Here is a 44,918-nt window from a genome sequence, read left to right as displayed (position 1 = left end):
GTGCGGGTTTGAAAGGCGACTGGGTGGAAGGGGCCTCATATCTAAGTTGCGGGTTCAAAACACATAGCCCAGGACGTGCTCACCTTCCACCACCCGAGCGTCCTCGGGAGGACCATCACAAAGAGTTTAAGACACGAGCCCGGGGTGCTTGCACCCCGGGGTTTATCCGAAAACAGTCAAAATCCAGGGAGTCCCAAATATCGGGACGACCCGGGCGAAGCCCAGCCGAAGGCTTGACCCAAGGACGACGACTGTGGCCGCCTTCCCGATGGACGATCGGTCCTCCCCACCTAAAATCCAAATTGCAATCTCCGCGCAACGAGGCAACCCCTTGGCGAAAGAGGGTCCGCAACGATGACTGCCACAAAGGCAGGAATGTTGTGGAGGGTGAGAGAATTGAACCGAGGGATAGACAACATCGAACTCCCAACTCTCGTAGCGAGGCGAAGACCCCGATTCATCGGGGCCAACTCCCAACTCCCAACTCCCAACTCAAAAAAGTTGTAAATTAAAACCGTGATCTCCACGATCGCTCTGTTTTTCGCTTGGCAAACCTCCCCTCGACCCAAAGTCGTGCCAATGCCCCCGCTCGCCTCCCAAGGCGCGGCCCAAATGTTTCTCCCCACCGAGACCACCATCTCCTGCGGAAAGGGGCTCGAACGAATCGGCCCCGTCCTCGCCGCCGAGGCCAAAGAGGCCTTCGGCGTCACCTGGAAAGTCGAAACCGAGCAATCCGGCACCATCCGCCTCAAAATCGACAAAACGATGGCTCCCGAGGAATACCACCTCACCATCGGCGCCCACGCCATCATCGAAGGCGGCTCCTACCAGGCCGTCGCGATGGCCACCGCCACCCTCCTCCAGGTCGTCCGCCCCTTCAAAACCGGCCTCGTCCTACCCCTCAATGTCATTGAAGACAAGCCCGCCAGCGCCTATCGTGGGCTCATGATCGACGTCGCCCGCAAGTACCACAGCATCGAAACCCTCAAGCAGTGCGTCGAACTCTGCCGCTTCTACAAAACCCGCTACCTCCAACTCCACCTATCCGACGATCAAGCCTTCACCTTCCCGAGCCAAGCGTTCCCCAAGATCAACCAGGACACCCAAAACGGCGGACCCGCCTACACCCGGCAACAGCTAGAAGACCTCGTGCAGTACGCCGACGACCGCGCCGTCACCATCGTGCCGGAAATCGATCTACCTGGCCATAGCGCCGCCCTCGTCCGCGCCATGCCCGAGCTTTTCAAAATCGCCGGCACCAAGCCGTACGAACACGGCTCGACCATCAACTTTGCCAACCCCAAGGCCGTCGAAGCCGTGGACACTCTCATCGGCGAAGTCTGCGACGTCTTCAAAAGCTCGCCCTACTTCCACATGGGCGGCGACGAAGCCGACATGACCTACGCCGACCAAAACGCCGACTTCCAGGCCGCCTTCAAACAACTCGACCTTCCCCCAAAATCCCAAGGTGAACTGTTCCGCCACTTCATCGGCCAGGTCGACGACATGGTCAAAAAGCGCGGCAAACAACTCATCGCCTGGGAGGGCTTCACCCGAAATCCTGACTCCAAATTCCCGATCCCCAAGGACGTTCTCGTCATGGAATTCGAGTCCGCCTACTACCAGCCGACCGACCTCCTCGCTGACGGCTACACCGTCATCAACGCAGCATGGACTCCGCTTTACGTCGTCAACAAGCACGTCTGGTCGCCCCAAAAAGTCTATGAGTGGAACCCGGCAATGTTCGGCCGATTCTCCAACGTCTACGCCGCCACCGGCTGGGTCGCCGCCACCGATCGCAAAAACATCCTCGGCGCCCAAATCTGCGCCTGGGAACAGCCCGAATATCTCGAAATCACCAACCTTCGGCGCGTCGTTCCGGCCATGTCCGAACGCATCTGGAATCCCGCCTTCAACGAAGGCTATGACGACTTCGCCACCCGCCTCAAGCACACCGACGAACTTCTCGGCCTGCTCATCTCGCCCGTGGACTTCACTGCCACTGGGCTAGATCAGCCCGGGCCCGACGATTTCGACATCCCCACCTTTTCCAAACCGATCACCGTCGAACTCGCCACCAAAAAGAAAGGCGACATCCGCTACACCATCGATGGCACCCCGCCGACTGCCGATTCGCCCAAATACGCTTCCGCCATCGCCGTCTCGCAAACCACCACCATCCGCGCCGCCGTGTTCGACGGCCAATCCAAGAGCTTCGAATCCTCGACCACCTATTACTTTGTGCCACCCAAACAGCCCAACCTGGCCACCAACAAGCGGGTTTACAGTTCGTCCGGCACCCAACATCCTCAGGAACCCCAACTCGCCGTCGATGACAACCTCGACCTCACCTCGAGTTGGTGGGCCGGTCCCGCGCCTCAATGGCTCGCCGTCGATCTCGGCAAAACCTATTCCGTCGATCGCATCGAGCTCTTCCCCTACTGGGACGGCAAACGCTATTACCAATACACCATCGACGTCAGCCCGGATGGCCAGAACTGGACCACCCTCGTCGACCGGAGCAAAAACACCACACCCGCGACCGCCCAAGGCGACGAACATAAATTCGAGGCCCGGCCCATCCGCTTCGTCAAGGCGAATATGCTGAAAGGTAGCGCCAACGATTCAGTCCATATCGTTGAACTTCGCGTCTGGGAAGCCAAGTAGGCACACATTTTGCCCACCCCGTCGGGTAGGGTGTTCTGAAAATGATGACGACGATTTGGCTCGCCCTGCTCCTCCATCGTCAGTCAGAATCCGCTCTCTACCAAAACTTCCAGACTCCGCCCGACTCTGCCCGCCCCTGGGTCTACTGGTACTTCATGGAAGGCAACATGACCCGCGAGGGCATGACCGCCGACCTCGAAGCCATGAAGAAAGTCGGCATCGGCGGCGGCATCTTCCTCGAAGTCAACATCGGCATCCCCCGCGGTCCCGTCCAATACATGTCGCCCGAATGGAAGTCGATGGTCGGCTACGCCATCGACGAAGCCGACCGCCTCGGCATGCAGATTTCGCTTGGCACCGGCCCTGGTTGGTGCGGCACCGGCGGACCTTGGGTCACGCCCGACCATGCCATGCAGCACCTAGTGTCGAGCGAAACTCAAGTCCAAGGCCCAACCACCTTTGAAGGCGTACTCCCAAAACCTAAGCCTCGAAACCCATTCTTTGGAGTCAATACGCTCGAAGGCGACCTCCGCGAGGAGTGGCAAAACTACTACCGAGACGAGGTCGTACTCGCCATCCCCGCCGTCAACGAAGACAACCCGATCTCCGGCCTCGACGAGAAATCGTTGGTCTACCGCGCTCCCTTCTCGTCCTCACCTGGAGTCAAGCCCTACATCTTCCCCAGCGACCAGCAGGTCCCGCTCGATGCCATCGTTGACTCCCAAAAGGTGCTCGACATCTCCGACAAAATGGAGTCCGATGGAACTCTGCGCTGGCAGGTTCCGGCGGGCAAATGGACCATTCTCCGCTTTGGCCGAACCCTCACCGGGCAAACCACCCGCCCCGCCCCCGAAGCCGGTCTCGGCTTCGAAACCGATAAGTTCGAAACGGCTGGCATCGACGATCATCTCAAAACCTACGTCGATTCCATTGTCGCCGCTGCTGGACCAAATCACGAACCGGGCCTCGGCCTCGTCGGCCTGCATTTCGATAGTTGGGAGATGGGATCCCAAAACTGGTCGCCCCACTTCCGGGAGCTCTTCAAACAGCATCGCGGCTACGATCCCGTTCCATTCCTACCGGTCATGGCCGGCAAGGTCGTCGACAACATCGATGCGAGCGAGCGTTTCCTGTGGGACCTCCGGCAAACCGCCCAAGAGTTAGTCGAGCAAAACCACATGGGCACGATCAAGAAGAAGGCTCGGCAATACGGCCTAAACCTCACCGTCGAGCCCTACGACATGAACCCGACCGCCGATCTCGAACTCGGCACAACCGCCGATATCCCCTCCGGCGAGTTTTGGTCCAAAGGCTACGGCTACCCCTGCGAATACAGTTGCATCGAGGCGTCCTCCGTCGCCCACACCAACGGTAGGCCCGTCGTCGCTGCTGAAAGTTTCACCTCCGATGACCGCGACGCCTGGCTCCAACATCCCGCCTCCATGAAGGAGCAGGGCGACTGGGCCCTCGCCGCCGGCATCAACAAATTCGTCTTCCATCGGTACGAACATCAGCCCAAACTCGACGAGTTTCCCGGCATGACCATGGGTCCCTACGGTGTCCATTGGGAGCGCACCCAAACCTGGTGGGACCTCAGCGCCCCCTACCACCGATACATCGCCCGATGCCAGGAACTGCTTCGCCAGGGTCTCCCCGTCGCCGACGTCCTTTACCTCCTTCCCGAGGGCGCCCCGAACGTTTTCCAAGCTCCGCCGTCCGCGTTATTAGGTGAAATGGGCGACCGCCGAGGTTACAATTTCGACGCCTGCGCCCCCAGCGTCCTGCTCAACCGAGCCCACGCCAAGGACGGTCGCATCGTCCTCCCCAACGGCATGTCTTACCGTCTGCTCGTCCTCCCGCGAGTCAAAACTATGACGCCCGCACTCATGCAGAAAGTCAAAGAGCTGAAGGACCAGGGCGTCACCATCATCGGCAACGCTCCCGACCGCTCACCTAGCCTCACGGACTTCCCGCAATGCGACAACCAGGTTCGCTGGTTCGCCGCTTCGGCCTGGAACGGCAAAAACGCCATCATCAAGGACCCTGTCCCCCAGCAATCCAGTTCGACCCTCGAAGGCGCGAACTGGATATGGGCCGATGAAGGCGACCCTGCCAAGGAAGCCCCCGTCGCCAGCAAAGTTTTCCGACGCTCATTCGCCATCCCTCGCGGCAAGCACATCCAGTCCGCCACCCTTTCCGTTACCGGCGACAACGAAATCCTTGTCCGCGTCAATGGGATGCACGTCGCCAGCGGGACCGACTTCAACCGTGTCCAGGTTAGCGATGTCGCCGACAAAATCCTGCACGGCCAAAACCAAATTCAAATCGACGCCAAAAATGTCGGCACCGGTAGCAACCCCGCGGGCGTCATTGCCAACCTCGTGATCACCTTCACCGATGGCACAACGCAAACCGTCCGCACCGACGACACCTGGACCGTCCTCCCTTCGCCCCACAAACCCAAAGTCCTCGGCGACTGGAAAATGAGCCCCTGGAATCTCTCATCCAACTCGTTCCCGTTCAACCCGATGTACCCGAGCTACGACTTCACCTCGCGCATCCTTCGCCAAAAGCTCGGCGTCGTTCCCGACATCGAGTCCGGCGACGCCCTCCGCTACTGCCACCGCAAAATCGGGTCTGTCGATGCCTACTTCATCGCCAACCGAAGCGCAAAACCCTATCACGGCAACGTTTCCTTCCGCATCGCCAAGGGTTCGCCTCAGTGGTGGGACCCGATGACCGGCGAACGCCGCACTCTGCCCACGTTCCGTCGCTCCGGCCAAACGACCACCATCCCCGTCTCCCTCGACGGCCTGCAAAGCGGCTTCGTCGTCTTCACTCCCGGACCCGCCCCACAAGCCGCGAAGGCCAATTTCCCGACTTACACACCCATCTCAACCCTCACTGGCAACTGGGAAGTCCAATTCGACCCCACCTTCGGTGGCCCCAAAAAATCCATCGAGACGAGCCTAATGGACTGGTCGCATTCGACCGACGAAAGCGTCAAGTATTACTCGGGCAAGGCCATCTACCGTAAGCAGTTCGACGCCCCAACCTCCTGGCAAAAGGCGACCGCCATCTCGCTGGGCGAGGTCAAAAACATCGCCGGCGTTCGCCTCAATGGTCGCGACCTCGGCGTCGCCTGGTGCGCCCCGTGGCGGCTCTCTGTCCCGTCTGGCGTCCTCAAATCCAAAGGCAATGTGCTCGAAATCACCGTCGCCAACCTATGGGTAAACCGCCTCATCGGCGACTCCAAACTTCCTGCCGATCAGCGCATCACCCACACGACCTGGAACCCCTACCAACCGTCATCCACTCTCCAACCATCCGGCCTCCTCGGCCCCGTCAAATTTCTTCGATAACACTGGAACTAAACGGACGAGAACCGCATTCTGAAACCATGATCCCCAGTCTTGCCCTCGTCCTTCTCGGACAGCAAACCATGAAGCCCGCGCCCGAATTCATCGGCGGTCAATGGCTCAACACCGCCGCCCCGATCACCATCGCCTCGCGGAGCGGCAAAATCACGCTCGTCCATTTCTGGACCTTCGCCTGCATCAACTGCAAGCACAACCTTCCCGCCGTCCAGCGCCTCTCCGATACCTTCCAAAAGCGCGGCGTCCAAGTCGTCAGCATCCACACCCCCGAACTGCCATCCGAGCGCGACTTCAACAACGTCCAAAAGGCCGTCAAGCAGTACGGCATCAAGTACCCCGTCCTCTTCGATCCCGAAAACAAGAACTGGCGTGCTTGGAACAACGAGTATTGGCCCACCCTCTACGTGGTCGACAAGCATGGCCGTGTCCGCGGCTCGTGGGTCGGAGAAATGAATTTCAATGGCCACAACGGCGAGGGCGAAGTCTCGCAACTCGTCACCAAGCTCCTCGCTGAAAAATAGAAACCTAAGTACACTGAAGGGCGGAGTGATTCGCCCCAACCAACCCGCTTTGGTTCTCGCGCCGATGGACGGCGTCACCGACGCGCCAATGCGCGCCTACCAAGGCGCGTCGGGAGCCTTCTCCTTCGCCGTCTCCGAATTCCTCCGCGTCAGCATAGAAGTCCTCCCCACCAAGGTCTTCCGCCGCGACGTCCCCGAACTTCTCACTGGCGGCCTCACGCCAACCGGCATGCCGGTCCAGGTCCAAATCCTCGGTGGCGATCCCGACCGCATGGCCCGGTCCGCCGTCATTGCCGTCAAAGCTGGCGCGCAAAGCATCGACATCAACTTCGGATGCCCCGCCCCCACCGTCAATCGCCACGATGGCGGCGCGTCCATCCTCCGTTGTCCGCCCCGCATCCGCGAGATCGTCTCCGCCGTTCGCCAGGCCGTCCCCAAGCCGATCCCCGTTTCGGCCAAGGTCCGCCTCGGCTGGGACAACATCGAGTCCATCTTCGAAACCGCCCGCATGGCCGAGGAAGGCGGCGCCGAGTGGCTCACCATCCACGCCCGCACCCGCGTCCAGGGCTACCAACCGCCCGTCTATTGGCCCAAGGTCGGCGAGGTCCGCCGTCAACTGAGCATCCCCGTCGTCGCCAACGGCGACATTTGGACCATCGACGACTTCCGCCGATGCCAGGACGAAACCGGTTGCATCCACTTCATGATCGGCCGCGGAGCCCTCGCCAACCCGCTCCTCCCGCTCCAAGCCGCTCGCGAACTCGGCCTTACCAGCAAGTCCGTCCCCGACAGAATCGATTGGCTAACCTCCCTCAGAGGCTTCGTCCGGCAGTGCGACTTCTACGCCGACTGCCCGCCCCACGTCACCGTGATGCGCCTCAAGCAATGGGTCAAAATCGCCAAACTCTACGGCGATTTCCCCTACTTCGACGCCGTCAAGCAAACTCAGTCCCTCGACGAGTTCTTCGACGCCCTCGACCGGGCGATGCTCAGCCCTTCAGCGCCTTAATCAACGCAGACGCCATCGCTTTGTCGTCGCCGGAAGCCGATGCCGGCAGGTTGCACAGCGGCATCTTCACCCGCGAATACGGATACAGCGCCGCCACTTCCAACGCCTTTGCGCGAAGCGCGTCGTCCTGCAAAAGCATTCCCAGATCGTCCAATCCGCCCGCATTGCAGAAGTCGGCTCGGTTCGCCTCCGGCACCGCCGTTCGCAGATAGTCCAGCGCCACTGCCCGAAGCGATGCATCGTCGCTCGCGCCTAGGGCCAACTCCACGTCCACCGCATGCTTAAAGTCCACGCTATCCGTCTTCTCGGCAAACAGCGGCGCAAACGCCTTCGCGTTCTTGGTCACCCAATCGCCAAACCCCTTGGCATCGATCTTCGCCATCGTTCGCACAAACCACGCCGTGCCGTCTCTCGAAATCGTCGACCCCACGATCAACCGCGGCTCCATGCACTTGCGGTAAGCCTTATCCGTCAAATCCACGTCCGTGTGGCTGGCGATATCGTACAGCCCCCGCACGTAAATCCCCTCCGTCGGGCGCGGCAGCAGCACCTTCCGAACCTCGTCCAGCGATGCATGGTCCGACACGATCCAGAACCGCGTCTGCGTCCACGGACCCTGAATTAGTTCGTGCGAGGCAAAGTCCGCCAACTGCACGATCGCCGGATTATCCGATAGCGAAAGCGTGTACTTCGCCGTCCCGTCCGGCATCTTCTTGTGCATGTTGATGCACGCGCCGTACCCCTCAGCCGACTCGTAAGAAGGGTCGAAAACCATCGGGCCAAACGGCACCATCACCGTCCCGCTTCCTTTCGGCATCAGGCTCAACTCGACCCGCTTCGTGGTGCACATCGTCTGCTGGTCCGACATATCCGGTGTGCAGATCGTGCCCGGCTCCAACACCAGCGTCACCGGCATGTTGGTCGGGTTGGACGCCGTCATCGTAAAGCTGTTCATGCTCGCAAATGAAACCGTCACCCCAAACTTGCCGACGTCCTTCATCGCGTAGGCCGACTGGTTGCCCTCTTCTTCGAACAATCCTCCCGTACGATACGCGTGCTCCTTGGGAATTCCTTCCTTTACCACGTCGCACAGACACCGAGTTACCGAATCCAGGAAGGGCGCAGTCTTGTCGGCTACTCGGTAGCTAACCAAATCCACCGTCTTCTCGGGTCCCGATACCTTGACCTCCCGGCCCGTTGCATCACTCTCCAAGCGATAGAACTGGTAGGTTAGCTTTGCCGAGATCAAGCGACAAAAGTAGCCTTTAAAGCTTGTCGAACAGGGTGCGTGGTTCCAGCAGGGAAATTGTTCATGAACGTAATACGTACTCTTGATAGTGTTGCGAATTTGTTGATCGACGGCATCGACTCCACCTCCTGTGTCGACCGAAAATCCAAACTGTTTTGCGCCCTGGTTCACCTCCCTGATCGCACTTTGCTCGTCATCCTGGAAGACAATCGGTGTGCTCTCAAACTGGTGCACTCCCATCGTACACGGACTGTCGCACGATAAGTCGCAGAACTTGTGGTCGAAATGCTTCTCGCCATTGCACCGATTGATGCAAGCCACGTCGAAATCGTAGTTGAGCATTGGCCCTTTGTCCACATAGGTCCACTTAAACTCCAAATAGGAGTGATTCATGTTGACACTTTGGTCGTCGAGACTGTAGGTAATCTCGCCCGGCTTGGGCAGACTCGGATTTTGTGGGGAAATCACCGCTCTGCCAATCACCCCACCAAGGATCAAAGCAGCGAGCATGGTGAAGGCATTATACGCCCACCGTTGCAACAGGTCAAAACGTCAAGCGCAGCCAAATCGTATGCCAGAAACACCTGATCGATAAAGGATAAGAAACATCACAATGCCCAACTTCCCCAATCCAAATCCAATCCAGACCCGCTCATAGCCATGCGCTTCCGGGTGCTTCCGAAGGTCCGCCAGTCCCATACACGAAAAGAAGATAGCGAACGGAGCCAGCACCGAACAACATATAGAAGCGAGCCCAAACCAACCAGCCGCGACCGCCCAACGGGACACGCGCGAAGGCTGATTCTGGTACATCGGCCGCGGATAGCCTGAAATCGTCAACGGAGTCGGCGGAATCGCCACCCCCAAAATGCCGTATAACTCGTGCTCGTCCAGATACCGATCCTCGCCCGCTTGCCGAACCTGCTTGCCTGCCAGGTCCATCGTCTTCAACTTCTCGACGCTAACGAGCCCAACCGTCGGCCCAAACCCCTCGACGTAATAGAAAGCGTCGTTGGAATCGCCGATATTAACCCTCCAAGAGCAGACGAACGCGAGTACAAACCGGCTCGATGTCTGCCGTTCCAAAGTCGGTCGTGTCGAACTCGATCAGTTCTCCGCCAATGTCCAGCGGCTTCAATTTTCCATCTGCCAAGTACCGCAGATACGGCCCACTGTCTTCCACTGGCTCCGCCACATGCACCGCATGTCGCTCACCTCGATCCACTCGACCTGCGATCCGCTGGAGCAGGACCACCGGGTCGGCCCAACACAAAATCTGGAGCGTCTGAAACCCGTACTTCGCCCGAAGCGCGTTCACCTTGTCAGTATAGAAATCCGCCGGGAAGTTGCTCTCCACGACCAAACTCAAGCGTGCCGCCAAAGCCCGATCCATTAGCCGGTCCATCACGTAATAAGACGCCCGCCCGATCCGCCGCGACTCCTCGCGGTTCGAGGCATGAAACTCGTCCCCGATCGTCTCCTTGATGTCGTCCTTATTCACGCACATCAAGCCGAAGCGCCGCGCAATCTGATGGCTCAAATGCGTTTTCCCCGCTCCGGAGTGGCCAGTCACGATGATCAAGGTCTGCATCGCAACCTACTTCTGAACGATGGACAAAACCCCGATAACGATCAAAGTTACGGTCCCGATGATGCCCATCACCAGCCCGAAAATCGCCCGCCCTTTACCCGTCTTCTGGGGGTGATTCTTCAGGTCGCGAAGCGCCAACAAACCGACCACCAGCGCGATCGGCGCAAAAACGCAGGTAACCGCAAACAAGCCCAGGTACCCTGCCGCCACCGCCAAACCCGATGGATTGACGGGAATCACGAACCGCATGGGATCATGATTCGGATCGGCCGGGGCCGCCTGGGGCCGAGGGTAGGCCGCCGTCTGTTGAACCGGAGGCATCACCGGCGGGACCACGACCCCGCCGTCTTCGATTGGTGTTTGATCGTCGTTCATTTCTTATCCGAACTCAAATTCTGCCAGTTCTGCGCCGCATTGAAGATCAGCGGCCAAGAACCCAGAGTCGATTCGCGCCACATCGGGTTGATCGCAAACAGAAGCACATTCCCCTTCCCGACTGGGCACCGAATCAGCGCCGCCTTGCCCGCCATCTCGTCGCCATGGTCGAGAGCGCCGCTGATCAGCAGCTTATCCGCGTCGGCAAACTGGAGCAAAACCTCCGGCCGCGCCGTCGCCTGCGGTCGAGGCGAGGTCGGCGCGCTATCGCCCGGCATCGACTTCGGCTTGTAAGGCGGCCGCCCTTGCACCACGTCCGGGTCGGTCAAATCGCCCCGTCCGCTGGGCCGCGTGCCACCATCGTCTCCGCCCCGTCGCCGGAATCCACCGCCGCTCACCGATAGCAGAGGCGATTGCGAGAAGTAAACGCCGACCGTCGCATCATACGAAGCCGTGATCGGGCTGTCCTTGCCCTTATTCTCGGCCAAGAACACGCCGCCCGGCGCAAACAAGTCCTTTGAATCCGTTATCGAAACCCCGCTCACCAGACCGTAATCGATCGGCACCGAACAGTTGTCTCCCACGCAGATGAATAGCCCACCCGCTTCGCAGAACTTCTGCAGGTTCATCATTCCCTGCAGTTCGATCCCACCGCGGATATTGTCGGAGTTATCGACCCCGCCCAGGTTCGGAAAGCCCTCCAGCGGCTTCCACGGAATCGGTTCGCCGTCCTTGCTAATGCCGTTCACAATGCTCTGCGCACTCCCGCCCGTCGGCGACAGGACGATCACGTCGTACTTGCTCTTCAGGTCCGCCGTATCGCGCAATGCCTGCACCGGAAGGTAGGTGTAGGGCACGCCCGCCGCGTCGAACGCCATGCGGAACCAACCATCGTTCTGCGTGCTCTGCCAGGTATGCACGATCGCAATGCGGCCGAGCTTGCTCTTGTCGACCGGGAACGGCTTCGCTGCTTCCCACTCTGCCGCATCCGGCGTTCGCGTCTTGCCCAAAATCGAGGCTTCCTTCACACGCACCGAATCCACGTCGAACAGCGGTCCCAACGTCCAACCCGTGTCGTCATACGGTGCCGGGTCGCTCGGGTTGTAGTACTGCTTGTCCAACAGCATGTCCGCCATTCGGCAATACGGCTGGTCCATCCGCACCACGTAAGAACCCTTCGCCAGCGTCTTGTCGCCCACCTTCATGTCTTCCGTCAGCGAGGTCACCTCGACCCCCTGCCGGTTCATCAGGGTCTTCAGCTCCAGTAGGTTCCATCGCCGCCCCGGCTTGGCCGAGAGCACATACGCCGCCGGACCCTCGTTCCAGGGCTTCAGCACGCTCCGCTTCGACTTCAGATAGTAGTTATGAAGAAACTTCTCCTTGTTCGACGACAGGTTGTGCATGCCCATCAAAATCGCCGATTCGCTGAGGTTGGTATTGTTTCGAATCGACCATCGCACGCTCGAAAACGGCGGGTTCGGGCGAAACCAGTCTCGCGTTGACTCCGACCCGATGTTTCGGATGCCCGTGTCCGCCCCGCTTCCGCCTTGCGTTTCATAAAACCGTCCGATGGCGTTGTGCCCATTCGCGATGTAGAACGCGTAGTTCGGCGCCCACCCATCGTAGAATCCGTGCGTCCATACACCCGGCACGCCCCGTTTGGTCATCTCGTCGACCTCGTTGTACGCCATCATGTGCCACTCATCGATCGTGATTGGGTCGAGCCATGCGTTGTACGGCCCCGTTCCCGTCGAGATGTACAAAAAAGGCACCGACTCATGCAGGTCGTGAAGCACCGTCGGGTGGAACTGGAGCCACGTCTGCACCAGGTTCTTGCTTAGCGCCAACCCCATTCCGATGTTGTCCCGGTTGTTGTCGTGCGCCACGTACTGCCCCCAATACACCAGCGGAATCGCCGGCTTATCCGGGTTCTTCTTTCGATACAGATACGTATCCACGTACCGGTCCCGCCCGTCCACGTCCAGCACCGGCGTCAGCATCACAATCGAGTTCTTTCGAATCTCGCGAATGTAAGGCGAGTCCTCAACCGCTAACCGGTACGCCAACTCCATCAGCATCTCCGGCGGCCCCGATTCCGGTGAGTGCATCCCACCCGTCGCGTAATAAATCGGCAGGTCCTCCTGGATCAGCTTGTCGGCCTTCTCGTCCGCCCCGTCCAGCTTCCCGTCGCCCTTGTAGTCCACCAACTTGCGCGGGTCGCCCAGCGTCGCGTTAATCTCCTGAATCCGCTTCAGTCGCTTCAGGTTGTCCGCATCCGAAATGATCACCGCGATCATCTCGCGCCCGCCTTCGCTCTTGCCCATGCTCTGCACCATCACTCGGTCCGATGACTTCGCCAATGCCCGCATATATCCGTTGATCTCATCAACGTGGTGCAGAATGTTCGGCGCGCCGATGATGTCGCCGAAGTACTTCAGCGGGCTGGGCACCCGCGAACTGGCGGGCAGATGGTCCACGTACTCCGTCAAGAAGAACGGTTCCGTCGTATATTCCTTGATCTTCTTGCCGTACGCCTCGTCGTTCTGGGCGAATGCCGAAGCCGACAAAAGGGCCACCAATAACAGGGCCAAACGATTCATGGTTGGATTCTAACATATGGTCCTCATCCCGACGGTAAAGTACTGCTATCCATGCTTGGTTCGAGGTTGATCCAACTGCTCGGTCTGACGCTCGGCGTCGGAGGGTTCGGAGCCGGACTCCTCACGAGCCCTGCGCCCCAAGCCAAGCCCCAAGAGAAGGTCGATTTCTCCCGCGACATCCTTCCCATCCTCTCCGACCGGTGCTTTAAATGCCACGGACCGGACACCGCCACCCGAATGGCCAACATGCGCCTCGATACCGCCGAGGGCGCGTTCGAAAACCGCAACGGCAAGTTTCCCGTCGTGCCCGGCAAGCCCGAACACAGCATGCTCGTCGAGCGCATCAACGACAAGGACGACCCGATGCCCCCACAGGACAGCGGTAAAACGCTATCCAAAGCCGAAATCGACCTTCTCACCCGTTGGATTCGCGAAGGGGCCGTCTACCGCAAGCGCTGGTCGTTCGAGCCGCTTCCCGCCCAAGTTCCCGTACCCAAAGTCAGCGGAAACTGGCCCAAGAACGACATTGATCGCTTCATCCTGGCCCGGCTAAACCAAGAAAAGATCTCGCCCAGCCCCGAAGCCCCTCGGTCCCGCTGGCTCCGCCGTGTTACGCTCGACCTCAACGGCCTGCCGCCGACCGAAGCCGACATCGACGCCTTCATCCAAGACAAATCCCCGGACGCCTACGAAAAGGTCGTCGACCGCCTCCTCGCCAGCCCTCATTTCGGCGAGCGCATCGCCGTCGATTGGCTCGACGCCGCCCGCTACTCCGACAGCTACGGCTACCAATCCGACCTCATCATGCCGTCTTGGCCCTACCGCGACTGGGTCATCAAATCCTTCAATAACAACCTGCCGTACGACCAATTCCTCACCGACCAAATCGCGGGCGATCTCCTACCCAACGCCACTCGCGACGACCGGCTCGCCACCGCCTTCAACCGCCTTCACCGTCAATCGAACGAGGGCGGCTCGATCCCCCTCGAATTCAAAACTGAATACGCCTCCGACCGCGTCAACACCTTCGGAACCGCCGTGCTGGGCCTCACCCTCGGGTGCGCCAAATGCCACGACCACAAGTTCGACCCCATCTCCCAAAAGGAGTACTACCAACTCTTCGCCTATTTCAACAACATCGACGAGTACGGTCTGCTCCTCAGCTCCGAAATCGTCCCCACCCCGTCGCTCTTGCTTCCCACCAAGGAACAGGAAGCCCGTCGCGCCGAACTCGAAACCGCTCGCGATCAGGCTCAACACAACCTCGAACAGGTCGCCGAGCAAGCGAAACCGAGGTTCGATAAGTGGCTAAACGCCAAGCCCACCGACGTCGCCATGGGCGACTATGCCTGCGCGTTTTGGCTCGACGAAAAAGTCGGCGGCAAGTTCAAAAACGAAATCAGCAACGACGTCACCTGCGACCTGATCGGATCGCCCGAAACCGTCCCCGGCAAGAACGGCACCGCCCTCAAGTTCGACGGCGACAACGGAATCATCATCCGAAAGCTCAAATCGCTCGAACGCTGGGACCCCTTCACCTGGTCTTTCTGGGTCAAGGACCCGCGCGATGTCAAAGGCCCCGCCGTCCTTCTGCACCGCACCGGCGGAACCGATGTCGGCTTTTGCGGATTCGATCTGCTTCTCGAAGACGGCTATCTCACCGCCCGCGTCATGCGCCAATGGCCCGGCAATGCCGTCGCGATCAAGACGACTCAACCCATCGCCGCCAACCAGTGGACGAACATTGCGTGGAGCTACGACGGCCTTAGCCACGCCGCCGGGCTCAAGCTGTACATCGACGGAAAAGAGGCGCCTACGACCGTCCTCAACGACAAAATTTGGAAAACCATCCACGCCTACGGCGACCTCGGGCCGAGCGGCGGCGACTGGTCATTTGGCCAACGCTTCCGCGAGGCCGGCTTCAAAGGCGGTGAAATCGACCAAATCGCCTACGCTGAACGGTGCCTCACGCCCATCGAGGTCGAGCAGATTTACAGCAAGTTCGGCGTCATCCGGTGCCTGATGGACCCGGACAACCACCGTCCTGAACTCCTCCAATACTATCTCGGTGCCATCGATCCCGAGTATCGCGCCGCCCTCGCCCTTCGTCTCCAGGCTGACAAAGCGATCGCGGAGTTCGAAAACGGCATCCAGGAAATCTCCGTCATGGAGGAGTCCAACCACAATGTCCCCGCCTACCTCCTCGCCCGCGGTCAATACGACGCTCCCCGCAACGCGCAAACGCTGGTCCATCGCGGCACGCCGAAAATGCTTCCGGCCCTCGATCCGACCGGCAAGAATGACCGCCTCGCCCTCGCAAAATGGGTAACTCGGCCCAACAATCCGCTCACCGCTCGCGTCGCCGTCAACCGTCTCTGGCAGATGATGTTCGGTACCGGAATTGTCGAGACTAGCGAGAACTTCGGCGTCCAAGGCTCCCCGCCGACCCATCCCGAACTCCTCGATTACCTCGCCAAGAAGTTCATCGACTCGAAGTGGAACGTCAAAGCGATCCTCAAGACCATCGCCCTTTCCGCCACCTATCGCGAAGACTCCATCCACGACGCCAAACTGCAAAAAATCGATCCCGACAACAAGCTCTACGCTCGGGGGCCGAGCCAGCGGCTCTCCGCCGAGATGGTTCGCGACACCGCCCTTTCCGCCTCCGGCCTCCTCAACGATAAGCTCGGTGGCCCACCTGTCAATCCCTACCAGCCCGCCGGTCTCTGGACCGAGAACAACACGATGACCCCCGCCTTCGTCCAAAGCAAAGGCGCGGACCTCTACCGGCGAAGCATCTACTCGACCTGGAAGCGAACCACGCCGGTGCCCAGCATGCTCGTCTTCGATGCCACCGCTCGCGAAGCCTGTATCGTCCGTCGCCCCGTCACCAGTACGCCGCTCCAAGCTCTGGTTCTTCTCAACGACGTCCAATTCGTCGAGCCCGCCCGGGTCCTCGCCGAACGTGCAATCGAGTCAAATCCCTCGCGACCCAATCAAATCCAGGACATGTTTATGCGCCTCGCCGGACGCCACGCCACCGACCAAGAAGCGAAGATTCTCTCGACCATCTACGACGAACAGCACAAGCTCTTCGCCGACAAGCAACAGGATGCGACCAAGCTTATCCACATGGGCGATTCTAAGCCCAACGACAAACTTGACCCCTTGGACCTTGCATCAATGACCGTCGTCGCCCAGGCGATCCTCAACTCCGATTCAGTGATCTGGAAACGCTAATGGATTTTGGGAATTCCCGGCCATCGAACTATAATCAACATATGACCGCTCAGCGAACCTACAGGAACCTCATTTGGCAGGATAAAGACCGGATGAGCGGCGCTGTGTGCTTCTACGGAACCCGAGTCCCAATCGCCTTCATGTTCGATTACGTGGAGCGCGGAGAAAAGCTTGAACAGTTTGCCGAGGACTATCGAATCGACCTTGACGTTGCTCGGCAAGTTGTTCACCTGGCGAGCATTGGCATCGAAGGCCTCTTACCGCCAGCGGCATAACCTACGATCAATGCGCATCCTGCTCGACGAGAACATGCCGCTCGACTTCGGCGATCTCTTACCCGGACACATTGTCGACCACTTAGAACTGATCGGGCATAAGGGAACCAACAATGGCAAACTGCTTGCACTCGCCAGAGAGCAATACGACGCCTTACTGACCCTGGATAAGGGCATTCTTCACCAACATCGCCACGAGGGTCCCCTCATCATTCTCGCAATCCGGGTTCCAAATTCGAGTCAAGATATGATCCGTCAGCGATCGGGCGCGGTTCTCAGAGCCCTCGCCCAGGCATCCGCTGGAACGCGGGGCGAAGTCCCCTACCATGACTAACGCAAAAAGGACACCGAATAGGACAAACTGAGCATGGGAGCCACAAGGCGAGCTGAATCATGAATTCATTCGATCCCGAACACCCCGACAGTCGGCTTCTCGGCCTCACTCGCCGCGAATTCTTCGGCAACACCGCCAAGGGCCTCGGCGCGCTCGCCCTCTCGTCCCTCCTACCCGCCTGGGCATTCGCCGACCCCAAGCAAGGCACCCTCAAATACCACCACCCGCCCAAAGCCAAGCGCATCATCTACCTTTTCCAGGCCGGCGGACCCGCCCAGCAAGACCTTTTCGACTACAAGCCGCTCCTCAACAAACTCCACGGCCAGCCTCTCCCGGACAGCGTTCGCCACGGCCAGCGCCTCACCGGCATGAGCTCCAACCAAAGCGTCATCCCCCTCGCCGGATCGCCCTTCAAATTCGCTCAACACGGCCAAGGCGGAGCCTGGCTCAGCGAACTGATGCCCAACATCGCCGAAGTCGCCGACGACTGTTGTTTCGTCAAATCCGTCTTCACCGAAGCCATCAACCACGACCCCGCCATCACCTTCTTCCAGACCGGAAGTGAGCAAGCCGGTCGCCCTTCGATGGGCGCATGGATTTCCTACGGCCTCGGCTCCATGAATCAAGACCTGCCGACCTTCATCGTCATGGCCAGCGTCGGCCAAGGCGGCCAACCGCTCTACGCCCGCCTCTGGGGAAGCGGATTCCTCGACTCCCGCTACCAAGGCGTCCGCCTCCGCGCGGGCAAAGAACCCGTCCTCTACCTCTCCAACCCGGACGGCATCTGCAACTCCGGCCGCCGCGCCATGCTCGACCGCCTCAGCGAACTCAACAAAGCCCAATTCGACCGCGAACTCGACCCCGAGATCGAAAGCCGAATCGCCCAATACGAGATGGCCTTTCGCATGCAGACGAGCGTGCCCGACGTCACTGACCTGAGCAAAGAACCCGACGAAGTCTTCGATCTCTATGGACCCGATGCCCGCAAGCCCGGCACCTTCGCCGCCAACTGCCTCCTCGCCCGTCGCCTCGCCCAAAAGGGCGTCCGCTTCATCCAGCTTTACCACCAAGGCTGGGACCACCACGGCGGCCTCTACGCCGGCATGAAGGACCAGTGCCACGAAACCGACCAGCCCACGGCTGCCCTCATCAAGGACCTCAAGCGCCTCGGCATGCTGGAAGACACTCTCATCGTCTGGGGCGGCGAATTCGGTCGCACCAGCTACTCCCAAGGCTCTCTCGAACTCAAGTCCTTCGGCCGCGACCACCACCCCCGATGCTTCACCGTCTTCATGGCGGGCGGCGGCGTCAACGCCGGAACCACCTATGGCCGCACCGACGACTACGGCTACAATATCGCCGACGCCGACGGCAACCCGATGAACCCGACCAAGATGACCTTTACCGAGGGTGCTGTCCACGTCCACGACCTCCAAGCCACCCTCCTCTGGCTCCTCGGCGTCGATCACAAACAACTCACCTTCGCCTACCAGGGCCGCGATTTCCGCCTCACTGACGTCCACGGCCACGTCGTCCAAGCACTCATGAAGGCTTAGCAGGTCCCAAAAAACTCAGACCTCCCGCCCGTCCGAAAGAGACCATCGCCCGATGGTCCAAACCCCGGTTCCGCGCGATCATGACCACAAGGAACGTGAAGTCATGAATATCGCCTTCAACCTCGCTACCGCCGCCGTCAGCCTCAAGTCCTTTCTTGTCGCCACCCTGCCCTGGGGCACCCTCGCCATTGCCCTGCTCTTTGCCGACAGCGTCTACTCCCGCCGAAATGATTCCTGAGGACCTTGTGCTATCCTTCAATCGTGGACGCCCGTGCCAAACGAATCCGGCACATCATTTTCGTCGCCCACCTGTGGGTCTGCATCCCATTTCTCGCGATGTGGTTCATGGTGCCGTCCACCCACGACAAGATTCCCGTCGCTGCGTTTCGCAACATCCAAACCTTCCTCGTCGCCGTCATCGCCTACCTCGCCTACCGTTCGTGGCTGGCCTTCCGCAATCCGCCCAAGCTCGAGTGGGAGTACGTCTTCCCGCCTATCGACGTCGCCATCGTCAGCGCCCTCATCTGGCTCGGCAACCGCGACCCACTCAGCAACATCGGGCTCCTCTACCTCTTTCCGCTCGCCCAAGCCGCCGGAACCCTCAACGTCCGCTGGTCGATTGGCGTCGCCGCGATGGTGTTGGTTGGCGCGGCCCTCGCCACCCACGGACTCGCGACCGAGGAGCCCTTCAACACCGCCTTTCGCTACTACTTTATTTTCGTCGTGGCGTCGCTCTTCACCCAGCTCGCCCTCGCCTCCGCCAAATTCCGTGAACAAATGAGCCTCGACCGCGACCGCAAGCACATGGCGATGGAGATTCACGATGGCGTCCAAGCCCACCTCATGACCCTCTCCAAGCAGCTCGAACTAGCCGAGATGATCGCAGTCCAAAACCCCGAGCGGGCCAAGTCCATTGCTTCCGAAGGGCGCGAAACCGCCCGCCTCGCCGCCGACGAACTTCGCTTCCTCGTCAAACGCATGCGCGGCCAAACCCTCCAAGGCGGCTTCATCCCCGCCCTCCAAAATTTCGTCCATAACGTCACCAGCCGCCACGAACTCACCGGCACCATCGACGTCGTCGGCCAAGAAAAGATTCTCCCCGTCGAGGTCGAGCACACCGCCTTCCGCATCGCCCAAGAAGCCCTCACCAACGCCGTTCGCCACGCCCGCGCCACCGAAGTCACCGTCACCCTCGCCTACCAACCCACCGAACTCGAACTCACCATCCGCGACAACGGCGTCGGGTTCGATCCCACCATCCAGTCCGAAGGTCTCGACGGCATGAAGTCCCGCGCCCAACGACTCGGCGGCGATCTCTCCATCCAATCCGAACCCGGACAAGGCGCTTGCATCCTCTGCCGCCTCCCCTACGACGTCCCTGCCGGAGCCCAAGCCCGTGAATAAGCCCATCCGACTCCTCATCGCCGAAGACGACAGTCTTCTCCGCCGCACCCTCGTCGAGCTTCTTAGCTTCGACCAGGAGTTCACCGTCGTCGCCCATGTACCCAACGGCGCGATGGCTCTCGCCGAAATCGACTCCGCCCGCCCTGACGTCGTCCTCACCGACATCGAAATGCCCAAGATGGACGGCATCGAGGCCACCCGTACCATCAAGGAAAACCATCCCGACCTCGCGGTCGTGATCCTCACCAAGTTTGGCGACGATGACAGCCTCTTTCGCGCCATCCGTGCCGGGGCCAGCGGCTACGTCCTCAAGGACAGCCCCATCGAAGAAATCAAGCAGGCGATCCGCGAAGCCAACGACGGCGAAAGCCACCTCAACCCGTTCCTCGTCGCCCGGGTCCTCAAGGAATTCTCCCGCCTCGGCGAGCGTGCAAAGGAGCGAAAAGAACTCTTCGCCGAACTCAGCCGCCGCGAAATGGAAGTCCTCGAAATGCTCGGCAAGGGCCTCAAGAACCGCGAAATCGCCGACCAACTCTTCGTCTCCGAAAAAACCGTCAAGACCCACGTTGGCGCTGTGCTCAAAAAGCTCCACGTCAACGACCGAACCGAAGCCGCCCTCCTCGCCCAAAAACACGGCATCGGCGACGAATAACCTTCAACAAGCTTGGCGTTGATCCCTTCTTAAGGCTAATTCTGCACCCAAATTCCCTCTCCCAATTCTATGATTTGGGAGAGGGTGTCTCCCGACCTGTGTCGGGAGACGGGTGAGGGCCAATCCGCTAAAACAACTAACCGCGCTACGCCCCTACCATGCCCTCGGCCTTCGCTGTAACGAAATTAATTCAGATTTCCAGGAACGTAGGGCTGTAAGCCCGTTTCAACTAAGCCCAGTCCGAAGAGCCGAGAATCGGCTCGAAGGGCTGGGTTAGAAGCGAAAATAGAAAAAGTCCGAGGAGTCCCGAGGATCGGGACGACCCCGGGCGAAGCCCTGCCGAAGGCTCGCCCGAAGGAAGGCAACTGTCGCCACAACTTAATCACAACAATGGCCGATCAAGCGCCCTACCCTCCAAACTTATACCGAATCACCGCCGCCTTCTCCGGCTTCCTCGCCCACGGACGATAGGAAGACGGCCGTCCAATCCGCATCACCGGCACATCATGAAACTCCGCATAACCCGACTTCGCTGGCACCCGCAAATCCACCCGATCCCCGATCTTCGTCTGCACGCTCCGAGACATCCCAAATAACTGCTGACCGTCGACCATCTCCCGGCTCGAAGCGTCCGCCTTGGTCGTAAACTTGCTCAGCCCGTACGGCCATCCAACCTTCGCTCCCGCGATGGAAAAGCCCCGCTCAATCCGCCCCGACACGGGCGATCCGGTCCACAGCACCCACAAATTCCCTCCGGGATCGAGCACAGCCAGTCGCAAGGTCACGCCCTTCGATTTGCCGAGCCCTCGCGCCATGGTCTCTTGGATCTGCTTCGACTGAAGCTGAATATCGTAAACCTCCAGGTCGGTCTTCGTCTGGGGTCGAGGCTCAAAAATCGATTCGTCCACCGTATCCGGATAGTCGTAACTCGCAACCGTCTTTCCGACACCGCCCGACATTTCCACCACCAGACCAGACTTCTTGTCCACCGTCACAAAGTACGTCGAGGTAATCGACCCCGGGTAGGTCTCCTTCACCTCATATAAGGTCCCCTCGCCCAGCTTAGTAGTCGCGGGCTTCTGGCTCATCACCTTGCCATTCCGCAGGGCCAACAGGTCCTCCAGTCGGCTACCGAGGCTCGTCTTCGGCATCCTGTTGGGGTCGTCGTAATGCGAAATGTGGCCATAAACGCGGCTGTTCGGATTGCCGTTGTGGTCCGACCGGAAGTCGAAAAAGTTGTAGAGGGCGTGCCCATCCGTCCGCCATTCGCTAAAAAGCTTCCCGTCAGTGCCGTACAGAGTCCGCGCGACTTTGTTCCCCTGTTGCCACTCGTCCATAAAGACCCGTCCTTTAGGGTCTCGATCCACGACATGAATGATTCTTGCGCCGGTGGAAGACTCCACGGCCTGCGCCCACGCCGAACCCGCCGTCAAGCGAGGATATGCCACCACCAGCACGATGCCCGCTACCAACCCAACCGCGCCGTAGCGAGGCAATGCATTCCGCGTCGGATGGTTCAGCCGCTCTCGCGCCGCCAGCCGCATCGCATCGTCCGAGCCGTCGCGCCGAAGCGTCTCGACGGCAGAATCCAAGTCAACAAGTTTCGGGGACATAAGTTCGTTCTCCTTCGCCAAGATAGGTCCGCAGTTGCTCCCGCGCCGCGTGCAGTCGGCTCTTCACCGTGCCTTCCGCCACCCGCAAAGTCATCGATATTTCCCGCACCGAAAGCTCCTCCACGTGGTGCATCAGAAAGATCGCCCGCGACTCCGGCTTCAACTTCGCTAAAGCCGTTCGCAGCGCCTCGGCCTCATCGACCGCCTCGATCGCTCGAGACCGCGACGCAAACTCTGCCAGCATCGGCAGCCACACTCGGCGACGTCGAAACCGCGTGAATTCATGAAAGGCGATGCCCAAAAGCCACGCCCGAAAGCTGGCCCGTCCATCAAAGCGATGCGCGCCGACAATCGCCCGCATCAAGCTCTGCTGAGTCAGGTCCTCTGCGTCGTCGTGATCCCGAGTCAACTGACCCAAAAACCGAAACAACGCCGAGTGATGCCGCTCAACCAAGAGGTCCAATGCCTCCGCGTCGCGCTCATGAATCCGTTGGGCAAGAGTAAGATCGTCCAAAACCGCTTCCTATCGTTGGTCATCTCTCTGTAACCTTCAATCAGGAACCAGGTTCAGACTTTTTCACTTTTTTCGATCATAACTCACTGGCGGCAAGCCCTGACTAGGATTCATTTTCATCATAAAATGATCATCTCCAACGAAATCAAGAGTGAATTGATCCGTTTGAGGTTTTCGAGCAATCGTACGCTTGGTGCTTCCGTCCGGATTGAGAACCGTATGGTTGCCAGAGACTAGATTCATGGCCAGTCGATTACCGACGAAAGTATAGGTTCCATCCTCCAAATCGGTCATGTGGAAGTTCTTGGAATCAACCCAACTTTCCGATGTCCGATGATACTTGCCGTCAGCTAGAAACTGAAGTTCATCTTGGCCATGCGTATCGCCTTGAAAAGACTGCACCCAGGTTCCAACAACCGAACGTCCCTTGCTGGATCCACAACCAGCCAAAACTATGAGGCAACAGGCCGAAACTGCAAGATTCCGAAAAACCAGGACGAGCCAAACAAAGTGCGGTCGAAGACTTGTCCGAACAAACGCCAATGTCGCCATAGAGCGAATCATAACTGTACGGACGAACTACGGCGCCGCTAAAGACACCGCGAAGCAAGAAATTGCAGGCTCCAACCTAATCCCCAATGATGAATATTGCCGCCCAAGGCGCTACCCATCAACCCTAGAATCTGGGGAAGAATCCGCGCCCTTACCTCGTGACAAGCTCCTCGACTTTCTCCCCGACGAGACTATTCAAATTGGGTGAAACGTAGGGCTGTAAGCCCGTTATTACTTAGCCCAGTCCAAAGAGCCGAGAATCGGCTCGAAGGGCTGGGTCAGAAGCGAAAAATGAAAAAGTCCGAGGAGCCCCGAGCATCGGGACGACCCGGGCGAAGCCTGCTTTGCTGAAGCGAGTTGTGGAAGCAATTTGATCAAGCCAAATAGCCACGCTACTCCCTGGGGGGAGTCGTTAAGCGAAGCGAAACGGTGGGGAGGATGCGCAATATCGATGCCCGACAGTACACGGAGTACGCCCCAAAACCCTTACTTCAACAGATCGTCGACCGCCAAAATCCCTTCCTTCCTGGGGAGGAAGGGTGCAGGGATGGAGGGGTAACAAAACACCATCGCCAACACTCAATTGCATTCAAATCCAAAATGCCACATTCGAAAAGGACCCCATCGGGGTCCAAGACCCCGGGGTACAGAACCGCAACAGAAAAAGTCCAAGGAGTCTCGAGGATCGGGACGACCCAAAGTCCTTCTCCAAATTCTCCGAAGGAAATTTGGGGAGGGTGGCTCCTGACTTGTCTCAGGAGTCGGGAGGGGAAAATCCACTAAGATCCGACATCGTATCGGCCCGCCAACCCTCGAAAGCCTTACTTCAACAGATCGTCGACAACCGTACCAAAGACGTCCGTCAACCGGAAATCTCGCCCCTGATACCGATACGTCAACTGCTCATGGTCGATGCCCAGCAAATGAAGCATCGTCGCATGAAGGTCGTGCACGCTCACGGGATTCTCCACGATGTTGTACGAATAATCGTCCGTCTTGCCGTACGTCAGACCCGGCTTCACGCCGCCGCCTGCCATCCAAACCGAGAAGCATCGCGGGTGGTGGTCTCGGCCATAGTCGTCCGGCTTCAGCGTGCCCTGCGAGTAAACCGTTCGTCCGAACTCGCCGCCCCACACGACCAGCGTGTCGTCCAGCATGCCGCGTTGCTTCAAATCTTGCAACAGCGCCGCCGACGGCTGATCGATATCCTCCGCCTGCAGCTTGATCGCCTTCGGAAGGTTGAAGTGCTGGTCCCAACCCATGTGGAACAACTGCACAAACCGAACCCCACGCTCGGCCAGACGCCGCGCCAGAAGGCAGTTGTAGGCGTACGATCCCTTTCGCCGCACTTCCGGCCCGTACATCTCCAAGATGTTCGACGGCTCTTTCGAAATATCCAGTAGGTCCGGCACCGACGTCTGCATTCGGAACGCCAGCTCATACTGCGAGATGCGCGTATCGATTTCAGGGTCGCCCACCACCGTCTTCTTCATCTCGTTGATGCCGCGCAGTTCGTCCAGCATTTCGCGCCGCATCTCGGGATCGATTCCGTGCGGGTCCGAAAGGAACAGCACCGGATCGCCCGTGTTGCGGAACTTCACGCCCTGGTGCTGAGTCGGCAAAAAGCCCGAGCCCCAAAGTCGGTCGTACAGAGGCTGGTCGTCCTTTCGTCCACTTCCCACGCTCGTCAAAACCACGTACGTCGGGAGGTTGTTGTTCATCGTGCCCAAGCCGTAGCTCAGCCACGCGCCGATGCTCGGTCGCCCCGCAATCTGACTGCCCGACTGCATAAACGTCACCGCCGGATCGTGGTTGATCGCGTCTGTAAACATCGACCGCACCAAGCAAATTTCGTCCGAAACCCCGCCGAGGTGCGGCAGAATCTCGCTCAGCATCATCCCGCTCTCGCCGTGCTCCTGGTAGCCATACACGCTCGGTGCAACTGGGAACGATTTCTGCCCGCTCGTCATGCCCGTCAACCGCTGGCCGTTGCGAATGCTATCCGGCAACTCCTCGCCCATGCGCTTAGCCAGGCCCGGTTTAGGGTCGAAAAGCTCCATCTGGCTTGGCGCGCCCGACTGGAACAGATAGATGACGCGGTTCGCCTTCGGTTTGAACTGCGGGAACTGCGGCAGACCGCCGAATCGCTTACCCGCCCAAGGGTTCTTGTCCGTGCTCTGAGCCGCCTGAATCATGGACGCGCCAAAGCTATCGCCCGAGAGCATCCCGAGGAGGGCGGCCATTCCGACCCCTCCGGTTCGCTTCAAAAATGTGCGCCGGTTGAATCGGTCCTGCAGATGGTAGTCGTTGTGCATCTCTAATCCTTATTCAGTGTCTCGTCGAGGTTCAGCAAGGTGCTGGCCGTCAAAGTGTAAGCCGCGAGTTCGCTCGGGTCGATGGTCTTGTCCACCGGCGATGCGCCGGTTTCGATCAGTTTCGTGGCCGCCGCCGAGTCGCCCTTGAAGTGCGCCACGCGCTTCTTCACGTTCGCCGCCATCAGCTTCAGCTCGGCATCCGTTGGCATTCGCGATAGCACCCGCTCAAAGCCGACCTTAATGCGCCCTTCCGGCGTCGCGCCGCCTTCCTTGATCATCCGCTCCGCCAGCACTCGCGCCGCCTCCACGTACGTCTCGTCGTTCATCAGCGTCAGCGCCTGCAACGGCGTGTCCGTTCTTGCCCGGTGAACCCGGCAGGTTTCTCGCGACGGAACGTCGAACAGGAGCATGTTCGGCGGGGCCGCCGTTCGCTTCCAAATCGTGTACAAACTTCGTCGGTACAGACCATCGCCCATGTCGTGTTTGTAGTTGCGCAGGTTGCCGTAAACGTTCGTCTCGTCCCAAATTCCTTCCGGCATGTAGGGTCGAACGGGAGGTCCGCCGATCTTCTCCACCAACAGGCCGCTGGCAAACAGCGCCTGGTCGCGAATCACTTCACCCGGAAGTCGGAACCGAGGTCCGCGCGACAACAGCTTGTTCTGGGGGTCCGCCGCCAGCTTTGCTACCGAGATATTCGACGACTGTCGATACGTCGAACTCATCACCATTTCTTTGATGAACGCCTTTTGGTCCCACTTCAGGCGGATAAACTCGGTCGCCAAGTAATCCAAAAGTTCAGGATGGGTGGGCCAGTCTGCCCGGGTACCAAAGTCCTCGATCGTATCCACCAGGCCGCGACCAAAGAATCGCTCCCAGAATCGATTGACCGTCACCCGCGACATCAGCGGGTTGTCCGGCGAAACGATCCACTCGGCCAAACCAAGTCGGTTGTTCGGGTACCCCTTCGGCATCGGAGGAAGGAAGGAGGGCAGAGCTGGCTCAACCTTCGGTCCGTGCTTGTCGTACTCGCCGCGGATCAGCACGTAGCAATCGCGCGGTTTCGGCATCTCCGCCATCACCATCACGTCGGGAATCGAGTCGTCGAGCGTCTTCTCCTTCGTCGAGGCCATTGACGCCTGCTCGCTCAGCTTCGCGTACGTCGTGTCGTGATGGAGCGACCAATACTCTTCGATCGCTCGCTTCTGCTCGGCCGTTCGCTTGTCCGCCGGAATCGAGACGAATCGTGCCACCGGGCTTGCGCTCGCCAGTTTCGCTACTTCCGAAGCGTCCAAAACGCGGTTGTAAATATTGAAGTCGTCGACCTGACCTTTGAAGAATTCGCCTGTCGTTCGTCGCCCGATTTTCGTCGAGACCGTTGTGCGGATCGTGTCCTTCAGCGAATCCTGCTCAACCGTGGTCTCCACCGGCTTGCCGTCCATGTACAGCTTAAAGCCGCTCGGCTTGCGCGATCCATCGTAAGTAAAGAAGAGGTGAACCCATTCGTTCTTGGGCATCATCGGCTTGCTGACGATCTTCAGCGCGTTCTCCGGCCACTTATTGATGATGTGCGCCATCACCTTTCCACCCGCCAAGAAGCAGTCCCAGCCGCGATAATCGTTGCCGTCGTCCATTCGCGAGAACGGCGCGCCCTCCCCAGTCTCAGTTCGCACCCAAGCGCCATACGAGAACGGCTGATCCTTGTCGAAGTCGCCGACGTTACCGAGGTCCGCAAACCCCTTATCGTCGATCGCGATTGAGCCGCTGGCTCGTCCCAAATCGAACTTCGTCTGGCCCTCCAGCTTGTAGTTCGCCTGCGTCTCCGGCGTGAACACAAACCGTCCCGCCAAGCCCTGCTCAACCGTTGGCACCGGAGCTTCGGGTGTCCACTTCGCCGCTTCCGGCGCATTGGCCGTCAGCCGGGCGTCCATCTGTTTGTCCAGCCCCTGAATCTGCTTGCGAAGCGTCGAGAGCGTCGCCTCTTCCGTCGGCGTTGCCGCCTTCAAGAGCGGCGGATGGTTCACCGGTTGCTCGACGCCGGTTCCCGACTCGGGCACGTTGTTGAAGTACGCGCACAGGCTGTAAAAGTCCTTCTGGGTCAACGGGTCGTACTTATGGTCATGGCATCGCGCGCAACCCGCGGTCAAGCCAAGCCACACCGCCGAAGTCGTCTCCACGCGGTCGATCACATTCTCGATGCGCCACTCCTCGGCGATGACGCCGCCCTCCGTGTTGATTCGGTGGTTGCGGTTGAACGCCGTCGCCAACTTCTGTTGGGTCGTCGCGTTCGGTAACAAGTCGCCCGCAATCTGATCGACCGTAAACTCGTCGTACGGCATATTCGAGTTGTAGGCGTTGATCACCCAATCTCGCCATCGCGACTGGAACCGCTGAAAGTCAGCCTGATAGCCGTTGCTGTCCGCATAGCGCGAATAGTCCATCCAGTCCATCGCCATGCGCTCGCCGTATCGGGGCGACTTGAGCAACCGGTCAACAACCTTCTCATAGGCACCTTTCGATTTGTCGGCCAAGAAAGCGTCCACTTCCTTCGGCGTCGCGGGCAAGCCCGTCAAATCCAGCGTCACACGGCGGATCAAGGTTCGCTTATCCGCCTGTGGCTCCGGCGTCAAATTGTTCTTTTCAAGCTTGGCGAGAATAAATCGGTCGATGTCGTTGGTGACCCACTTAGCATCTTTCACCGTCGGCGGAGTAGGCCGAACCGGCTTCACAAAAGCCCAATGCTCCTTATATTCCGCGCCCTGCGCGATCCAGTCGTAAAGGACCTTCTTCTCATCCTTTGACAGAGTCTTGTGGCTATCCGCCGGAGGCATCAGCGAATCATCGGTGGCGTTGATGCGCGTGATCAGCTCGCTCTTCTCTGGGTGGCCCGGCACGATCGCAAACATGCCACTGTCCAGCTTCTTCGTGGCGCCCTTAAAGTTATCGAGGTGAAGGCCAGCGGCGCTCTCTTCCGCACTCGGACCGTGGCAGGTAAAGCACTTCGTGATGATCGGACGGACGTCGCGATTATAATCAAGCTTTTCCGGTACTTTCTTACTGGCCTGAGCACTCAAGAAACCGGCAGCGAGCAGACCAACCGAAGTGGCCAAAGCAAAACGGTCGCGCCACTTTGCGTTCATGTGCCTAGTGTAACCGAGTGATTTCTCGATGCTCTCGCGAACCCGTACTTTCTTCCCAATTAATCCAATTTTGTTCTCGATTCGTCCAAAAACGAAGAACCCGGTCCAGACAAATGAGTCCGGCCGGGTCAGTTTTGGTCTGCTTAGAAGAGAGGTTTCAAGTGGTTATAAACGTGGCTCACGCTCACCTGGTTCGAGCCGTGGCAGAAGAAACAGTTGTTCGTCGAGTCGAACGCAGACGTGGTGATCTGGAAGGTCTCCATCGTCGAGTTCGCCAACTGGCTCGTGCCCACTTCGTTGCCGGTCGGGAATCCTCCTGTCGGTGATGCGCCGCCCGCCGTCCACGTCGCGCCCATAAAGAAGTAGTTCTTACGAACGTCGCCCGAGATGAGCTGACCTCGCACACTGTTATTCATCGACAGAATCTGCGTGTTCGACGCCGCTACGCTCGAAATCAGGGGGTTTGGCTTCTGGTTATTAGAGCTTCCCCATGGCTTGAAGCGAATCGTGTTCGTCGGACCAATGTTGGCCGCACCAAAGGCCACGATGTCCGCCCCGCTCGCGCCCTGAATCGCCATGTTGAAGTTCGCCGAGGGATTGGTCGCGCCGGACTTGCAGAACAGCCACGATCCAACCGTGTTTTGGGTGATCGTGTGCGGGTTCGCGCCCGAGGTCGCGTTGTAGGTATACGTCGCATCCGGCGTATTCCCAAAGTGCTCGAAGGTCGACCAGATCATCTCTGGATGCCCCTTCGCGCTTCCCACCACATGCATTCCGATCAAGGCTAAAGTCTTCGTCGTCTTGCCCGTCGCCACCCAATGCTTTGGATTCGACTTGTCATAGGTCGGAATCGTCGCTTTAATCGTGATGTACTGACTCGCATTCGGCAGACTGTCCGCCTCGATCCAAGAGCTCTTCAACTCGATCGCCAATGCCTCGGGATCAGGGAACGTCTTACCCTTGGTCGCCGCATACGCCGTGATCTTGTCCAGCGCCGCCTGTGTCGTCGGGAACTGAGTCGGGGCCGGAGTGATACCACCGTCCACCGCGCCGGTTCGCATATAAGCGAACACGTCGTTGCACATTGTGATGTAGTAGATCAGGCGTCCGCCTTGGCTCAACAGCGCGCCGCCATCGGCCTGTCCTTCCTCGGTGTCGATCACATTCCCAAAGAAGTCGAAAAAGACGATCTTCTTATTGATCGTGATCTTCTGGGCAATGTGGCTCTGCGGCGCGTTGGACTGAATCATCATCCGCGCGTTTGAAATCGTCTTGCCCTTCGCATCGGTGAACCGAACCTTGCCTCGGACAATCGACGCTTTCGCGACCTCGACCGACGCACCCGCGCTGTTACGCACCAGGAATCGGCCGCTGGGCATCACCTTCGGCTTCTCGACCTCAAAGATCGTGCCCTTCTTGCTCGTGATGACCGGAAGACCGTGGAATCCGACCTGCGCCGCACGGAGAGCGGCGAACGAGATAAAGCCAGGAGTATGCGGAATGAAGGTTCGATTGTTCATCGCATCGGGCGGCGAAATGTCGTAGAAAACCGGTGAGTTGAACACTCGACCGCCTCCCCCGCCGTAAGTGGCCGGAGCCGGAGATGTCGCCCACAAGAACATTTGATACGACCACTGATAGAAGTCCACATTCGCCAGCCCCGGATTATTCGGGAACGTAATGCTGTTCGCCGGGTTCACGATGCCGTTCAAACTCGGTGAGCCCGATTGGAACCAAGTCGCGAAGGTCGCCGGTGGAACCGTGGCCGTCGCCTGCGGATTCGTAGGGATGCCTTGCTTTTTCGCCAATAGCGCCGGCGTTTTGGCCAATAGCCCCGCCGCTAGTAATAGAACCCCTGCAGAGAGTGACAAACCCGTAATGGGTAATCGCCCGGAAGTCGAGCGGATTGTCTTCTTAGTAATTGACATGGATTGAATTTCCTCACAAATTCCCTCCCCTTTTGGCAAATACGAAAATTGATAAATAGTTTTATGAAATGTTCATAAAACTGACACACTATAAGTCCCCAGAAAGCGCAAAGTCAAGGGCTAATTCGTGCCATTTTGTGCCATTAATCCAAAATGCCCACCTTGCCCTGGCAAGGCATGGATAGCCACCAAACCAGATTGAGTCTGGATCCTACGGATTCCATTCGCACGGCCAACTTTCCACGACCTCTTCAAATCCCAGCCGCCGCAGAATCGGCAGACTCGTCGGCCTCGCATCGACCGACAGGTACCTCAGTCCCAACTCTCTCGCGTATTCCGCTCGCCTACCAACCACCGCTCGGTAAAACCCTCGCCCACGATACTCATTGCGAGTGCCACCCGTATAGAGCCCGCCGATCAGAGAATCGCCCTGCGTGTCCAATCGACCGATGCTTACGGCATAGTCACCATCGTAACCCACGAAGCCAATTTGCTTCCGGCTTCCACTAGCCAAGCACTCGCGCAGGACCCCGGTTGTGTACGCGAAATCCTTCTCAAAAACCTCCTCCGCCACAGCCCGAAAATCCGCCAAGCCCTGCTCATCCTGCACCCGTTCGACTCGGATTTCTGAGCGTTCCGACAAATCGAACGCCTCAAGGTCGATCTGGCAAATAACCTCCTTCGTCCCGATGACAAAGCCGTGAGATTCTAATCGATCGAGGATTTTGTTCTCGTCGCCGAAGCCCGTCTGAGTCCATTCGAAGGAACGCCCGAGATGCCGGTGGTACACGATCTCTCGTTCGATGATGTCGTCGGTCATCGCCCCCAAAAACTTGCGCGGCATCACTCGGCAATATCCGTCCGTTTGGCTCCGCACGACGTACTCATCCGAGTAAACGACATCGGGCGACGACCACCAAAGATCAAGCAGAGATTCCAGCATCAGAGTTCGAGATCGACTCGGTCGCCCATCATCGTCGGAATACACGGAAGGAGCCACTTGTCGGCTTCAATTTCAAACCATCCGGCCTTGACTCCGGGGTCGGCCAGCGCAAAGGCGCGCGCCTCGTCGACGCCAACCGAGTAGATGCTCATTCCCAAAAACCGAGAATCGTCGACTCGACGAACCGGACCATTCAGCAGAAGGATGCCTTGTTCTTTTAAGCCCGTCAGGTAAGCGATGTGCTCCGCCTGAATTCGTTCATCCTCGTCCGTATCGGGCACGGGCGTCTCTGGCGCACGAAGACGGACGATTGTAAGAACTTGAAAGGCACGTTTGCCCATGGCGTATTATCGCTCAAACGTCTTGGCCGCCAAACGCTTGAGGGTGTTGACGAACGGCTCTCGGGTGAATGCCTCGGCAACCGCGATCAGGTCGGAATAGCGGAACCCTCGGCGTGTGACCGCCGCGTATACCGGCTCCCACTCTTCAGGATTGAACTTCGATTTGAACTCATTCAGACCGGTAAACGAGTACAACGGCTTACCGAAAATCCGCGTCAGGCTCATGACTTGCCGCAACCAAGCCGGATTCTCGTTGATTGCGCCGTAGATCGAAAACGGAACCAATCCCATCGTCAGATATTCCGCGCCGTCGGCGGCGACAATTTGGGCCGCTTCATGCATGAGCAACTCGATCGTGCCGTTGGGCGAATTGCGCTTACGCGGAAACTGCTCGGTCAGCCAGCCGTTGCGCATCGGCACCGGACACAGGTTTAGAAACGCCACCGGTTCGCCGTCGACTTCGGCGACGAACGTCCGACGATCCGTCAGAAACCCTAGCGTCTCGGGCTCGACCAGAAAGTGTAGGGGCGGATGCCCTCGGGTGTTCAACCACTCCTTCAGCACACCTTCTAATGCCGTCGAATTCTCGGCTTCCGATGTCGTCCACTCGCGTACCCGCACGCCCTTGTTGCGGGCTCGGTTGAATTGGTAGCGAAGCGATTTTCGGCGCAGAACTGCCGTGTTCCAGTGCTGAGGGCTCCACACCGGCTGAGCGCCCAACGACACCACGCTCTTTCGGTTGCGGGCCATCAAGGCGTCTTTGACCCGAGCCCCTGCGCCAAAGTACAAAACGTCCGATTTTTCCTCTTGGTCGAAGCGGTCGAGCACCTGCTCCAGGTTTTCGTGAGGGCACACTGGCGCTCCCGCCGCAACCCGCACCCCCCGGGCGCGGACGAACGCGACGAATGCGTCGAGGTCCTCATAAAAAGCGTATTCGAAGATCGGATTGACGGTTTGGTAGCATGTCGCGTTCCAGCCGTGCCGGAGGACGAGGTCGCGAACTCGCGTTCTGAGCTCGACGGTTTCCTTCACGGTCGAAAAACGATGATGACGTCCTTGCCGGGAAGCACCAGGGACGCCTTTCCATTCCTGAAAGTCTTGGGAACAGGCGTCATTTTGAGGGTATCGAGATCGAACATCTGCGCGTTGCCGAACCGTTCGTTGCCGAGATTGCTGAGGTCGATAGGAACATCGGGCTTTGTAGCGGTGGCATGGACTACCGTAATCAGACCACTGCGAACTGCTTCGACCGTGGCCAGCGGGGCGATACCGGTGAAGGTGAACGAGCCCACATTGACCCAGTCCGACCCCACATTGTTGACGATGAGGACGTTGTGCCCGGCGGAATATCCAACCGAAATCTGCCCCGACTTTTGCCCAGGTTCGAAATCCTTCTCTGTGACCTTGTTGCCGTTAAGCATGACCTCGACCCGACCGACGCTCCCCGAGACCTCGACGACCTTCATCGTCATCGTGCCCGCTTTGGGACTATCAAAGGTAAACTGGATCGGCTGGGGTTGCATGTCGCGATGCGACGTACCCTGAACGAAGCTCGAAAGCTGGCCAGACTTGGCCGGGCTGGCATCGCCCGGTAGGTTGAATGTCATCAGGTCCGACTTATCCCAACCTCGCCCGGGTCTGAACGTCAAATCGCCACCCATCGCGACCTTGCATTGGACGGCCTGCGGCTGAAACGTCATCGTCGGAGGAAGGTGCTTGAGGAGTTCGATGGAGAAGCCATACGCTTTGAACGCGTCGTCGTCCATCTGGTCCCACGACCAATATTCGCCTGCACCCGCATGTCCGGCAAAGAAGGCGGCCCACACTCCCTCGCGGCGGGCGGCAATGTTCGCCATCTTGTCGCTTCCGGCTCCCGACGGACCAATTTCGCCGAAGAAGACCGGCTTTGGCCCGTCGTTCTTGGTTCCGGCCAACATTCCGGCAACGCTAGACGGATAGCCGTGTCCCTGCATGTAATCCATCTCCCGCCAGATTGGCTTATCCAACTCAGAACTGGTCGTGATCAGGTGGTGCGCGCTATCGATAGAACGGATGTAGGTCGCCATTTCGTCGTGCCACTTTCCGATCGTTTCCCAATCGTTCTTGTCGCGGGCCCGGTCCGTGAACTGCACCTCGTTGAACAACTCCCAAGCCATGATCGAGGGCGAGTAGCCATACCGCGCCACTAGGTAGCGGAGCAGCATCTTCGTTCGCCGCTTAGCCTCAGGGTCGGTAAAGAAGTCGGAAGCCGAGGTGAGAAAGCCCCCATTCGCCTTGTTCCAAGGGTTGTCCTGCCAGTTGGGATTGACGGTCGAGGACCACTGCCCATGGTGGAAGCAAACAAACTGAAAATGAATGTCGTTTTTCTCCGCCGCTTTGACGATGTCGTCCCATCGGTCGAGGACGTCCTCGCTCATCCAGTCGTCTTTGGGTTTGGGAACATTGATGGTCCAATAGGGGTTATGGTCGTCCCAGTGGCACGCCCACACGCGGGCCCAATTCATGCCTGCCTCCTTCATTTTCGGGAAGTAAGAGGTGACCGGCTTCCCCTGGGAGCCCCACGCCGTATTGATGCCAACTGGCCAAAACGGCCGACCCGAACCGTCGAAAAACCATTGGTGTTCCGCATGGATAATGCCCTTTTGAGTCTGGCCGGGAACGTTGATTTCCGGGACGGTCGCCTTCTTTTCTCCGTTCAGTTCAATATCCACGGTGTACGAGCCAGGCTCGGAAACATAGCCCTTGACGTGCCACTGATCGTGAGAATAGTAAGCAAGTCGTTCTTCGGAAAGGCTGCCTTTGTGGAAGATCACTCGGACGTCGTTGACAGCCGGATCGAACGGGTTTCCGGTCGTAGCCAGATTGAAGTGGAGCGCCACCGGACCATAGAGAGCGGGCAGAACCGGAGTTTGGTGGCTGGCTAGCAACATTGGAAGCAAGAACATACTGTTGCTTGGTTTACCCGCATTTGAACCCTACCGCGAGGAAGTTGGTTAGGTAAGGACTATCGGATTCTAGTGAAGTCTCGACGGATGGTAGGCGGCTGAAACAATGCAAACGGAGCGTAAAGCAAGCAGAAAAGAATGGCATTTCGAGTGAACTCGTTGAAAAACTGCCCTCCTCTATTAAGAAGCCCATTGGTAATCGTCACAACGAGTCCGAAGAGCAAGCTTCCATATAGGAGCTTCCGATAAGAGGAAGTATTGGGAAGGATAAGGGGCCTTTTGATGAGCTTTCGAAAGACTAAGACGCAAACGCCCCCAATGAGTATCAAGACAGAAGCGCACGTCAAGCGCTCAGCCAATGGTCCGTCAATGACTAGGCAAACAATGGCGAGTCCGAACAGGGTGACCAATGTCGGGCCATACATCCAACCGTAAATCAGCCTTTCCTGAATCTTCGTTGGACGCCGTTCCATCCCTCTCATTCTAACACCGAAGTCTACGCTTGGTTCAAATACTTGATGGATCGATCTAGACAGTCAAACGGGTCCTCTCCGTAGCAATCATCCTGCTCGACCACGCCCCAGACGGTGCCCGCATCGTCCAAGGCTGGAAGAATAGAGTGCCAAGGTAGGTTGCCCTCGCCAACAGGCGCATAGCGGGTATCCCAGCCCGAAACCGCCTTGTCCTTCAGGTGAACTACGTCGAGTCGTCCGCGAAGCTGGTTGATCCAGTCCACACAACACCCACCAGCGTGATGAACCCAATAGGTATCCAAAATGAACTGCAGATCAGGGTTGGCTTCGGCAACCAGAATGTCGATCGCCCGGATGCCGTCCTTCTTCTCGAATTCGATAGCGTGGTTATGGTAGGCAAATACGAGGCCGTTTTCAGACATTTCTGTCACGACTCGGTCAACATCTTTGAGCCAATTGCGCCACTCCGATGGTCCGCCATCAAAGCATTTCTTGGGACCCATGCCGATGCCAACAACATGGCACCCGATCGTCTTGTGGATGTCGATCTCTTCGTCCAAATGCTCCATCAGGCGATCCCACGGACGGTGTGTTGCGCAACAGGTCAGCCCGAGTTCGTCGAGCCACCCTTTAAGCTCCGTCGGAGAGACTTCCGTCAAGAAGGCCTCGACAGCCGAAACTTGCACACCTTCGTAGCCCATGGCCGCCACTCTCTTCAGGGAATCGTGGAAGCCATCGCGGGTTTTGCAAAAGTCGCGAAGCGTGTACAGTTGAGCTCCGAACTTCAAGGTAGCAACTCCTCGAGGCCTACCGGTGAGCCGCCTCGGTGCGAACTCTCATAAATGGCCAAGATGACCTTCAGCGGTTCCAACGCCTGGCGTCCGGTGATAAACGGATCGCGGTTCTCTCGGATAGCGTTCGTAAAGTCCTGAATCTGAAGCCGATGAGCTTCATTCCAGGTTGCCGTCGTCGGATCATCGTCCAAGTCGTGAGCTTTTCCGAGCGTGACTGAAGGGCCAAATGGCTCCTGCTCTTCGACCTCTTTAGTGACCCAAATCTTGGCCCGATCTCCCTCGATGACCACCGTTCCCTTGGTGCCGTGAACCTCGATTCGTTCAGACATACCCGGGTAGGCCGACGTCGAGCCCTGGATCACGCCGAGCGCGCCGTTGTTGTATTCGACCATGGCAATCGCCTGGTCCTCCACTTCGATGGTATGAGACGCAGTGCGAACCCGAGCCTGTACCGACCGGACACCGCCCATGATCCACTGAATCATATCGACGTAGTGGACGCCTTGGTTCATCAAGCATCCGCCGCCATCCATCGTCCAGGTGCCGCGCCATCCGGCGCTATCGTAGTAACCCTGACTTCGGAACCATTTGGTGTACGAATCGCCCTGGATCAGCGTCCCAAGCTCGCCGCCCTGAGCGGCATCGTGGAGGCGCTTCATGTCGCGGGCAAAGCGGTGTTGGGAGATGCAAGCGAGCTTGACACCAGCCGCTTCACAAGCCTCGACCATCCGCAATCCGTTAGCTAGCGTGATATCCAGCGGCTTTTCGGTGAGGACGTGCTTTCCGTGGTCGGCGGCGCGCACCGCGTAGTCGGCATGCATGCCGCTCGGCAGAGCCACGACCACGGCGTCAACCTCTTTCACGAACTCATCGAAGTTCGAAAACGCGGCGACCGAAACCTCTTCGCCCAACTTTTTCGCCTTCTCGCCGACTTCGTCGCACACCGCGACCAGCGTCGCGCCGTCCGAATGCGTGATGCCGTGGACGTGGGTCTTCGAAATATTTCCACACCCCAAAATGCCAAATCTAATCTCGCTCATAAGCCTGCCATGATCCCCTTGATTGCGTTCGTTGCGATTTGAAAAGACTCAATGCCGGAAAAGCCGCCCCGGTCACCGGCGAACTGAAGGTGCGGCTCGATTGAGAGCACGCCTTCCCATCCCTGCGCCTTCAGCCAAGCCAGCGTTTCCTTGACCTGACCTACGCCCTCACCCGCGGGCACGACCTTACCGTCCTCGCGGGCATCCTTGATGTGGATGGTCTCCAGATAGGGGAGGAGCCACGGGAACCAGTCGTCCATGGCGCGGAAGCCGATCTGAACCGTGTTCGCAAAGTCAAAGGCGAACCGGAAGCTCGGCGAGGCGAATCGCTCAACCAGCTTCTTGGCGTTGTCAGGGTACGCGCCGTAGTATTTGGCGTCGTTCTCGTGCATCAGCACGACTCCCGCCTCATCGGCGGCTTTGATTTGAGGCTCGATCCAGGCACAGACGGCATCGAAGTCGTCGCCTTGCGGTGTAAAAAATCGGATGCGGTTCGTGCCCGCGAACTTCGCCGCCTCGATGGCTCGCTTGGTCTTATCGAGTTCGGCTTCGGCGGGCGAATCGGCCATCACGACTTTGTTGACGGGCGAGCCGATGCAGTTGACGGTGACGCCAAAGTCGGCGGCACGAGCCACGTACGACGCGATCTCTTCGTCGCTGAGGGCCATGACGTTTTTGCCGTAGGCGGAGCGGAGATCGACCAAGCCGATTCCGTTCTCCTTCAGGTGGGCAAATTGAACCTCGATATCCCCGTCGATCTCATCCGCAAAAGCGCTTAGCTTCCAACTCATGCTTCTTTTCTCAATCCCTCGTCCGCAACCGGCCGCAAGAACTTGGTATATCCCATTTCGGTCAATCTTTGCTGGAGGTCGTCTGGGTCTTCGGTAAGGGCAATAACGGTTCCGCCGAGACCTGCACCGGCGAGCTTGGCCGAAACCGCACCACAGCCCAGGCAGTCCTGCACCAAACGGTCGATGGATTCGCCCGATCCGCCCAGCATTTGGATGATTTTAAAGTTACGCGTCATCAGGTGGCCGAGGTCGTTAATCGAGAGTCCGTTTTTGGCCGAATCGGCCATATCCGCCAGTTCTTCCATGGCGTCCACGACTTCCTTTTCGCCCGCGAGCCATCGGTCGCGGATCGGACCGTGAACCGAGCCACTGAGCCGCTCCACGCCGGTCGTGATCAACAGAAACTGACCATTTAGACGAACGTCTTTGACCCGGCCAAGCGGGCCGCTGTCAATGGGGTGCTTCCCCTCAAAGTTGAGGTACTTCATGCCGCCGTGGACCACCATATAAGCGTCCTGGTACCCGCAAACGACTCCGGCTTCGCGCAGTTCGATATCGCGGACAAGCTCGGCGAACTCCCGAAAGTCCTCGTGAACCTCAGTCAGACACGCTACCGTCGCCGCCAGCAAGGCGGTCGATCCCGCAAGTCCACTGGAGCGCGGCACTTCTGAGTGCCAAGTGACGCGATATTTCTTGTTGGTCGGCAGTCGCTTAACCGCAGCATCCCAAAGAGTGGTGTCTGCGGGCAGGTCCCATTCGTCCGCTTCTTCGATGGTGCATGTGTTTCGGGCGGGCGTGGCGCACGAGATAACGCTACCACCGTAAATGTCGCTCGGGTTGCCGAGAATTCCCGCCCGTCCGGGCGCGGAATAGGAAATCTTCATGATGCAAAAGCCTCGACGGCATCGGCGTAGCCAGTCGGGTCGCCGCAGTCGAACCGCCGAATGGAGCTGTCCAAGAAGCATCCTGCGATCCGCATTCCTCGCTCCTGGGCTTCGCGAAAGAAGGAAGAGAGGTCGGTTTCCGACCCACCCAGGGGCGCCTGCGCAACCAACTCAAGCAGCAGCGCCGCCGCCTTCCCGGACATTCTATACCTTCCGCAGATCGCCCATCGGCTTTCCGTCTCCGAAGGAGAAGGCTTTTCCAGCATTTTGGTGACCCAGCCGTCCTCGTCCACTTCACAAATTCCGAATTTGTTAACCTCGTCATCCCCCACTTTGGTGAGGGCAAGAACGATGTCGCCCTCGCCCATCGCGACCATTTTTCCGGCGGGATCATAGGGCAAAAAGACGGCGTCGGGAAGGAGGATTAAGTTGGAGTCTTCGGTTGTAACTCCGCTGGCAATGGCCGGAGCGAGGCCACGTTGAGGTACTTGCGGAACCCAGGCCACGCCGTCGGGAAGTTCGCCTTTGGTGATATCCCAAACCACAATCGCATGGTCACAGTGCTTGAAACCCTCTGCCAACACGTGTTCGATGACGGTCCGGCCCGCGAGCGGCAAAAGTTCCTTCGCGCCGCCATGAGTCACGCTTTGCATGCGGGTTCCATGCCCCGCAGCGGGAATGACGGCCCTCACGAGGCGGGCCTTGCACGCAGGTGCGCCCAATCTCGCAACGCTTCCATATCCTCTTTCATCATCACGCTGAGCGGCACGCAGGCGGCGACCTCCTTCACAAGATCGTCCTGGATAAGATCGCGGTCCTCGTGGTAGGCGCGCTGAAGGGCGGCCACCACGACCGTCTCGATTTCGGCGCCGCTGAAGCCTTCGGTCTTCTCGGCGAGCGGCTTGAGTTTGAGCTTAAATGTCTTGGGGTCACGCTTGCGTTTGCGCAAGTGGATGTCGAAAATCTGCTCTCGCTCCTTGAGTTTGGGGAGATCGATGAAGAAGATTTCGTCGAATCGACCTTTCCGCAAAAGCTCGGGCGGCAGCGCCGAGACGTCATTGGCGGTGGCAATCAAAAAGACCGGTGCGGTCTTATCCTGCATCCAGGTGAGGAAGGTGGCAAAGACCCGGGCCGTGGTGCCGCTATCCCCGACGGAACTGGTGCCGGCAAAGCCTTTCTCAAGTTCATCCGCCCAAAGAATGCAGGGTGCAACCGACTCGGCCGTACTGATCGCCTTCCGAATGTTCTCTTCACTTTGGCCGACGAGCGAACCAAAGATTCGTCCGACGTCGAGCTTAAGCATCGGAAGCTTCCAGTTAGCCGCGATCGCTTTGGCTGTCAACGACTTGCCGCATCCTTGGACGCCGAGCAAAAGAATGCCCTTGGGCACAGGAATGCCGAACTCGCGAGCTTTGTCGGTGAAGCTAGTGGACCGCTGGTCAAGCCATTCCTTGATCGATTCCATACCGCCGACATCGGCCAGCGAGTTATTGGGTGGATAGTATTCGAGAATTCCCGTCTTGCGGATGATCTGTTGCTTTTCTTCGAGGATGACTTCTTGGTCAAACTTCTTGGTCTGAACGATGCTCCTAGCGAATACCGACTCAATTTCGTCGAGCGTCAGCCCTTGGCAACTCTTAATGATCGTCTCGCGGTCCTCATCGGAGACCTTCGAATCGATGTTCGGATTGTCCTTGACGGCGGTGAGAGCCTTATCGAGAACCCCGCCGATTTCGGTCGCATCGGGCAACGGGAAGTCCACGACCGACACTTCCTTTTCGAGATCGGATGGCAGGTTTAGGGTCGGCCCCATGAGCACAAGCGTCTGCGCCCGACTGCGAAGTTTGAAGGCGATATCGCGCAGAAGGCGGATCACGCGGGGATCCTTCATGTACGGGTGGTAATCCTTCAGCAGGAAAATGGTGCCCTCCCCGGACTCATACACCTGGGCAAGGGCTTCGAGTTCGCCCGGCAGAGAGGATTTGCCCTGCGACTGCGGGACCGACGGGCGCATGCCCTGGGTCAGCGACCACACATGCAGGGTTCGTTTAAGCTCGGACGCAATGCGAAGGAGTGCGGCTTCCACTCGCCTTTCCTCCCACGAAACGATGTAGAGAATCGGGTATTTGGATCGAACGAGGATTTCAATCTCACTGGCCGCAGTCATCTAGCGAAAAGTTACCCGCCTCAGCCGTCTTTCGTTTCATCAATCGCCTTTGGCCCTCCAAAAATGCTTCTGGGACTTTAGACCCATAGACTTCCGAATGTAAGAAAAACATTTGAATTGTCTTTGCTGGAGGCTCGTGTTATCATGTGTTAACAAACGCCCATTTTGTTCGGAACTTGAACGAAAATGGAAATCGTACGTTATTCCATAGTGTGGGGATACCGGCCATGCCAGAGAACGCTAAGGATAGTGTTTACGAAAAGGATAACCTTGAGCGCACCATTGCGGAGGCGTTCGCTCCTTTGTGGGAATTGGGTGTTCTTGGCGTCAAATTAACGCTATCTCACCAAATCGTTAAGATCAAGGTCTACCTCCTGAGCGAAGTAGACGACTGCATCCTGTCAACCGCCTTGTCCGCAATCGAGGCGAAGTTCGACCAAACCTATACCGTTGAAAAGCAAGTTGTCCACGGCATTGTGCCGGCGGCCAAAGTGATGACAACGTTCCTCGACTAACCGAGTACTTTGGTTAGTTCCTCGACAAAAATCTGAACTTCTTCTGCGTTTCCAACACTGACGCGGAGGCAGTTCGGCATGCCCAAGACGTCTCCTGAGCGGGTGATCACTCCCCGTTCGAGGAGGGCTTGGAAGACTGGACGAGCCGGTTGGCCCAGGTCGGCCATGATGAAGTTTGCGTAGCTCTTGAACGGCTTTGCGCCGAGTTCGAGGAAGGCTTTCTCCATACGCTCCAGACCTTGACGATTGAGTTCGACCGTCTTCTGCAAATGGTCGCGATCTCCGAGGGCGGCCTTGGCGGCAACCTGGCCGATGAGGTTCACATTGAACGGCTCGCGAGCGCGGTCAATGGCGTCGCTAATCGTGTCCGAGACAAAAGCATAGCCGACTCGAATCCCGGCGAGGCCGTAGGTCTTGCTGAAGGTCCGCATGCCCACCACGTTCGGATAGCGGTTGATGTAGTCAAGCGAGTTTGGATAACCCGGCGTGCCGTCGGCGAACTCAAAATAGGCTTCGTCGAGGACCACGACCACATCGCTAGAGATCGCAGCTAAGAACCGGTCCAGTTCGTCCGAGGTCACGATCGTGCCCGTCGGGTTGTTGGGGTTGGCGATGAAGACGAGTCGAGTGTTGTCCGTCACCGCCGCAGCCATCGCCCCCAGGTCGAGGCGCATATCCTCGGTCAAGGGCACTCGAACCAGTTGGCAGTCAGCCAGACCCGCCGAAGCATCGTAGCGGACAAACGACGGGTAACCGACGATGACTTCGTCTTCCGGCAAACCCAGGAAAATCTGCCCGAGCAGATGGATGAGTTCGTCGCTTCCGTTGCCCACGATGATTTGGCTAATAGGAAGGCTGTAGTGCTCCGACAAGGCTTGACGAAGCAGAAAGGCCGAGCCGTCGGGATAAAGATGGATTTGATCAGCCGCTTCTTTGATGGCGGCAACCGCCTTCGGCGACGGACCAAGCGGATTCTCGTTGCTCGCCAGCTTGATGACGCGCGTGAGGCCAAGCTCCCGCTTCACTTCCTCAATCGGTTTGCCCGGCGAGTAGGGCGTCATTTTGAGGACGTTGGGACGAACGTGCAGGTCGGACATTGTTAACGGAAGTTGATGAAGTCGACCGGATAGTCGAGGTCGAGCCCTTTGACGAATTGGATGGTCTTCTGCAAGTCGTCTTTGCTCTTGCCCGAAACGCGGACTTCTTCTCCCTGAATTTGGGCGTTCACTTTCAGCCCTTTATCCCGAATCTGCTTCGCGAGGGCCTTCGCTTTGTCTTGCGAAATGCCCTGCTTCAGGTTCAGCTTGCATCGGACCGTCATGTTGCCGGATGGCTCGACCTTGCCCCACTCGATCTGGCGGGCGTCGATGCCGCGCTTCAGCATCTTGCTGAACACGATGTCCTTGAGCTGTTCCATTCGGAATTCGTCGTCAGCGACCAGCACGATGTCGAGCTTTCCGTCGAAGATCAGTTCGGCCTTCGTGCCCTTGAAGTCGTAGCGATTCGAAAGCTCCTTGTCAGCCTGATCCATGGCATTCTTGATCTCCATGGGATCAACCTTCGAGACGATATCGAAGCTAAAATCGGCGGCCAACTAAATCTTCTCCAAATCCTGTGAGTGGCAAAGGAGCATGAAGTGAGTGTCGAACTCCAGTTCTTCCTTCGTCAGTTCTTTGCGCTGGACTTCGCTGAGGGCGTCGTTGAGCTTGGCGCGCATACGGACCGTTGCCTCGCGATGCACGTCTTGCGAGACTTTCGTCAGGGTGTTGATATCGACCTGAACGGCGATCTCGGCGTCGCCATAGATGTTCGCCACGGAACCCGTCAAGCCCGCCATGTGACCGTAGTAGCGGTTGGTCTTTCGGTCGTCTTCGGTGACTTCGCGGGTAACGATGCGAACTCTATCCCCTTCTCGGAGCTTCATACCTCTCTAGGATACCCGTCAGTGGAGCATTCTCAGGAGTTCGCCGACCGGCTTCCCGGTGGGCGGCAGCAGTTCCAGCACCGCCGTGTTGCCCCACAGCGCTTTGTTGGTTCCCCCGGCACGGGCCTCGAAGGGACCGACCTCCGATCCGTTCTGAATTAGAAAGCCCTGGAGGACGCCTTGGGATGCGGCCATGAGGAACCGAGCCGCTTCTTCTTGGTCGCCGGGTGCAACACCATACAGCTCCAACTCGGGCTGAAGAAACTTGGAGAGGCCCTTGGTGAAGACATGCCAATTCATGCCCTCGGGGCGGCTGTGGACGTAAATATGCTCGCGGGCATCGACGCTCGGATCGGTTCGGGGTCGCATGAACAGCTCGTTCGGCATCAGGTAGCGCTCCGAAATCGGATCGGCTATGACGGCGTTCGTGAGCGTCCCAAGCCTAGTGGCGATCCCGAGAATGAAGTCGAGCGAGGGATAGACATCCGGGTCGAAGCTCTCGAAACTGAGTTGCATGAGGTGCCAGGTGGAGCGGAGCCGGGCCAGCAGATCGGGAGACAGGCGCGAAGCCAACGCGCTTTTCGCGATGGTATCGGGTGAGAATCCAGCTTCCTCGGCCGACATCACCATTAGCCGAACGACGGTCTTGCGGTCTTTGGTCGCGAGGGCGTAGGTGCCACGGATCATCGGTGAATCCAGCAATGCTTTGTCCTTGCTATCGACCAGCGGCGCGCCGAACCCTTCCAATGCGCCGTTGGCGGCTTTCGGACTCACGATCGCGGAGATCGGGGGAAGGACGGGCGTCCCACCCAGGACCGAAAGGTAGAAGCCTTTGCTGATGCCATATCCGACTCCGTGCGGCTTCGAGAACTTCCAGAACTGGCGCATGCCCTTAGTTTATAGTCGATTTCGGCGCAAAAAAATGCCGCCTTCCGCGAAAGAAGACGGCATTCAGTTGAGGTTGAGAAGCCTTAGTCCTTGAAGCCGGGAAGTCGTCGGCCCTTGTAGTAACCCTCGGGGCTGGCGTTGTGGTTCTTTCGGAACGGCTCGCCATCGACCTGCTTGGTCGAGGTGATCTCCGGCAGTTCGGTCGTATAATTGGTACGGCGCAGGGCCGTTCGCTGGTGGCTAAATCGTCGCTTAGGATTTGGCATTTCTTCTGTCGTCCTCTTACTTCTTCTCTCGGTGCAAC

Annotated in this window: 38 protein-coding genes (1 of these 38 running past the window's edge); 12 read left to right on the top strand and 26 right to left on the bottom strand. The window is 58.5% G+C overall.

The genetic code is table 11. The annotated features are described in order from the left end of the window. Positions 1 to 516: 516 nt before the first annotated feature. From GC165_18830 to GC165_18815, 4 genes are read left to right on the top strand one after another with little or no spacing between them, the layout of a single operon-like run. Positions 517 to 2,667 carry a family 20 glycosylhydrolase gene (locus tag GC165_18830; protein MBI1334927.1) on the top strand — a complete coding sequence of 717 codons (2,151 nt, stop codon included), beginning with the start codon at positions 517 to 519 and terminating at the stop codon, positions 2,665 to 2,667. A 41-nt stretch (positions 2,668 to 2,708) separates the two neighbouring features. Further along, on the top strand, positions 2,709 to 6,029 hold the full coding sequence (locus GC165_18825; protein MBI1334926.1) for a hypothetical protein: 3,321 nt from the start codon (positions 2,709 to 2,711) through the stop codon (positions 6,027 to 6,029). Then, positions 5,894 to 6,565 carry a redoxin domain-containing protein gene (locus GC165_18820; protein MBI1334925.1) on the top strand — a complete coding sequence of 224 codons (672 nt, stop codon included), beginning with the start codon at positions 5,894 to 5,896 and terminating at the stop codon, positions 6,563 to 6,565. The genes GC165_18825 and GC165_18820 overlap by 136 nt, the downstream gene beginning before the upstream one ends. Then, on the top strand, positions 6,504 to 7,574 hold the full coding sequence (locus GC165_18815; GenBank protein ID MBI1334924.1) for a tRNA-dihydrouridine synthase family protein: 1,071 nt from the start codon (positions 6,504 to 6,506) through the stop codon (positions 7,572 to 7,574). The genes GC165_18820 and GC165_18815 overlap by 62 nt, the downstream gene beginning before the upstream one ends. On the opposite strand, the gene GC165_18810 is transcribed toward GC165_18815, so the two are convergent. From GC165_18810 to GC165_18790, 5 genes are all read right to left on the bottom strand, one after another. Continuing rightward, positions 7,555 to 9,333 (bottom strand): hypothetical protein, encoded by a 1,779-nt coding sequence (locus GC165_18810; GenBank protein MBI1334923.1) that lies wholly within the window; start codon positions 9,331 to 9,333, stop codon positions 7,555 to 7,557. The genes GC165_18815 and GC165_18810 overlap by 20 nt on opposite strands. 42 nt (positions 9,334 to 9,375) lie before the next feature. After that, the gene (locus GC165_18805; protein ID MBI1334922.1) at positions 9,376 to 9,765 is read right to left on the bottom strand and encodes a hypothetical protein; all 390 of its coding nucleotides are present in this window, start codon (positions 9,763 to 9,765) and stop codon (positions 9,376 to 9,378) included. Between the two features lie 85 nt (positions 9,766 to 9,850). Continuing rightward, a complete protein-coding gene (locus tag GC165_18800) occupies positions 9,851 to 10,414 on the bottom strand; it encodes an AAA family ATPase (GenBank protein MBI1334921.1) in 564 nt (187 codons plus the stop codon). Between the two features lie 6 nt (positions 10,415 to 10,420). Beyond that, on the bottom strand, positions 10,421 to 10,789 hold the full coding sequence (locus GC165_18795; protein ID MBI1334920.1) for a DUF4190 domain-containing protein: 369 nt from the start codon (positions 10,787 to 10,789) through the stop codon (positions 10,421 to 10,423). Next, positions 10,786 to 13,389 carry a hypothetical protein gene (locus GC165_18790; protein MBI1334919.1) on the bottom strand — a complete coding sequence of 868 codons (2,604 nt, stop codon included), beginning with the start codon at positions 13,387 to 13,389 and terminating at the stop codon, positions 10,786 to 10,788. The genes GC165_18795 and GC165_18790 overlap by 4 nt, the downstream gene beginning before the upstream one ends. Positions 13,390 to 13,440: 51 nt before the next feature. Between GC165_18790 and GC165_18785 the strand changes: the two genes are divergently transcribed. The 7 genes from GC165_18785 to GC165_18755 are packed head-to-tail and all read left to right on the top strand — an operon-like array spanning position 13,441 to position 20,850. Beyond that, entirely contained in the window at positions 13,441 to 16,629 is a 3,189-nt protein-coding gene (locus GC165_18785; protein ID MBI1334918.1) for a DUF1553 domain-containing protein, read from the top strand. Beyond that, entirely contained in the window at positions 16,629 to 16,904 is a 276-nt protein-coding gene (locus GC165_18780) for a DUF433 domain-containing protein (protein ID MBI1334917.1), read from the top strand. The genes GC165_18785 and GC165_18780 overlap by 1 nt, the downstream gene beginning before the upstream one ends. Before the next feature lie 10 nt (positions 16,905 to 16,914). Beyond that, entirely contained in the window at positions 16,915 to 17,238 is a 324-nt protein-coding gene (locus tag GC165_18775; protein ID MBI1334916.1) for a hypothetical protein, read from the top strand. Between the two features lie 59 nt (positions 17,239 to 17,297). Continuing rightward, on the top strand, positions 17,298 to 18,794 hold the full coding sequence (locus GC165_18770; protein ID MBI1334915.1) for a DUF1501 domain-containing protein: 1,497 nt from the start codon (positions 17,298 to 17,300) through the stop codon (positions 18,792 to 18,794). Between the two features lie 52 nt (positions 18,795 to 18,846). Then, entirely contained in the window at positions 18,847 to 19,032 is a 186-nt protein-coding gene (locus GC165_18765) for a hypothetical protein (GenBank protein MBI1334914.1), read from the top strand. 23 nt (positions 19,033 to 19,055) lie between these two features. Continuing rightward, complete coding sequence (locus GC165_18760) at positions 19,056 to 20,198, top strand: hypothetical protein (GenBank protein MBI1334913.1); 1,143 nt, start codon at positions 19,056 to 19,058, stop codon at positions 20,196 to 20,198. Next, positions 20,191 to 20,850, top strand: coding sequence for a response regulator (locus GC165_18755; GenBank protein ID MBI1334912.1), 660 nt, complete (start codon positions 20,191 to 20,193; stop codon positions 20,848 to 20,850). The genes GC165_18760 and GC165_18755 overlap by 8 nt, the downstream gene beginning before the upstream one ends. A 407-nt stretch (positions 20,851 to 21,257) precedes the next feature. On the opposite strand, the gene GC165_18750 is transcribed toward GC165_18755, so the two are convergent. The 15 genes from GC165_18750 to GC165_18680 all read right to left on the bottom strand — a co-directional run bounded on the left by GC165_18750 (position 21,258) and on the right by GC165_18680 (position 41,287). Next, positions 21,258 to 22,463: a hypothetical protein gene (locus GC165_18750; GenBank protein ID MBI1334911.1), complete on the bottom strand. Its 1,206-nt coding sequence runs from the start codon at positions 22,461 to 22,463 to the stop codon at positions 21,258 to 21,260. Beyond that, positions 22,444 to 22,977, bottom strand: a complete 534-nt coding sequence (locus GC165_18745; GenBank protein ID MBI1334910.1) for a sigma-70 family RNA polymerase sigma factor — start codon at positions 22,975 to 22,977, stop codon at positions 22,444 to 22,446. Before GC165_18745 ends, GC165_18750 begins: the two co-directional genes overlap by 20 nt. Before the next feature lie 63 nt (positions 22,978 to 23,040). Then, a complete protein-coding gene (locus GC165_18740; GenBank protein MBI1334909.1) occupies positions 23,041 to 23,529 on the bottom strand; it encodes a hypothetical protein in 489 nt (162 codons plus the stop codon). A gap of 821 nt (positions 23,530 to 24,350) precedes the next feature. Then, entirely contained in the window at positions 24,351 to 25,844 is a 1,494-nt protein-coding gene (locus tag GC165_18735; GenBank protein ID MBI1334908.1) for a DUF1501 domain-containing protein, read from the bottom strand. Positions 25,845 to 25,846: 2 nt separating this feature from the next. Then, positions 25,847 to 28,981 carry a DUF1553 domain-containing protein gene (locus GC165_18730; protein MBI1334907.1) on the bottom strand — a complete coding sequence of 1,045 codons (3,135 nt, stop codon included), beginning with the start codon at positions 28,979 to 28,981 and terminating at the stop codon, positions 25,847 to 25,849. Positions 28,982 to 29,124: 143 nt separating this feature from the next. Beyond that, entirely contained in the window at positions 29,125 to 30,909 is a 1,785-nt protein-coding gene (locus tag GC165_18725) for a hypothetical protein (GenBank protein ID MBI1334906.1), read from the bottom strand. 211 nt (positions 30,910 to 31,120) lie between these two features. Beyond that, entirely contained in the window at positions 31,121 to 31,852 is a 732-nt protein-coding gene (locus tag GC165_18720; protein MBI1334905.1) for a hypothetical protein, read from the bottom strand. After that, on the bottom strand, positions 31,852 to 32,193 hold the full coding sequence (locus GC165_18715; protein MBI1334904.1) for a hypothetical protein: 342 nt from the start codon (positions 32,191 to 32,193) through the stop codon (positions 31,852 to 31,854). The genes GC165_18720 and GC165_18715 overlap by 1 nt, the downstream gene beginning before the upstream one ends. Before the next feature lie 6 nt (positions 32,194 to 32,199). Further along, complete coding sequence (locus GC165_18710; GenBank protein ID MBI1334903.1) at positions 32,200 to 33,543, bottom strand: DUF2156 domain-containing protein; 1,344 nt, start codon at positions 33,541 to 33,543, stop codon at positions 32,200 to 32,202. Between the two features lie 2,091 nt (positions 33,544 to 35,634). Next, complete coding sequence (locus GC165_18705; protein MBI1334902.1) at positions 35,635 to 36,399, bottom strand: TIM barrel protein; 765 nt, start codon at positions 36,397 to 36,399, stop codon at positions 35,635 to 35,637. Beyond that, a complete protein-coding gene (locus tag GC165_18700) occupies positions 36,396 to 37,445 on the bottom strand; it encodes a gfo/Idh/MocA family oxidoreductase (GenBank protein MBI1334901.1) in 1,050 nt (349 codons plus the stop codon). Before GC165_18700 ends, GC165_18705 begins: the two co-directional genes overlap by 4 nt. Next, the gene (locus GC165_18695) at positions 37,442 to 38,236 is read right to left on the bottom strand and encodes a TIM barrel protein (protein ID MBI1334900.1); all 795 of its coding nucleotides are present in this window, start codon (positions 38,234 to 38,236) and stop codon (positions 37,442 to 37,444) included. The genes GC165_18700 and GC165_18695 overlap by 4 nt, the downstream gene beginning before the upstream one ends. Next, positions 38,233 to 39,201 (bottom strand): hypothetical protein, encoded by a 969-nt coding sequence (locus GC165_18690; GenBank protein ID MBI1334899.1) that lies wholly within the window; start codon positions 39,199 to 39,201, stop codon positions 38,233 to 38,235. The genes GC165_18695 and GC165_18690 overlap by 4 nt, the downstream gene beginning before the upstream one ends. Beyond that, complete coding sequence (locus GC165_18685; GenBank protein MBI1334898.1) at positions 39,117 to 39,812, bottom strand: NTP transferase domain-containing protein; 696 nt, start codon at positions 39,810 to 39,812, stop codon at positions 39,117 to 39,119. The genes GC165_18690 and GC165_18685 overlap by 85 nt, the downstream gene beginning before the upstream one ends. Next, positions 39,809 to 41,287 carry an AAA family ATPase gene (locus GC165_18680; GenBank protein MBI1334897.1) on the bottom strand — a complete coding sequence of 493 codons (1,479 nt, stop codon included), beginning with the start codon at positions 41,285 to 41,287 and terminating at the stop codon, positions 39,809 to 39,811. The genes GC165_18685 and GC165_18680 overlap by 4 nt, the downstream gene beginning before the upstream one ends. A gap of 227 nt (positions 41,288 to 41,514) precedes the next feature. On the opposite strand from GC165_18680, the gene GC165_18675 reads away from it, so the two are divergent. After that, positions 41,515 to 41,802 (top strand): hypothetical protein, encoded by a 288-nt coding sequence (locus GC165_18675; GenBank protein MBI1334896.1) that lies wholly within the window; start codon positions 41,515 to 41,517, stop codon positions 41,800 to 41,802. On the opposite strand, the gene GC165_18670 is transcribed toward GC165_18675, so the two are convergent. The 6 genes from GC165_18670 to rpmG form a co-directional block, all read right to left on the bottom strand. Beyond that, positions 41,799 to 42,899: a histidinol-phosphate transaminase gene (locus tag GC165_18670; protein ID MBI1334895.1), complete on the bottom strand. Its 1,101-nt coding sequence runs from the start codon at positions 42,897 to 42,899 to the stop codon at positions 41,799 to 41,801. The two genes, GC165_18675 and GC165_18670, sit on opposite strands and share 4 nt — an antisense overlap. A 2-nt stretch (positions 42,900 to 42,901) precedes the next feature. Further along, entirely contained in the window at positions 42,902 to 43,396 is a 495-nt protein-coding gene (locus GC165_18665; protein MBI1334894.1) for a YajQ family cyclic di-GMP-binding protein, read from the bottom strand. Further along, complete coding sequence (locus GC165_18660; GenBank protein MBI1334893.1) at positions 43,397 to 43,726, bottom strand: hypothetical protein; 330 nt, start codon at positions 43,724 to 43,726, stop codon at positions 43,397 to 43,399. Between the two features lie 18 nt (positions 43,727 to 43,744). Then, positions 43,745 to 44,614 carry a hypothetical protein gene (locus GC165_18655; protein MBI1334892.1) on the bottom strand — a complete coding sequence of 290 codons (870 nt, stop codon included), beginning with the start codon at positions 44,612 to 44,614 and terminating at the stop codon, positions 43,745 to 43,747. Positions 44,615 to 44,697: 83 nt separating this feature from the next. Next, positions 44,698 to 44,880: a 50S ribosomal protein L32 gene (gene rpmF, locus GC165_18650; protein MBI1334891.1), complete on the bottom strand. Its 183-nt coding sequence runs from the start codon at positions 44,878 to 44,880 to the stop codon at positions 44,698 to 44,700. A 16-nt stretch (positions 44,881 to 44,896) separates the two neighbouring features. Beyond that, positions 44,897 to 44,918: the end of a 50S ribosomal protein L33 gene (gene rpmG, locus GC165_18645; protein ID MBI1334890.1), read on the bottom strand. The gene runs 149 nt beyond the window's last position; the window shows 22 of its 171 coding nt (coding positions 150–171); its start codon lies off the right edge, out of view — the gene reads right to left on this strand; its stop codon occupies positions 44,897 to 44,899.

Source organism: Armatimonadota bacterium (genome assembly GCA_016125185.1).
GTDB lineage: Bacteria > Armatimonadota > Fimbriimonadia > Fimbriimonadales > Fimbriimonadaceae > Fimbriimonas.
The sequence above is the reverse complement of the archived record's forward strand: the minus strand, read 5'-3'. Positions and strand labels throughout refer to the sequence as shown.

Coding starts and splice junctions, on each gene's coding strand:
- GC165_18825 (MBI1334926.1), top strand. CDS start 2,709: ATGATGACGACGATTTGGCTCGCCCTGCTCCTCCATCGTCAGTCAGAA.
- GC165_18820 (MBI1334925.1), top strand. CDS start 5,894: ATGGGTAAACCGCCTCATCGGCGACTCCAAACTTCCTGCCGATCAGCG.
- GC165_18815 (MBI1334924.1), top strand. CDS start 6,504: ATGGCCACAACGGCGAGGGCGAAGTCTCGCAACTCGTCACCAAGCTCC.
- GC165_18810 (MBI1334923.1), bottom strand. CDS start 9,333: ATGCTCGCTGCTTTGATCCTTGGTGGGGTGATTGGCAGAGCGGTGATT.
- GC165_18805 (MBI1334922.1), bottom strand. CDS start 9,765: ATGGACCTGGCAGGCAAGCAGGTTCGGCAAGCGGGCGAGGATCGGTAT.
- GC165_18800 (MBI1334921.1), bottom strand. CDS start 10,414: ATGCAGACCTTGATCATCGTGACTGGCCACTCCGGAGCGGGGAAAACG.
- GC165_18795 (MBI1334920.1), bottom strand. CDS start 10,789: ATGAACGACGATCAAACACCAATCGAAGACGGCGGGGTCGTGGTCCCG.
- GC165_18790 (MBI1334919.1), bottom strand. CDS start 13,389: ATGAATCGTTTGGCCCTGTTATTGGTGGCCCTTTTGTCGGCTTCGGCA.
- GC165_18785 (MBI1334918.1), top strand. CDS start 13,441: ATGCTTGGTTCGAGGTTGATCCAACTGCTCGGTCTGACGCTCGGCGTC.
- GC165_18780 (MBI1334917.1), top strand. CDS start 16,629: ATGGATTTTGGGAATTCCCGGCCATCGAACTATAATCAACATATGACC.
- GC165_18775 (MBI1334916.1), top strand. CDS start 16,915: ATGCGCATCCTGCTCGACGAGAACATGCCGCTCGACTTCGGCGATCTC.
- GC165_18770 (MBI1334915.1), top strand. CDS start 17,298: ATGAATTCATTCGATCCCGAACACCCCGACAGTCGGCTTCTCGGCCTC.
- GC165_18765 (MBI1334914.1), top strand. CDS start 18,847: ATGGTCCAAACCCCGGTTCCGCGCGATCATGACCACAAGGAACGTGAA.
- GC165_18750 (MBI1334911.1), bottom strand. CDS start 22,463: ATGTCCCCGAAACTTGTTGACTTGGATTCTGCCGTCGAGACGCTTCGG.
- GC165_18740 (MBI1334909.1), bottom strand. CDS start 23,529: ATGGCGACATTGGCGTTTGTTCGGACAAGTCTTCGACCGCACTTTGTT.
- GC165_18735 (MBI1334908.1), bottom strand. CDS start 25,844: ATGCACAACGACTACCATCTGCAGGACCGATTCAACCGGCGCACATTT.
- GC165_18730 (MBI1334907.1), bottom strand. CDS start 28,981: ATGAACGCAAAGTGGCGCGACCGTTTTGCTTTGGCCACTTCGGTTGGT.
- GC165_18725 (MBI1334906.1), bottom strand. CDS start 30,909: ATGTCAATTACTAAGAAGACAATCCGCTCGACTTCCGGGCGATTACCC.
- GC165_18720 (MBI1334905.1), bottom strand. CDS start 31,852: ATGCTGGAATCTCTGCTTGATCTTTGGTGGTCGTCGCCCGATGTCGTT.
- GC165_18715 (MBI1334904.1), bottom strand. CDS start 32,193: ATGGGCAAACGTGCCTTTCAAGTTCTTACAATCGTCCGTCTTCGTGCG.
- GC165_18700 (MBI1334901.1), bottom strand. CDS start 37,445: ATGAGCGAGATTAGATTTGGCATTTTGGGGTGTGGAAATATTTCGAAG.
- GC165_18695 (MBI1334900.1), bottom strand. CDS start 38,236: ATGAGTTGGAAGCTAAGCGCTTTTGCGGATGAGATCGACGGGGATATC.
- GC165_18690 (MBI1334899.1), bottom strand. CDS start 39,201: ATGCTTCTTGGACAGCTCCATTCGGCGGTTCGACTGCGGCGACCCGAC.
- GC165_18680 (MBI1334897.1), bottom strand. CDS start 41,287: ATGACTGCGGCCAGTGAGATTGAAATCCTCGTTCGATCCAAATACCCG.
- GC165_18675 (MBI1334896.1), top strand. CDS start 41,515: ATGCCAGAGAACGCTAAGGATAGTGTTTACGAAAAGGATAACCTTGAG.
- GC165_18670 (MBI1334895.1), bottom strand. CDS start 42,899: ATGTCCGACCTGCACGTTCGTCCCAACGTCCTCAAAATGACGCCCTAC.
- GC165_18660 (MBI1334893.1), bottom strand. CDS start 43,726: ATGAAGCTCCGAGAAGGGGATAGAGTTCGCATCGTTACCCGCGAAGTC.
- GC165_18655 (MBI1334892.1), bottom strand. CDS start 44,614: ATGCGCCAGTTCTGGAAGTTCTCGAAGCCGCACGGAGTCGGATATGGC.
- rpmF (MBI1334891.1), bottom strand. CDS start 44,880: ATGCCAAATCCTAAGCGACGATTTAGCCACCAGCGAACGGCCCTGCGC.